Below are 57671 nucleotides of genomic sequence, written 5' to 3' on the forward strand. Positions count from 1 at the left end.
TAGACCTATCAGGAAAGTCAGTTCGAGAAAATTTGATCTAGAAACTTTTAGAAAGATTTAGAGGATTGCTGTTTTATGACCTAGTCTAAAATGGTATAATTGAAAAGATTGATTGAAAGAAAGGATGTTGTCGATGTCATCCAGAGATGATTTGTTAAGAGGGATGAATCCTCGCCAGAAAGAAGCGGTTCTGCATACTGATGGAGCCTTGTTACTAATGGCTGGAGCTGGAAGTGGGAAAACTCGTGTGTTAACCCACAGAATTGCTTATTTAATAGAAGAAAAAGAGGTTAATCCTTGGAACATTCTTGCGATTACATTTACCAATAAAGCGGCAAGAGAGATGAAAGAACGGGTTACCAATATCCTGGGAGCTAGTGGTCAGGATGTCTGGGTATCAACGTTTCACTCAATGTGTGTCCGAATTTTACGTAGAGATGTTGACTTCATTGGCTACAATCGAAATTTCACGATTTTAGATTCCTCTGAGCAGCTATCATTAATGAAACGAGTGCTAAAAGAGTTGAATCTTGATCCAAAAAAATATGATCCAAGAGGGATGCTGGGAATAGTTTCTCAAGCAAAAAACAACTTGCAAACACCGCAACAATATGCGCAGTTACAAGGGAACTTTTTTGAAGAAATGGCGGCTAAGTGCTATGACATATATCAAAAAGAGCTGAGAAGAAATCAATGTATGGATTTCGATGATTTAATTATGAACACGATTCGGTTATTCAAAGAACATCCAGACTCATTGACGTATTATCAAAATAAATTTCATTATATTCATGTCGACGAATATCAAGATACAAACCATGCGCAATATACACTGGTCAATTTGTTAGCAGCGCGCTTTAAAAATCTTTGCGTTGTTGGAGATGCCGATCAAAGTATTTATGGCTGGCGTGGTGCGGATATGCAAAATATTTTGGATTTTGAGAAGGATTATCCAGAAGCGACAACGATTTTATTAGAACAAAATTATCGTTCAACAAAAAATATTTTGGCGGCAGCGAATCAAGTTATCCAGAACAATAGTAATCGCCATGATAAAAAATTGTGGACAGATAATGTTGATGGTGAAAAAATCGCCTATTTCCGAGCGGATAATGAGCGAGGCGAAACCAATTTTGTAGTATCCGAGATGCAACGGCTGATTGCCGAACAAAACCGTAAGTATGGTGATTTTGCTGTGCTTTATCGAACCAATGCGCAATCGCGGGTCATGGAAGAAACACTCCTTAAATCAAATATTCCCTATAAAATGATTGGTGGGCACAAATTCTACGATCGTAAAGAAATCAAGGATATTTTGGCGTATTTAAATGTGATAGCTAACCCGAGTGATTCTATCAGTTTTGAGCGAGTGATTAACTCACCTAAACGTGGGATAGGACCGGGTTCAGTAGATAAATTAAGAGACTTTTCGCAAATGCATGACTGGTCACTACTAGAAGCTTCTCAAAATATTGAGTTAGCAAACATTACTGGGAAAGCTGGTAAAGAAATTGGTAATTTCGGTGTGATGATTGACCAACTAAGTCAGATGGTTCCTTATCTAAGCATTACAGAGTTAGCCAAGGAACTGATTGCTAAAAGTGGCTATGAAGAAGATTTAAAAGCTCAAAATACGTTAGAATCACAAGCTCGATTAGAAAACTTAGAAGAATTTTTAACTGTGACTCAAGAATTTGATAAGCGTTATACCAGTCAAACAGAAGATGAAGCAGATGCGCCAGAAGAAAAATTAACCGTCTTTTTGAATGATCTAGCTTTAGTTTCTGATATAGATAATCTTGAAGAAGGCTCTTCACAAGTGACGTTGATGACTCTTCATGCGGCGAAAGGCTTGGAATTTCCAGTGGTCTTTCTAATTGGAGTAGAGGAAGGCGTCTTTCCACTTTCCAGAGCATTAATGGAAGAAAGTGAATTAGAAGAAGAACGACGTTTAGCCTATGTTGGCATCACACGGGCAGAAGAATTATTGTATCTATCGAACGCTTTTTCACGCACCTTATATGGCCGAACACAATACAATCGTCCGTCTCGTTTTGTGGAAGAGATTGATGATGAATTATTGGCATCTTCTGGTGTAGCAGCGAGTCAAACGAGAACATTCCCAACGTTTTCACCTAAAGCAACTAAACCTATTTATAAACAACCAGAGACGAAATCAGTTTCAACGAAAGTATCCACTGGTGGTGAAATTGGCGGTTGGAAAGCTGGCGATAAAGTCAAACATAAAAAATGGGGCGTAGGGACAGTTGTTCGTGTTGGCGGTACTTCACAAGATATGGAATTAGATATTGCCTTTCCAGAACAAGGAGTCAAACGAGTATTGGCTGCTTTTGCACCAATCGAAAAAATGTAAATAAACAAGGAGGAAATCAAATGAGTCAACCCTTGGCACAAGAAGCAGCAGCACATCGAGTCGCTGAGTTAAGAAAAATACTCGATCGTTATGCTTATGAATATTATGTCAAAGATCAGCCTTCTGTAGAAGATTATATTTATGACAAGCTCTACACTGAGCTTGTTCAGCTTGAAGAACAGTACCCAGAATTAATTACAGATCATTCACCTACCCAACGAGTGGGTGGGAAAGTATTAGCCGGTTTTGAGAAAGCTGTGCATGACATTCCCTTGTATAGCTTAAATGATGTTTTTAGTAAGGAAGAACTTTTCCAATTTGACCAACGAGTTAAAAAAATTGCTGGAGATACGGTGAGTTATTGCTGCGAATTAAAAATTGATGGGCTTTCCATTTCTTTACGTTATGAAAATGGTCTGTTTGTTCGTGGTGCTACACGTGGCGATGGGAGCGTCGGTGAAAATATCACCGAAAATCTAAAAACAGTCAATTCAATCCCTCTTCGTTTGAATGAAGATATTTCAGTCGAGGTTCGTGGAGAATGTTACATGCCAAAAGCTTCCTTTGTTAAGCTAAATAAAGATAGAGAAGAAGCCGGGCTAGATGTCTTTGCTAATCCTAGAAATGCTGCTGCAGGAAGCTTGCGCCAGTTAGATACAAAAATCACGGCTTCGAGAAAATTAGATACGTTTTTATATACCGTTGCTGATTTTGGTCCAATGACTGCCAAAACGCAGTTTGATGCTCTTAATGAGCTTTCAGAGATTGGTTTTCGGACAAATCCAGAAAAACGCCTTTGTCAAACGATTGATGAAGTCTGGGAATTTATCGAAGAATATCATGAAAAACGGACAGAATTACCCTATGAAATTGACGGTATCGTTATTAAGGTGAATGAATTTGCCACACAAGACGAATTAGGCTTTACTGTGAAGGCTCCACGTTGGGCGGCTGCCTATAAATTTCCGCCTGAAGAAGCGCAAACAGTGATCGAGGATATCGAATGGACGATTGGCAGAACGGGAGTCATTACACCTACAGCAGTGATGACGCCGGTTCGTGTCGCTGGCACAACTGTTAGTCGGGCTAGCTTGCACAATGCAGATTACATCCGAATGAAGGATATCCGTCTAAATGATACGGTAATTATTTATAAAGCAGGAGACATTATTCCTGAAGTGGCACAAGTGATTCTAGAGAAACGTCAGAAGGATAGCGAGCCGTATCAAATGCCTACCCACTGTCCTATTTGTGAGAGTGAGTTGGTTCATTTGGATGAAGAGGTGGCTTTGCGATGTATTAATCCAAAATGTCCTGCTCAGATGAAGGAAGGCTTAAATCACTTTGTGTCCCGCAATGCCATGAATATTGATGGGCTTGGCCCACGTGTTTTGGCGCAGATGTATGACAATCATTTGGTTGGAGATGTAGCTGATTTATATAAGTTGACCCAAGAACAGTTGCTGACTTTAGATAAAATTAAAGAGAAATCTGCAGCAAATATTTTATCAGCAATTGCGGCAAGTAAAGATAATTCCCTTGAGCGCTTAGTTTTCGGACTAGGAATTCGACATGTTGGTGCTAAAGCTGCTAAAATCTTAGCAGAACATTTTGGTGATTTGAACCATTTAAGTCAAGCCAAATTTGCTGATATTGTGGCCTTAGATACCATGGGCGATATTATCGCGGATAGTGTGGTAACTTATTTTGAAAATGATGAAGTACATCAACTGATGGCAGAGTTAGAAGCAGCTGGCGTCAATCTAACTTATAAGGGCGTTCGTGTAGCGGATATTGCTGAAATAGAGTCGCCATTTAAAAATAAAACGATTGTTTTAACTGGTAAATTAACACAATTTAACCGTGAAGAGGCGAAACAAACTATAGAATCTTTAGGTGGTAAAGTCACCGGAAGTGTCTCGAAAAAAACGGATATTGTGGTTGCTGGTGAAGAAGCCGGCAGTAAATTAACGAAAGCTCAATCATTGGGTATTACTGTTTGGGATGAACAACAAATGGCTGATGCGTTAAAAGAGAGCCATAATAAAGACCAAACAACGGAAGAATATTAGCAATTGCTAGATTTTTATGGGAAGTTTCATGAAAGTATTTTAAAACTCAGTAAATTATATGGTAAAATAAACGCATAATATCTAGTTAGATGAGAGGAAGAAGGGGTATCTATGGCAATTAGTGAAGAAGAAATAAAACACGTAGCGAAGCTTTCTAAGCTTGAATTTGGAAAGGAAGAGCTTGTAGGCTTTACCGATCAATTAGGAAAAATCATTGATATGGTTGAATTATTAGAAGAGGTTGATACAGAAGGCGTAGCGTTTACTTCGAATGTTATTGAGACAGTCAATGTAATGCGTCAAGACCGTGCGCAATCAGGATGGAATCGCGATGAATTGATGAGAAACGTGCCTGAAACGGAAGATGGCTTCATTAAGGTACCAGCAATTATTGATGAAGGAGAGGCGGGTGCCTAATGGAAAAATTATACGATAAATCATTAGTCGAATTACATGACTTACTTGTGTCTAAAGAAATCACTGCTCAAGATTTAACTCGAGCAACCTTTGATCGAATCAAAGAAACAGAACCGAAAGTGGATGCATTTTTACAACTTAATGAAGAAAAATCAATTGAGTTAGCAAAAGCAATCGATGAAAAAGGAATTACTGAAGAAAATATCCTAGCAGGTATTCCAATCGGGATTAAAGATAATATTGTGACACGAGATATTCGCACGACAGCAGCCTCAAAAATGTTATATAATTTTGATCCAATCTATGACGCAACTGTTATGGATAAAGTGTATCAATCAGATCTAATTCCTGTTGGAAAATTGAACATGGATGAGTTTGCGATGGGTGGAAGTACTGAAAATTCAGCCTTTAAGAAAACAAAAAATGCTTGGGATCACACGAAAGTACCTGGGGGTTCTTCAGGTGGATCTGCTGCGGCTGTTGCTGCCGGACAAGTTCCCGTTTCTTTAGGTAGCGACACGGGTGGAAGTATTCGTCAACCTGCAGCTTTTAATGGAATCGTTGGGATGAAACCAACTTATGGCCGTGTTTCTCGTTTTGGCTTAATTGCCTTTGCCTCTTCATTAGACCAAATTGGCCCAATGACTAGAACGGTGAAAGACAATGCTCTAGCTTTAACTGCGATTAGCGGATATGATGAAAAAGACGGCACATCAGCGGGTGTTTCTGTGCCAAACTTTGCTGAGGGTTTAACTGGCGACATTAAGGGAATGAAGATTGCTTTACCTAAAGAGTATTTAGGCGAAGGAATTGCTCCAGGCGTCCAAGAAGCTATCTTAAAAGCTGCGGACACATTCCGTGCACTAGGTGCGACAGTCGAAGAAGTTAGCTTACCTCATTCAAAATATGGCGTAGCCGTCTATTATATTATTGCCTCTTCAGAAGCAAGTTCAAACTTACAGCGTTTTGATGGTATCCGTTATGGCTACCGTTCTGAAACAGCCAAAAACTTAGATGAAATTTACGTTCAATCACGTTCAGAAGGCTTCGGTATGGAAGTTAAACGTCGTATTATGTTAGGAACGTTCTCTTTAAGTTCAGGTTATTATGATGCCTACTTCAAAAAAGCAGGACAAGTAAGAACATTAATTAAACAAGACTTTGATAAAGTCTTTAAAGACTACGATTTAATTATTGGCCCTTCTTCGCCAACAGTTGCTTTTGGGATTGGTGAAAATATTAATGATCCAATTACTATGTATAAGAGTGATATTTTGACGATTCCAGTCAATCTTGCGGGACTTCCTGGAATGTCAATTCCTGCTGGATTCTCAGAAGGCTTGCCAGTTGGTTTGCAAGTGATTGGGAATCATTTTGACGAAGCTACGATGTACAAAGCAGCTTACGCTTTTGAACAAGCCACTGATTTTCATAAGAAAAAACCTGTGATTTTAGGAGGGAATGCCTAATGAACTTTGAAACAGTAATCGGACTTGAAGTCCATGTGGAATTGAAAACAAATTCTAAAATCTTTTCTCCTGCCCCTGCTCACTTTGGTGCAGAACCTAATAGCAATACAAATATTATTGACTGGGGCTATCCTGGTGTTTTACCAGTCATGAATAAAACAGCCCTAGAATTTGGGATGAAAGCTGCTCTTGCTTTGAACTGTGAAATCTCAAAAGATACTCATTTTGACCGTAAAAATTATTTCTATCCTGATAATCCCAAAGCGTATCAAATCTCTCAATTTGATCAACCAATCGGACATGATGGCTGGATTGAAATTGAAGTTGAAGGTAAAAAGAAAAAAATTCGGATCGAACGTGTTCATTTAGAAGAAGATGCTGGGAAAAACATGCACGGTATCGGTGGCTATTCTTATGTCGATTTAAACCGTCAAGGTACACCACTAATTGAAATCGTATCAGAAGCTGATATGCGTTCACCAGAAGAAGCATATGCTTATTTAGAAGCATTACGCTCGATTATTCAATTTACTGAAGTCAGCGATGTGAAGATGGAAGAAGGCTCTATGCGTTGTGATGCCAACATTTCACTACGTCCTTATGGTCAAGAAGAATTCGGAACAAAAGCTGAGCTTAAAAACCTTAACTCAATGACTTTCGTCAAAAAAGGATTAGCTTTTGAAGAAAAACGTCAAGCGAAAGTGCTACTTTCTGGTGGCGAAATCCAACAGGAAACGCGTCGTTTTGATGAAACAACTAACCAAACGTTGTTGATGCGTGTCAAAGAAGGTTCTAGTGATTACCGTTATTTCCCAGAACCAGATATTCCTCGTTTTGCAATCGATGACGAGTGGATTGAAAAGATTCGCGAAAGTTTGCCGGAAATGCCTACTTCTCGTCGGACACGTTATGTCAAAGAATTAGGTTTACCAGAATACGACGCGATGGTTCTAACTTTAACTAAAGAAATGTCTGATTTCTTCGAAGAAACATTAGAAAAAGGCGCAGATCCTAAACAGGCTTCTAACTGGTTAATGGGTGAAGTTTCAGCGTACTTAAATAGCGAAAAACTTGAATTAGGTGAGACAAAATTAACGCCAGCAAACCTATCTGGAATGATTAATTTGATTGCAGATGGCACAATCAGTTCTAAGATTGCGAAAAAGGTCTTCCGTGAATTAATTATTAACGGTGGCGATGCGAAAAAAGTAGTTGAAGAAAAAGGGCTGGTTCAGTTATCCGACCCTGCACAATTATTACCAATCATTAATGATGTGCTAGATAATAATCAACAGTCAGTAGATGACTTCAAGAATGGGAAAGATCGCGCAGTTGGCTTCTTAGTCGGACAAATTATGAAAGCGACAAAAGGCCAAGCTAATCCAGGTATTGTCAATAAATTATTGCAAGAAGAATTAGCAAAACGCTAAGAGGGTAGAACATGAAAAAAGCACGTGTCATATATAATCCGACTTCTGGAAAAGAATTAGTCAAAAAAAGTTTAGCCGATATTTTGACTACACTGGAAGAAGCGGGCTATGAAGCAAGCACTTATGCCACGACTCCTGCGCCTAATTCTGCACGAGATGAGGCAACTCGTGTTGGAAAACTAGGATTCGATTTAGTTGTCGCAGCGGGCGGTGATGGAACGATTAATGAGGTGGTTAATGGATTAGCCCCTCTAAAAAATCGGCCCAAGATGGCAATTATTCCTGCCGGAACAACGAATGATTATGCTCGAGCTTTAAAAATTCCTCGAGATGACATTAGAGCAGCGGCTGAGGTGATTAAAAAAAATCAATTAGTGAAGATGGATATAGGGAAAACTGGTGATAATTATTTTATTAATATCGCTGCAGGTGGTTATCTGACTGAATTGACCTATGAAGTTCCTTCAGAGTTAAAAAGTATTTTTGGCTACTTAGCGTATATTGCTAAAGGGGCAGAAATGTTACCACGCGTTAAGCCAATCAAAATGCATTTGAAATATGATGAGGGCGAATACAATGGCAATGCTTCGATGTTCTTTCTAGGCTTGACCAATTCCGTGGGTGGCTTTGAACAAATCGTTCCTGATGCAAAGCTTGATGACGGGAAATTTTCGCTAATTATCGTAAAAACCGCTAATTTATTTGAGATTGTTCACCTTGCTGCCTTAATGTTAAATGGTGGAAAACATATTGATGATCCGCGTTTAATCTATACTAAAACAAGTAAACTTTATGCGGAAACGACCGATAATGAAAAACGAATGATGATTAACCTTGATGGCGAATATGGGGGCGATGCACCCATGACCTTTGAGAATCTTCATCAACATATCGAGTTCTTTGCTAACATAGATAAAATTCCTGATGAGGCAATTACCGGTGAAACCGCTGAAGAAGTTGAAATTGAAAATGCTGGAAAAGAATTTGTTAAAGAAGTTGAAAAGTTAACGGATCAAGATATAAATGGTGATGGAACAAAAGGTTAAAAAAACTGTTCCTTATCAAAAAATACGAGAGAACTTGAATGATAATTAGGAAAACAGCAATAAAAGGGCCTAATTGCTTCATTCAAGTTTTCTTTTTGCGAGTTTACCTTGCATTTTATGAAAACATTCATTAGAATAATGAGAGCAAATTTGCTCAAAAGAGGAGTAACATACTATGAAAGAATATCCAGTACAGAAAAATCAGCGATTAACTGTTTCAATTATTGACTTAACACATGAAGGAATGGGCGTCGCTAAAGTTGATGGTTACCCACTATTTATCGAAAATAGTTTGCCAGGTGAAGAAGTTGAAGTATTAGTGATCAAAGTTGGCAATAAATTTGGCTTTGCCAAAGTAGAAAATTGGTTAACTGAAAGTCCAGATCGCCAACCAATTAAAGATGTTGATTTATTGAGAACGGGCATCGCGCCACTTAGCCACTTGAGCTATGAAAAACAATTAGAATTTAAGCAAGAGCAAGTTAAAAATGTCATGAAAAAAATTGCCAAAATGCCTGACGTTCCTGTCTATGAAACTTTGGGAATGGAAAAACCATTTGGCTATAGAAATAAAGCCCAAATTCCCGTTAGACGTGTGGACGGGGAATTAATGACTGGTTTTTATCGCAAAAATAGTCATCAAATGATTGCTATCGATGATTACTATATCCAAGATCCAGCCATTGATGAGGCTATCAGTGTTATCCGAAATATTTTACAACGCTTTGATGTCCGGGCCTATGATGAAGAAAGTCACAAAGGAATGCTTCGTCATATTATTGTTCGACGTGGTCATTACACTCATGAAATGATGGTTATTTTAGTAACTAGAAAAGAAAAATTCTTCAAAGGCGATTTGATTGCTGAAACAATCAACAAGGAGTTACCTGAAGTAGTTTCTGTTATTCAAAATATTAATGAAGATAAAACTAACGTCATTTTAGGTAAAGAGAATCGTGTTTTATTTGGAAAAGATCATATGATTGATAAACTTTTAGGCAATACGTTTAGAATATCACCACAATCTTTCTTCCAAGTAAATACGTTGCAAGCTGAAGTTCTTTATCAAACTGCTATCGATTTTGCTGACTTAAAGAAATCTGATGTTGTCATCGATGCCTATTCTGGAATCGGTACAATTGGTATATCATTAGCGAATCAAGTTAAAGATGTATACGGTGTTGAAGTAACTCGTGAGGCTATTCTTGATGCACAAATTAATGCTGAAAAGAACCACATTGATAATGCCTATTATCAAGTAGGTAAAGCCGAAGTTGTTATGAAAAAATGGTTAGAGCGTGAAATTAATCCAACCGTTATCATTGTCGATCCACCACGTAAAGGATTAGCTGAAAGCTTTATTCAATCTGCAGCTGAAACGAAAGCTAAAAAGGTCGTCTATATTTCATGTAACCCAGCAACACTTGCTCGTGATTTGAAATTATTCCAAGAATTAGGTTACAAAACAGAAAAAATTCAACCTGTCGATTTGTTCCCACAAAGCTATCATACAGAAGCTGTTGCCTTATTAGTAAAGGAGAAATAATGAACTCGAAAGAAAAAATGTTAGAAATCATCAAAAAGAAACAAGGCGGCGGTCGCGTTAAACAGATGGAAACGCCTAAAAATGATCGTCGTAATATGCGCAAAGGTCCTAAGATTTTCAATAAGTAAGATATTGCAAGATGAATAAATGTAAAAGGAAGCCCTCTTTATAAGTCGGCTTCCTTTTATATATTCTTTACTATTTATGTATTGCTCCAAAAATTCTAATATATAGGTTTTGAAATGAATTAAACCAATACTGCTTGGTAAGGGACAAGAAATATTCTGTGCTATTTCTCGACCGATACCAGTAAAAAATTTTAGTTGAGACATTTGCAATGTGTTGATTTGTCATTAAAAATCAGGCATTTTGCTAGCCTTAATAAGAGATTAGATTTTTATAGAAGAGTAGATGTGTTAATTCTTATGAGCAAACTTAGTTGATCGGATCTTGTTGGGTGTCACACCATAATCCTTTTTATAAAGTCTATAAAAGTAGCTGACATCATCATAACCAAAGGATTTTGCTATATCACTAATCTTACTAGTTGAATGAATTATTAACTCATTGGCTTGTTTCATTCGTTGATGGTGGCAATACTGATTGAATCCCATACCAATCTCTTTTTGAAATAACTGACCTAGATAGGCTGAATTCATATTAAATTTATCTGCCAAGACTTTCAAGGAATGATGAGTACTCAAATCACTATTCACAAGTTTCAGAATCTGCTGGATAACAGGAGAGTAACTATGTTCGCTACTCTTCATTTTATCAATTGTTTCATTAATAAATTCGTATAAAAAATCAAATATGCGATTGGTCGTTTTTTGTTTAGTTATACGCTCCATTAAATAGCGGAGTGTACTGATTTCATCTCCTTCGTCTAACCCAAAATCTGAAGAAATACGGTAAAGCATGATACCGATGCCAATTGTGATATTTTGAATGGCGACAGGGTCAAGGTTAGCATTCAAAATATCGGCTTTTAATAACTGGAACTTATCGTAAATATTTTGATGATTACCATCCAAAATCAGCTGTGTCAGTTCTTCTTGAGTAACAATTTCATCAGTCAAGCTATAATCTTTACTGACATCATCTTCATTGATGCAGGTACCAAAACCAAACACTAGACTATAGGATTGAAGCTTTTTGGCTTGTTGAAAGGAAAGGTGGATTTCTTCAATCTCTCTGACAGGCTTACCTAAGGTGAAAAAAACCTCAGGGTAGTGATCATAGGAATGAAGAGTCTCTCTTAGCGTAGTTTCAGAAAGCTTTAGCGAATCATAGATAATCACAATTTCATCAGCAGTTAGTTTTACTAGCTCGATGTCTTCAAAGGATTGCTTTAATAAGTGAACCAGGTCGTTCTTATGCGCAATTGTGGCTTGTTCATTAAACGTGATGTAAGCAACCGCAATTTTTTGCCACGACTTATACGGAACGAGTAATTCTTCCCAATTCTGATAATCCGTAGGTGACAAGTTCTGTAAAAGAATTCTCCGCAAAAAATTATCTTTAAATATTTCACGATCATTTTCAGTCCAGAGCTGTTTTTTCTTGCGTTCATTATTAATTTTTTCGATGGTGGAAGAGACGGTAGTCACTAATTCTGTACGATTAATCGGTTTGATTAAGTAGTTTTCAATGCCCAACAAAATTCCTTCTTTGGCATACTCAAAATCGTCATAGCTACTAATAATGATCGATTTAAAGGGGATGTCTGTCTGCTTAAATTGACTAATCATCTCTAATCCGCTAACTTCGGGCATTCGTATATCTGAAAGAACAAGAGACGGACGGAGCTGATAAAACAAGTGCGTCGCTTCTTCAGCTGATGTAGCTGTTGTAATTGAGTCGATTTCTTGAATTTCTTCTAATAAAATTTGTTTTATTCCTTTAAGGATTAATTTTTCATCGTCAACAAGTAAAATATCCACTTTATGTTCCTCCTTCATTTTGGGGAATCCTTAGAAATACGGTTACCCCACCCCAATCATTGTTACTAATTTGGACACCGTAAGATTCACCAAATAACTCTTTAATTCGATAATTGACATTTAATAGGCCCATCGAATCACTGGACTCAATATCATTATTTTTTAACTGTTCTTGGATGATAGCCATTTTTTCATCGGGAATTCCTTTTCCATTGTCTTTGATTGAAATCAGAATATCACCCTGGTCTTTTTCACATGTAATTTCGATAAAATTACTGTTTGAATGAATGTCAATTCCATGAACGACATAATTTTCAATAAGTGGCTGAATGGAAAGCTTTTCGATTAAACTCGTTTCTAAGTTTTCATCAATTGAAATATCGTAAAAAAGATTGTCTTCATAACGTAGCTCAAATAGTCGCAAATAGGAATCGCAAAAGCTTAGCTCTTCACTTAAAGGAATCAGTTCTTTCCCTTTAATCATATTTTTGTAGAGGCGAGAAGTGTTATAGAGCATTTCTGCGACCGTATCATCTTTATTAATCACTGCTTTCATCCGAATGGATTCTAATGTGTTGTATAAGAAATGCGGATTTATTTGCGAACGCAACGTTTTCATTTGATAATTTTTTTGTTTTATTTCACTAACATAGACATTATCGATATATTGTTTTAATTGGTCGGACATCTCATCCAACCCATTTTGAATTAACCCAAATTCATCTTTGTGACTGACTTCAATTGTCTCAGCTTTATGATAAAAATCACCTTGTTGAATAGAGGTCATTTTCTGTAGAATTAAAAATATTTTCCCCTCTAAATTTCGCAAATGATGAACAATTACAGGTAGCGAAATTAGGATAATGGCAATTGCAATTAGAATAAAATAAAAATAAAGGTGAAAAATAGAATTCCAAATTTTTTTAGAATTGTATTTACTCTGCACTTGATAACTAGAAGACAAATTTTCCTGTTGCATATCTTTCAAATTATCACTCGGTTGATCAGCATCTGAGAGACTTGTATAGATGGTCTCTCCATCCTCTAATAAAAATAAATCACCTGCAGAATCCTTAACTTTCAGATTTAAGTCCTGATAGATAGATTGATTATTAAAAATATAGTAGACATCGGCTACATTATCTAATGTTGAAGGATTATTTAACGTTTTATGAAAAGATAATAAATTTTGATCTGAGCTGTTCAATGCTAAAGAGGTGATTTCTTTAGTTGTAAGTATCTTATCAGGTAGCGGTTTGACAACTTTAGTCAAAAACTCCGAGCCTTTATTTGAAAAAGTAGTCAGTGTTTGTGTTTTTTTGTCATAAAAAATAATTTCGGAAAAACTGGGATAGGAATAAAAAATTTTTTTTATAAAAGTCAATGTTCCAAAATAATTAGAAGATTCGCTATTCATATAACGATCTGTTTTATACTCAAAATAGTCAGTGTACTCCAACTTTAAAAAATTATTTAGATCTTCTAAATCAGGTTGTTGAATAAAAAGTTCATTGGTCAATGTATCGACAATATTTTGTTCTTTAATAATTTCTGTCTTAAGCGTCACGTAATTATTTGTTAGAATATTGGTTTTCTCTTGTCTAATATTCAAAACATAGGAATGGAAAACAAAAAATAGAATGACCACTACTCCGATGATTATAAATAAGTATTGCTGAAAAATCCGCCGAAAAGCATTGATTTTGAAGATATTTAATTTTTCAAATGTTTGTTGAAAAGTCATTTTTTTCAGTCCCTTTTTGTGAATTACTCTTTGCTATTCTATCAGTTAATGAAATGTAATCAAAGCTGATATATAAATAACAGAATAAGCTAAATGTAAACAACAGAAGAGCTGCCGGTAGTTCGCTGAGTATAAGTAAGGCAAATAAGAAATACAATACAGTTAATAAGATTAAAAAAGGTTTAGAAAAAAAGAGAATCAAGCCGTTTTTAGCAATTACAGGTACAGGGTTTTTAAATAAGGCAATTTCAAGACAATAGATTGGGTATAAAGTCAAACTAATAAATCGCAGAATAAAATAAAGCGGCGATAGGAGCGTCAAACTTGGAAAAACTGAATAAAGTAGGCCATCGAAGCTTAACAGAAACAAAAGCAGATGAATCATTAGTAGCGGACTAATTTCTTTGGTGAAGGCTTGTTTATAAGAGCGGAAAAAAAGTTTGTAGATTGCCTCATCAGGTTGATCAATCAGAGTAAACATACTTCTAAACAAAGCCACAGCTGCTGCTGGAACAGTCAGACTTACTAAGAAAAGTAAGAAAGGATAATGATCGATTTGAGCAATCCCAATGAGACTGACAAATAAGACTAGGGGACTGATGAATAGTAGAAATAAAACATTCAATAAAATCAATCGAATAAATAGTTGGGTAATTGAATGGAGGTCATTTGGAAAAATCTTTTTCATAATCTAAAATACATCCTTTCTCAATGCAAGATAGCGCTTACTTACAATATAAAGGACTTCAATTTAATTGTCCATGACTTCAAATGAATCAAATAATGTAACTATAATTCATACAATAAAAGTGAAATTTTACCAATTGAGGAAGCGTTTTCTATTCTGTATGCTTAATACATGAAGACAAGGAGGTAAACAAAATGGAGATAAGCTCTGAAAGAAACAAGAACAAGCACGAGGGAAAGCTAAAGAAAAAATGGAACCGATTCCTTAAAAACAAGGAGCTATTCATTTTATCAGCACCAGGCATTATCTGGTTTGCATTATTTTCCTATTTACCAATGTTTGCAATTTTTGTTGCATTTAAAAGGTTCCGCTTACATGGAAATTTCTTTGAAAGCTTCATGCAGAGTGAATGGGTTGGGTTAGAAAATTTCAATTTTCTATTTAAAAGTGGCGATGCAGCATTAATCGTTCGAAATACAGTTGGCTATAACGTGATTTTCATCCTGATGGGGATTATTATTCCGCTAGCAATGGCATTAATGCTAAATGAAATATTTAGTAAGCAATTATCTAAACTGTATCAGAGTGTGCTTTTTATTCCCTATTTCTTATCAATGGTAGTAGTGAGTTATATCGTGTTTGCATTTTTAGATCCAACAGGCGGGTATGTAAATAGCTTATTAAAAACGATTGGGCTTAAACCTATTCAGTTTTATATGGAGCCTAAGTATTGGCCATTTATCTTAACATTGGTTTCTATATGGAAAACGATGGGCTATAACATGATTATTTATTTGGCGGCCATCTGCGGCTTTGATAAATCTTACTATGAAGCAGCTATGTTAGATGGGGCTTCAAAATGGCAACAAATTAAGCACATAACTTTGCCGATGTTACGACCAGTCATTATTATTTTACTTATTTTAGCAGTGGGTGGGATTTTCAAATCAGATTTTGGACTCTTCTATCAAGTGCCAAAAGATTCTGGAGCATTAATTTCAGTCACACAAACAGTCGACACTTACATTTATCGTGGATTAGCTACGATGGGTGACATTGGGTTGTCAGCTGCTGGTGGTTTATTACAATCAGTCATCGGATTTATTTTAGTTTTAATCACAAATGGAATTGTTAAGAAAATCGATAAAGGACAAGGTCTATTTTAATTAAGGGGGGAAGCTGTTTTGGAAGAAAAAAAACAAACCACATTAGGGGAATCCTTAAACCGATTTGGTCGAGTGAGTAAAAAAACCAATCTATTCATAACTATTCTTTTAGGTATAGTAACATTACTCAGCGTGATTCCTTTTATTTTAGTAATCATCATTTCCTTTACTGATTCGGAAGCAATCCAAAAATTTGGATATCAATTTATTCCTCAAAAATGGAGCTTAGATGCGTACAAAATGATATTTGAGGATGGAGCAGTCTTTCAATCTTTCGGGACAACTATTTTTATTACAGTCGTTGGAACCATTATAGGCGTATTCTTGATGTCAACTTTTGCCTATACACTTTCTAGAAAGAAATATGCGTATCGCGGATTTTTATCCAAATACTCGATTATTCCAATGCTTTTTAGCGGTGGGATAATTGGAAATTATATCGTTATCGTAAATATCTTAGGATTACGTAATTCAATTTGGTCACTAATCTTACCACTTTGTATGAGTACATTCTCAATTATGATTTTACGAACGTTTTATCAGATGTCTGTACCTGAAGCATTAATCGAATCAGCCTATATGGATGGCGCAAGCGAATGGACTATTTATTTCAAAATTATCTTACCATTGTCCCTTCCAGGGTTGGCAACGATTGCATTGTTCTTAACATTAGGCTACTGGAACGATTGGTTTAGTGCATTACTATATATTGATAGTAACAAGATTGTGCCTTTGCAATATCTGTTAATGAAGATGGAAACGAATATCGAATTTATCGCAAATAATGCGGGTAAGATGGGAATGACAGCCAATAATGCTCTTCCTACAGAGACCATTAAGATGGCGGTAGTTGTTTTATCAACTGCTCCAATCTTGATTGCCTATCCATTCTTCCAAAAATATTTTATTGGTGGTTTAACAATTGGTGCAGTAAAAGAATAATTTAGGGTAATATAGATGACATGGTCATCTAATTAAAAAATATAGGAGGCTTCATTTTATGTTTAAACGGAAAAAAGTTTTTGGGGTTGCATTGTTAGCTTTATCAGCAGTGTTATTGACTGCTTGTGGTGGAAAAAAAGAGGATGCAAAAGATTCAGATACCGTGAATTTAACTTGGTATATGACAGGAATTCCGCAAAAAGATATCGAGAAGGTCAATGATGCAGTTAATAAATACACAAAAGATAAATATGACTTAACAGTTACGTTAAACCAAATCGACTGGGGCGAATACGATCAAAAAATGAGCGCTTTAGTGAATGCTGGAGAATCGTTTGACTTAGCTTTTACCGCTTCATGGCTTGGTGGATTTAACTACCTAACAAATGCCCGAAAAGGTGGATTTTTGGATATCACAGATTACTTGAATGGTGATAACAAAGCGCTAAAAAGCGAACTTGATGAAAAATTCTGGCAAGGTGCTGAGATTGACGGAAAAATTTACGTAGTCCCAACGCAAAAAGAAATTGCTGCGACAGAATTCTTCGTCTTTAACAAAGAATTAGTTGATAAGTATAAAGTTCCTTATGAAGATATTAAAACATATGCAGACTTAGAGCCTTGGTTGAAAAAAATCAAAGAAGAAGAAGGCATTTTCCCATGGTACATGTCTGAAGGATATAAAAATCCTTACGAATTTGACGAGTTAAATACTTCTGTAGGAATTAACTTAGAAGGCGATCAAGATAAAATTACTGATTATTATTTTGAAAAACCATATGAGGAACGTGTAACTAAAGTCAGAGAATTTATGAATGCTGGCTATATTAACGAAAATGCTGCTTTGGCTAAACAAACAGACATCGTTGGTAAAGACTGGTTTGTAACATCAACTGTAATGGGTCCATTGGATACAGCTACAGTAAAAGACCAAGTGAAAAAAGATGTAGTCGTTACTCAAATGACAGATTCAATTGTAACCAATGCCTCAGCTGTAGGTGCTGGAACTGTTGTTGGCGCGAACTCTGAGCATCCAAAAGAAGCAATGAAACTATTAGAAGCAGTCAACACAGACCCAGAACTAATGAATCTATTAGCTTATGGAATTGAAGGGACTCATTATGAAAAAACAGGTGATGACACAATTAAATGGTTAGATGCACACAGTAATTATACAACTCCTTACTATATGTTCGGTAGCTACTTCAATCTGTACCATGCTGAAGGTGCGCAAGCAGATGAGTGGGACGTATTGAAAGAATATAATGCTAATGCAACTCCTTCACCTGCTTTAGGGTTCAATTTTGATACAACAAGTGTCTCAACACAAATTGCGGCATTAAATAATGTGCAAGAAGAATTTAAAAACTTAATTAATACTGGTTCGGTTGATCCAAAAGAAAATCTTGAAAAAATGGAAACAAAAATGAAAGCAGCCGGATTAGATGATGTAGTAAATGAAATGCAAAAGCAATATGATGAATGGAAAAAATAAACTAAATTAACGAAATTGTGAAAAATCTGATAGTACGCTGAGTAATTAAGCAGCTCAGATTTTTCACTTTTTCTTTCTTATAAGGAGAATAGGTATGGCAATTCGTGGTGATATTGAAGAAGTAAAAGGCACTGAGGATGATCCTTCTATCGGTATGACGGAAGGACTACTAGCAAAACTTGAAAATTTTCAAGATATGAAGTTAGGCGTAATTTTCCATTGGGGATTATATGCCGAAGCAGGAATTGTTGAGTCTTGGCAATTATCTGAAGAGGATGAATGGGCGAGAAAAGATCCTTGGAGACAGGACTTAGAAACATTGAGAAAAGATTATTGGGATTTGAGTTACTCGTTTAACCCAACCCAATTTAATCCTCAAGACTGGGCAGAAAAATGTCGAGCAGCAGGATTTAAATACATGCTTTTTACGACAAAGCATCATGACGGCTTTAACATGTATGATACCAAGCTTTCTGACTACAAAATCACTTCAGAAAAATATCCTTTTCATTCTAATCCCAAAAGTGATGTCCTGAAAGAATTATTCAATGCTTTCAGAGGGCAAGGAATGACAGTTGGCGCCTATTACTCTAAAGCAGATTGGCATTCACCGTATTATTGGGTACCCGGTCAATCGCCTGTTGGACGCTATACTAGCTATTCAGTAGCAGAAGATCCGATTATGTGGAACCGATTTGTCTCATTTGTTCACGGACAATTAACGGAAATAATGAGCAATTACGGCGCTGTTGATATTTTATGGCTAGATGCTGGCTGGGTGGGTCCTCAAACAGGAGAAAATTTACAGATGGCTCAACTTGCTGCAAAGCTGCGCCAACTACAGAAAGACTTGATTATTGTTGACCGAACAATCGGGGGACCTTACGAAAATTATGTGACGCCAGAACGAGCAGTCCCAGACATTCCACCGAAAAAAGTTTGGGAGAGTAATATTCCACTGGCCAATAATTGGGGCTATGTACCAAATGATCACTATAAATCGCTGAAAGAAATTATTCATTTACTTGTTAATGTAGTGACAAAAGGTGGAAACCTAATTTTAGGTGTTGGACCAAAACCAGATGGGACGTTACCTGAAGAAGCTGAGAAATTACTAGTCGGATTAGGTGAATGGCTCGATAGTTTTGGTGAAGGGATTTATGGAACAAGAGCAGTCGGAACTCAATCAGATAGTAAGTGGAAGTTGACGCAAAAAGGTCAAAAACTATTCGCTTTCTACTTAATTGAAGAGGGTGAACAAACTGTTTCTCTTGATATAAACTCGTTAGGCATAGAGCTAGAATCAGTCACTAGAGTTTCTGTTCTATCAACCAATGAGGAGTTATTTGTGCAATCCTCTGGTGAGTATCTGGTACCTCTAGGTAAGGAGCAGCTAGCAATCGGCGTATGCATCGAGACAATATAAGCCAGTCATTCATAGTAAAGTTAGGAGAAAGAAGTTAATGGAAAATAATCAAGAGCAGTCTAGTCATTTTAATTTTGAGACGGACTATCCAACTGAAAAAGTAGCAGATGAAGCAGTCTTAGCTACTTGGTTTGTAGACGTACAACCGCAGCAGGTTATCCAATTCTTTCGTATAAAGAATAGTGATATGTCGGAGGAAGATTTTGAGATTTGTGTTATGGACGAACAAGTTCAAATTCGTGCGATTGCACTGAATGGTCTGTTTTATGGTTGGCAAGAAGTCAAAACTAAGTTGGACGAAAAGCAGTTGAGTAATCAATTGGTTAGTTATTCACCGAGTATGAAAGAGCGTTCTTTAATGCTTGATATGGGGCGAAAGTTCTACTCGAAAGAATGGATTTTTTCTTTAATTGACCATATGTGCCAATTGAAGCTGAACACTCTGCAACTCCATTTTTCAGAGAATGAAGGTTTTCGGATTGAGTCAGAACGCTATCCAGAAATCGTCTCTGACGAATATCTAACGAAAAAAGAAGTGCGTGAGATTATTGCTTACGCAAAAGAACGGTTCATACAAATTATTCCTGAGCTAGACACACCAGGACATTTAAAGAATTTCTTGAAGCATTATCCTGAATGGCGACTTGAACGAGTTGGCGAACCAAATGAGTTTTTAGATCATCGAGCGTTGGATATTACTAATGAAGAAGCGGTCTCTGCTGTTTATCATTTACTCACTGAATATTTTGAATTATTTGAGGACAGTACGTATTTTCATATTGGTGCAGATGAATTTATCGACTTTGATGCTTTTCATGAATACCCTACATTGCAAGAAGCAGCCAGAAAGAAATATGGAGATGCAGCAACGGGGATTGAACTTTACATTGATTACACCAATCAATTAATTCAGAAAACGAATCAGGCAGGCTTCATTTCGCGAGTCTGGAATGATGGATTCTATCGGAATAATCAATCATCATTAGTTACTTTATCAAAAGAGGTGCAAATCACTTATTGGACGCGTTGGAACAAAAATATGGCAAGTATTCATGAGTATGTTGATTTGGGTTATGAAGTGCTAAATTTTAATGATAATTATTTCTACTTTGTCTTAGGGGAAGCAGCTGGCTATACGTATCCTACAGCCGAAAAAATTGGAGCTGATTGGGATATTCACTTATTTGCTCAAAATCAACGTATCACTGAGACAGAATTGAAAAGTATCATCGGGAGCTCGTTTTCAGTTTGGGCTGATCAACCGGCAGCTCTCACGGAAATACAAGTAATGGAAAAACTTTTGGATCCACTAAAAGCGTATGCTGAAAAATTATGGATAAATGAGGAAAACGAATGTTAATAAGAGAACGAATTCAACGAATGAATCAAGAATTAAAAAAGAGAGAAATAAAAGAAAAAGTAGCTTTAACAAATTTAACACTAAAGGATGGGGAACAACTGATTCCTTATCAATCAGGCCAATATTTTGGACAAAAAAATCACTATTATATAATTACTGGAGAAATCACAATTCAGGATGAGTGGCTAGAGGAGGAGCTGAGCTTAGGTATCTTTTCATCAGAAACAGAGTGGGATAATGCGACGAATCCGCAACTGACTCTTTTTCTAGATGATGAATTAATTCAAGCTTTAGATGTTAATCATAGAGAGGCAATCATTCCACAATCGATAATCAAACGAAAGTCGTTGCGATTCCGTCTGGAAGTTTTCAGTGGTAGGGAAGAAAAACAGTTTCCACTATTCATCTATCTTCAACAAATCGACCGCGCAACACGTAATTGTTATTACGATTTCTATGTCGCTTTAGAAAGTTGGCGTTCGGTTCAAGGGGAGACGGCTAATGAATTGATTTATGAAGAGGTGTTGCAGCATGCTGCGCAATTTCTTGATTTTCGGACAAGCTATTCGCCTGACTATTATGAAGGTATCGAACAAGCGAGCAATTATTTGAAACAACATTTATATGAAAGAGAAGATTTTCAAAGTATTGCGACAGTCTTAGCTGTCGGTCATACACATATCGATATTGCCTGGCTTTGGACGGTTCAACAAGCGATTGAAAAAGGGCAACGAAGTTTTTCAACGGTCTTGAAGTTGATGGAAGAGTATCCAGATTATACTTTTATTCAAAGTCAGCCACAAATGTATCAATTTATTAAAGAACAATACCCTACGTTGTATGCAGCGATTGAAGAAAAAATTAAAGAACATCGATGGGAACCAGAAGGGGCTATGTGGGTGGAAGCTGATTGTAATCTGACTTCAGGGGAATCACTCGTACGTCAAATTGTTCACGGAAAACAGTTTATTAAAGAGGAGTTTGGTCGAGAAAGTCAGGTTCTTTGGTTGCCAGATGTTTTTGGTTATTCAGGTGCTTTGCCACAAATTTTGAAGAAAACCAATACACCCTATTTCATGACGACAAAGCTTTCTTGGAATCAGTTTAACCAAATTCCTTTTGATACTTTCTATTGGCAAGGGATTGATGGCAGTGAAGTGTTAACTCATTTTATTACGACCGTCAGTGAAGGCTACAGTCCGACTCCATATTACACAACTTATAATGGGTTATTGGATCCATATTCAGTACGTGGCAGTTGGGATCGTTATCAACAGAAAAATATTAACAATGAAGTACTCGTAGCATATGGCTACGGCGATGGTGGTGGTGGACCGACTCGTGAGATGCTAGAAGTTGCTTCTCGTTTAAAAAATGGGTTACCAGGGATTCCAAAGGTTCAATCAGGTTTTCCAAAAGATTATTTTCAACGTTTAGAAAAGCGCCTGGAGAATGAACAAGTACCCCGTTGGCGAGGGGAGCTTTACTTTGAATACCATCGAGGAACGTATACCTCAATTGCTAAGAACAAAAAGAATAATCGAGAAGTGGAAACTTTACTTCAATCTTTAGAAAAAATATATGTTCACTATGGTTTAGCTGATTACCCTAAAGCGGAACTTGATTCTATGTGGAAGAAAACACTATTGAATCAGTTTCATGACACACTTCCAGGAAGTTCTATTAAAGAAGTCTATGATCAAACGGACAAAGAATATGCTGAAACAAAAGAATTAGGTGCACAATTACTAAACAAGTTGCTACTTGGTCAAGAAGAGGAAGCACAGAATATTTTGGTCTACAATCCTCTCTGCAAAGATAGAAATATAGTTGCCAAAGTGAAGGTAGCTCCTAATGAACAGCTTTTCTTAAACGGCGAGCGGATTACCCAGCAAGCGACTTCAACAGGAGAGTCCCTGATTTATCTGCCAAATGTTCCGGCTATGAGTGAAAGGATTTTAACTAAGACAACAGATAATCAAGTGATCGATACAACACGAAATCAAGTATCCACTAAAACAGCTGTTGGAAAATATTTTGAGACTGAATTTTATAAAGTTACGTTTAATGATTCCTTTGAGATTATTTCAATGATTGATAAAAATACGCAAAGAGAGATTGTAACACCGGGTCAAACGCTCAATCGACTGGTTGCCTATGAAGATCTGCCGTTGAACTTTGATGCGTGGGATATTGATATTTATTACAAAGAAAAATCTTGGCCAGTTAATTCAGTGATTTCTGCTGAGTTTGTTGAAACTGGTGATATACGTGAGAGCCTTAAAATCACTCGGAAATTCGAGGATTCTTCCGTCGATCAATTGATTCATTTTTATAAAAATAGTGCACGAGTTGATTTTGAAACAACCGTTGATTGGCACCAGCAACATGTCTTGTTGAAAGCTCATTTCCCAATCGATGTGAATACACTTAAAGCGACTTTTGATATTCAATTTGGAAATGTGGAACGTCCGATTCATACAAATACTTCGTGGGATCAAGCAAGATTCGAAGTATGTGGTCAAAAATGGGTAGATTTATCAGAAGGTAACTATGGCGTCAGCGTGATGAGCGATAGTAAATACGGCTTTAACGTTGGCTATAAAGAAATTGGGATTACCCTAATTAAATCGGCTACAGATCCAAATCCTGAAGCAGATCAGGGGATTCATCAATTCACTTATTCAATTCTGCCACATGTTGGAAGCTGGAAAGAGGCACAGACTGTTGAAGAAGCACTTGATTTAAATACCCCTGCGATTGTCCATGAAATTGCTGAGTCTAAAGTCAAAGAAATTAAGCAGATAACGAACTGGTGCCAACTTGAAGAAAAGAATATCTTACTTGATACGGTGAAAAAATCTGAAAAAGAGCAGCAAGTCGTAGCTAGAATGTATGAGTTCCATAATAGTACAACAGCAGCTGTACTAGCTGTTAATGAAAAAGTGAAACGCGCTGTATTATGTGATTTATTGGAGAATGAGTTGGAAGAGTTAGAGATAAATGAGCAACAAGTGGTGGTTCATTTCCAACCTTTCGAAATCCAAACAATCAAATTCTATTTATAAAAAATAGGACAGAAGAGAAGTGAAAAGGAGTGAACGGATCTATGGCTATGGATATTTCACAATTACTTGAAAAAATGACTCTTAAAGAGAAAGTTGGTCAGTTGAATCAACGATTATATGGTTGGGAAGTCTATGAGAAAAAAGATGGGAATATTTATTTAACCGAAAAATTTAAAGAAGAAGTTAATAGATGGGGCTCAATCGGCTTTATTTATGGTTTGTTCCGCTCTGATCCTTGGTCAGGAAAAAATAGAGAAACCGGTCTATCTGCGACTGAGGCTATCGAGATGAGTAGACTGGTTCAACATTATTTAAAGAAGCATACACGTTTAGGTATTCCGGCCTTCTTATCAGAAGAATGTCCTCATGGGCATCAAGCATTGGATTCGTTGACAACCCCTGCAAATTTTTCAGTTGGTATGAGTTGGAATCCTGAATTGTATGAAAAAGTTCAGGCAATTGTTGCTGGTGAAATTCGAGCAAAAGGTGCGCATTTAGGTTTGATTTCTTCGCTAGATGTTTCAAGAGACCCTCGATGGGGACGTACTGAAGAATGCTTTAGTGAAGATCCATTTTTGACTAGTCAATATACAATTGCAGCAGTTAAAGGACTTCAAGGGAATTCCCCAGAGACCATCGATAAAAATCATGTGCTAGCGGTGCTAAAGCATTTTGCTGCGCAAGGCTCTGCGATGGGTGGACATAATTCTGGACCTGTTGGAATTGGACAACGGGAGTTCCGTGAAATTCATTTACCAGCTATGCGTCAGGGAATTGCCCATGGCGCGCAAATGACTATGGCAGCTTATAATGATCTAGATGGAATTCCGTGTCACGGTAATGACCAGTTATTGAATGGGATTTTACGTGAAGAACTAGGGTTTGAGGGTGCTGTTATGGCAGATGGTTGTGCCTTAGATCGCTTAGTTGAAGTGACTGGAAATCCAGTCGATGCTGCAGTCTGGGGAATTACAAGTGGAGTGGATATCAGTCTTTGGGACGAAGTATATCCTTATTTGGAAGAAGCAGTCGCTAGTGGGCAACTGTCTGAATCGATCATCGATCAGGCCGTGCTCCGTGTGCTGGATTTGAAAAATAAAATAGGTTTATTTGAAGAGGCAACACCTGCAGTTACCGATGTTTCAGCAGCTGAGAAAAAGCATCTTTCTGTTTCACTGGCTAAGGAGTCGATGGTACTTTTAAAAAATGAAGGAAATCATTTACCCTTAGAAAAAGAATCTGGCCAGACATTGGCTGTAATCGGTCCTAATGCGAATAAATTGTACAATCAGTTAGGCGATTATACACCATTTAAAAATGAAGAAAATTGTCTGACTGTTTTTGAAGGGATTCAGCAGAGATGCGCGGAATTAGATATCCAAGTGAACTATGAGCAAGGCTCTGAGATTACTTCGGTACTACCTGATGGAGTTAAAAAAGCAATGGCAGTAGCACAGTCAGCAGATAAAATTATCGTTGTGTTAGGTGGCTCTAGTGCGCGCGATTTCTCTACAACTTTTGATACGAATGGCGCTGCTATCTCTGGGTCAAATGAGATGACCAGCGGAGAGAACATTGATGTTGCTGATCTGAGAATTCCAAAAGCACAGGTTGATTTGGTAAAGGAATTAAGTCAATTAGATAAACCGATAATTGGTGTCTTTATTCAAGGTCGTCCACATATTTTATCCGAAGTTGAACCTTATTTGGATGGAATCTTACTCGCTGGCTATCCAGGTGAACATGGTGGTGAAGCTGTGGCTAGTCTTCTTTTTGATGAGTCACCTTCTGGAAAACTAGCCATGTCAATTCCCGCACACAATGGACAGTTACCTGTTTATTATAATTACCGAGATATTGCTTTTAAGAAGGATTATCTGGATGATAACGGCCAGCCACAGTTCCCGTTTGGCTATGGACTGTCTTATACTAACTTTAAGATTAGCGGTTTAGCAATTAATGTAGAGGCACAGTCAGAAAATTCTCTTGAAGATGTTGATAATCAGAAAAATGCTAATCCAGTGGTGCGCGTCACAGGAACGCTAACGAATACCGGCAAGTTTCCTGGAGCCGAAGTGGTGCAGGTCTATCTGAAAAGTCATCAAACGCGAGTGATTACCCGTGTGAAAGAGTTGAAAGGTTTTAAAAAAGTTGCTCTTTTGCCGACTGAAAGCAAAATGTTTGAGATTATTTTGACAGCTTCAGAATTGACAGAGCTAAATGAAGAGTTAGCTTATCAGTTAATCAAAGAGGCTACTTTATCCGTTGAATGTACGAATAATCATTTTCAACAAAAAATCACAATATAGATAACGTAATTTATGGGAGTGGAGCCTTTGTGTTCCGCTCTTTATCTATTTCTGAATGTCAAAGATCTATTAAGCTAACTAGAAATTAGCGGGGATTTATTTTTATAAACTAAGATAGGACAGTTATACATGTCTCTATCCTAGCTTAGTTATTTTTAATAACTATATCTAAAAATCTAATTGTTTTGAAGTAGATTATTTGATGAACAAAAAAGTATATTAACAGAACCAAAAAAATGGAATAGGTCTATATTAGCGGCGCTTAATTGATGTAGTATCTTTGGGTGAAAAAAGACTGAAAACCTTTTTAATTACGAGTGTTTTCGAATATACAAATATTTATTTACCTGTTATAATTACTTGAATACTGACAATTATTTTATACATAGGGGGATTTAAATGAAAAAATTTGTGAAATTGGGGATTGTTTTAACTATTTTATCTAGCTCATTTTCGCCAATTTTTGTTCAAGCAACTGAGCAAGTAACCAATACATATACAGCGGCTGAACAAAATGCAACTATAGAGGAAGCGATGACTACTGAAGAAAGTTCCGAAGAGTCGGTTGAATCTACGGTAGCGACTACTACTGTTCCTGAGCAACAAACGACTGAATCAAGTCTAGTTGAATCATCGACTGAAACCGCAACAACTGAAACATCAAGTGAGACAACAATCACAAGTGAACCTGAGACGGAGGCTACTACTCAAACAAGTAGTGAGCAACCAGAGGAAGAAAAGCCAAGTAAGGTAAAAACAGTAGCGATAGTAGGCGCTGAAGGAAAACCGGTGAAAACCGATATCTACGTAACGATTACAGCGAAAAATTTTGACTTATGGAAAGATTTTAAGTGGAATCCAGTAGACAAAAAAGAACAATATTTCCAAAAAACATTTCATGTGAAAGAATCTTATTCCCATGAAAATGGCAAGAAGTATCTGGCTTTGTATAATAAAAAAGGGACTTTGATTGGTTATATCGAAGAAGCTATGACGACTAAAGGAACAAGCCAAGCGGGTGCACCGATTACTATCTCTGAATATGTAACAGTAACGAATAGAAATCATGTGGTCTGGGGTCATTTGTACAACAAGAAAAATGGTCGTTCAGATAAGTTATTTAATAAGACGTATTTAGCCAAGGAAGTCTATACACATTTTGACGGCATTAAATATTATTCTTTGTATGACAAAAAAGGCAAGTGGTATGGCTATTTGAATAGTGTGGCAGTGACTACTGCGACTAGTGCAGCCGGTGCACCTATCAAAAATAATGAATACGTAACGGTCACAAATGGCAATCATGTGGTTTGGTCTAACTTGTACGATGGTAGAAAAGGCCGTTCAAACACGTTATTAAATAAGACGTATCTGGCAAAAGAATATTATACACATTATGATGGCATTAAATATTATTCCTTGTATGATAAAAATGGCAAGTGGTATGGTTATTTGAATAGTGTGGCAGTAACCGTTGGTAAAGGGGCATATGGTGCGCCTATCAAATCCAATGAATATGTTACAGTAACAAATCGTAATCACGTAGTTTGGTCGAGTTTATATAATGGGAAAAAAGGCCGTTCTAGTGCCTTATTAAATAAAACTTATCTTGCAAAAGAGTATTATACGCATTATGATGGCATCAAATATTATTCTTTATACGATAAAAAAGGCAAGTGGCATGGCTATTTGAATAGTGTGGCAGTAACGGTCGGTAAGGGTGCATATGGTGCACCAATCAAGACGACAGAATATGTGACGGTGACAAATGGTAATCATGTGGTCTGGTCAAGTATGTATGATAAAAGAAAAGGTCGTTCTAGCGCATTACTAAATAAAACTTATTTAGCCAAAGAATATTATACGCATTACGATGGCATCAAATATTATTCACTCTACGACAAAAAAGGCAAGTGGTATGGGTATTTAAACAGTGTGGCAGTTAAAAAAGGGAACGGACAAGCTGGTGTGCTGATTCCGACCTCAAAATATGTGACTGTTACAAATCCAAATCATGTAGTTTGGAATAATTTCTATAATTCAAGAAAAGGGACTTCTCGCTCATTGTACAATAAAGTTTACCATGTGAGAGGTTACTATACGCATTATGATGGAGTAACTTACTATTCAATGTATGATCAAAAAGGTCGTTGGGTAGGTTATTTAAATAAAGTAGCTGTTCGGGAAAAACAAGCGGCAGCAGCTTATCTAGGTATTTCACGGGCAAATGTTGTGAATCAATTAAGCCGTAATCAAAATAATGGCTATTATTTGGGAACCCCGTACAAGGGTCTAGGTGCAGGTGGCTACTCGAACGCGGAACGCTTCATGGTCCCACGTGGTGCACCGAACAGATATGGTGTAGGCATGAACTGTACAGGATTTGTAGCTCATGCGATTAAGCATAGTGGTGCGAATATGAATAAGATTACAGGTGTGGCTAATAGCTATGGTGGGCTTGCCAATGCATACAATTGGCGCGATGCATTATTGAAAAACACAATGCATTATTCATTTAATTCAGTTAGTGATCTTCTGAAAAGTGGAAAAGCTAAAAAAGGGGATATTCTATACTTTGAAGCAGATTTCAGTAAACCAAATCCAGATTGCCATATTGCTTTCTTCTGGGGCAACAAACCTTCAGAAAATAAAACTTGGCATCAAGTAGGACGTGGGAACATCATCTCTAATATCTTTTCAGGAACACCTTATTCTAAAGTTTATTTAATTCCTTTAGACTAAAAAACTGAAGTATCAACAAAAAATTGACTATTGAACAGAATTATTGCTGCGAAAAAACAAGCTTAGTTAAGTTTGGCTCGCAGCATATCTAGTACCTCGGTATTAGTTTTTTCTGTTCAATAGTTTTTTTACGAAGAATTTTAAGTGGAAAAAGCACCATTTTGTGAAGAAATGTGTTATTTTTATTTCAAAAGGAAAGGGGCGATTGTCGTGGAAATTTTAGTCATAATTGAAGAAGCACAGCTCGAACGCAGCAGCATTATATATAGTAAACTTGATACAAAAAAAACGTTGGTTCAATTCTCACCAGAATTTTCATTAGCAGAAGGAACATTAGGTGAACTGTATCAAAAAGAGGGGATTTCAGGAATTCGTCGTCTTTTTTATGAAAACTTTCATTGGCAGCCGGATGGTTATGTTCGAGTGAAATTAAACGAACTGATAACGGTGGTCGGTAATATCATGCCTGAAGGTGTTGAAATGGCAGAGGAGACTCTACTATTGAGTGATCTGCCTATGAAAATGAGCTATCATCTAAGCGAAAATGATGATTTTGCAGTTTTTCATTTCCAACGAGCAGTCCTCAAAGCACTGGCAAAAACAATTGGTAAAAAACAAAATTTGTTTAAAGTGCCACACTATTTATCGCTCTTATCAAAAATTTGTGAGACGAATTTAAACAACAGCCAGTTCTTTTCGCTTCTGAAAGGCTATGCCAGTCTACAAGATGTCCAATCGACTAAGTTGATTATTCCAGTACCAGAAACGTATGAAATTCAAAAGGACGAATCTGGTTTGTCTGTAAAAATGACGGATAGCGAACGGAATATACAAATTCTCGAAAACCTCATAAAAGATTCATAAAGTCTTGTTACACTATAAGAAAATGAATAGAGGAGGAAAGAACATGAAAACAATCTGGCTTCAAAGATTAATGAAATGGACAACCGCTTTTCAAAAATTTATGCGAGGGCGTTATGGCCGATTCGACCAATTAAATAAAACTTTGTTTGTATTAGTTTTAATTTGTTTAGTCTTGACTCCCTGGTTGCCGTTTCAATTAGGCAGAATACTAGCTGTAATCGGACTTATTTTATTGTATGGTCGATTTTTCTCGAAGAAAATTTATCCACGTAGCAATGAAAATCAGGCTTATATTCGAAGAGTCGCTAAGGTCAAAGGCTTCTTCACAAAACGTAAACAGACGATTTCTGATAAACGTACCTACGTCTTCTTTGCCTGTCCACATTGTCAACAAAAGATGCGAGCTCCGAGAGGAAAAGGACGTATCCGAGTGACCTGTTCTAATTGTCATGAACATTTTGAGCAAAAGGTCTAATTTGATTGGTAAGATAAAAAAACGAACGATTCTCTAAAAATAATAAAAACTGTTCACTTTTCTCTCAAGGTGGACTTTTTTTTGTGCTATAATTAGAAAAACATTAGAGGAGGAAGAAAAATGCGTGGCATATTAACAGTTGTTGGGAAAGATAAAGTGGGGATTATTGCGGGGGTTAGTCAAGAATTAGCTAATCTGAATCTGAATATTTTAGATGTTTCGCAGACAATCATGGATAGTTATTTTACGATGATGATGGTTCTTTCTTTAGAGAATAAGACGCTCTCGTTTGAAGAAATTCGTCAACGTTTAAATACATTAGGCGAATCTTTAGGCGTGACTATCCAAATTCAAAATGAAGAAATTTTCAATACGATGCATAAATTATAAAAGGAGCGAAATTCATGGAAACCAATCAAATTCTTGAGACGATTCGGATGATTGAAGAAGAGCATCTGGATATACGAACGATTACAATGGGGATTTCACTGTTGGATTGTATCGATAGTGACAGCGAAAAGGCTTGTCAAAAAATATATGATAAAATTACGCGTTTAGCGAAAAATTTAGTCGCAGTTGGTGACCAAATTGAAGCTGAATACGGGATTCCAATCATCAATAAACGAATTTCAGTGACACCGATTGCATTGGTGGCTGCAGCCAGTGATGAAACGGATTATATCATGTATGCGAAAACTTTGGATCGCGCGGCTGAGGCTGTGGGCGTTAATTTTATTGGTGGATTTAGTGCGCTAGTAGAAAAGGGTTATCAGCATGGTGATGAAATTTTGATTAACTCGATTCCTCAGGCTTTAGCTGAGACGAATTTCGTATGCTCATCGGTGAACATTGGCTCGACGCGCGCAGGAATTAATATGGATGCAGTAGGACACATGGGACGAATTATTAAAGAGACCGCTGAAAAATCGGATATGGGCTGTGCTAAATTAGTGGTGTTTGCCAATGCAGTGGAAGACAATCCATTTATGGCAGGTGCTTTCCATGGTGTTGGTGAGGCAGACTGCGTAATTAACGTCGGAGTGAGTGGTCCTGGTGTGGTAAAGCGTGCACTGGAAAAAGTTAAGGGTGAACCGTTTGATGTAGTGGCTGAAGTTGTTAAACAAACGGCCTTTAAAATTACTAGAATGGGGCAGATGGTCGGTCGCATTGCTTCGGAACGTTTAGGAGTTGCTTTCGGAATTGTTGATTTATCCTTAGCACCAACTCCCGCGGTCGGCGATAGTGTGGCTTATATTTTGGAAGAAATGGGTCTAGAATCTGTCGGAACCCATGGGACAACTGCGGCTTTGGCTTTACTCAATGATGCAGTCAAAAAAGGTGGCGTAATGGCGTGTAGTCATGTCGGTGGTTTGTCAGGTGCATTTATTCCTGTCTCAGAAGATGCTGGAATGATTGAAGCTGTAAATAATGGCGCGTTAAACTTGGAAAAACTTGAAGCTATGACCGCTATTTGTTCAGTTGGGTTAGATATGATTGCAATTCCTGGTGAAACCTCGGCCGAGACAATTGCAGCGATGATTGCTGATGAAGCTGCAATTGGTGTGATTAATCATAAAACGACTGCGGTTAGAATTATTCCTGCTAAAGACACGAAGGTAGGAGATATGGTAGAATTTGGAGGGCTACTTGGCCGAGCACCGGTGATGAAAGTCAACGAGTACGGCTCAGCAGCATTTATTTCAAGAGGAGGTCGGATACCCGCACCTATCCACTCCTTTAAAAATTAGGGGGAATTTTGTGTTAGAAGCATTTATTTGGGATTTCGATGGAACCTTGTATGATACCTATCCAGTGATGGTGGATGCAGTCCAACAAACCTTATCGGATTATGGTTTTAAAGCTGACAAGGAATTGATTTATAAAGTAATGAAACAGCGCTCGACGAAAGAGTTGCGAGAACGCTATTCTTTGACAGAGGAACAATTTACACCAAAATTTCATAATTATGAAGCAGCGGATCAACGAATTTCACCGCCTTTCAAAGAAACCAAAGAGGTTTTAGAGCAAATTGTGAAAAACGGCGGAACTAATTATGTTTTAACTCATCGTGGAACAGCCTCGACTTGGGAACTATTAAAACACGATCAATTAGATACATTGGTGGAGGAAGTTATTGGCTTGGACATGGATTTTCCAAGAAAGCCTGATCCAACTTCATTAAATTTTTTAATCGAAAAATATGGTTTAAATAAGGAAAATACCATTATGATTGGTGATCGAAAACTTGATATTGACGCGGGAATAAACGCCAATGTTGTGACATGTTTATTTGATATTGATCACTTTTTAGGTGAAGTCAATGCGACTCATGTGGTGCATAATCTAAAAGATATTCTCAGCTTACCTCATACAGAAGAGTAAATTTTTACATACTTAATGTCTGTTACTAAACTTTTGAGCATCCTTAGGTAGAAATTTAGCCGATTTTTCTCTAGATTTTCTGTAAGATGCTGGGTTAAAATTATCTTAAAAATAGAGTGTTATTTATATGGTTATGCTATAATTTGTATGAAGGAGTGTGATTTTTGTGGAATTAAAAAGACACAAAGAAATCGTTGAAGCGTTTCACTTTGATAAAAAAAATCCTGAAGTGGAAGCTGAAACAGAGTTAAAGGTTGGTTTTGCCCCTTTGACATCCAGTGATCCAGACTATCCAAAAGAAAATAGCATCATTGGCGTGAGATTGGAATTCAAAGTAGTATTTGAAGAGTTTCTTCTTTCAGGTGCTGTTAGTCAAGTAAATCATTTTATCAATCAAAAAATTGATAGCCAAGATGATTTGAGTCAAGAGGAAGCAGATAAATTAGTCGCTCCTCTGTTTGATATCGTTAAGCGGATGACTTACGAAATTACTGAAATTGCCTTAGATCAACCAGGTGTTGAATTAAACTTTCAATCACAAAAAAAACCTGAATAAAATATACTAGAATAACTAAGACTATTTTGACTGTGCGGAGAAACATTCGTACAGTTTTTTTGTCAGCTCCACTAGTATAAGTATAGTAATAGAATGGTATGCGTAGGCTAATAATGGAATTGGGATTCACCTTGATGCATTCCTCGACCTTGCTTGATTTTTTAGAAACTGTTGTCAGCAAGACCTCTTTTTACCTTGCGATAGCTTTAAACTATCACGATTAGGGTATCCATATAAGAAAATAGAGCAAATTATTCCCAAAGTTTACTTATTTAAAGTAAACTAAGAATATCATGAAGGATTTGGTCTATCCAGATTCTTCAAGTGTACTGTTGAAGAATGGTCACTGAGGAACCTTTACTTCCTATGATGGACTTGTCATTCATAAAAATTTTACGAGGAGGAAATGAAATGACAACACTCATCACTGTTTTAGTGGTTCTGATTTTTGCGGTATTTCTGTACGGCTTCTATCAGTTACAAAAGCGTCATGCGAAATTCTCAACACGAGTATTTTCTGCATTAGGCGTAGGTATCATTTTTGGGTTATTGATTCAACTAATTTTAGGAACAAAAAGTGCGGCAACTGTTCAGGCAATGGACTGGATTAGCGTAGTCGGGAATGGCTATGTAGCCTTTCTACAAATGCTGATTATGCCTTTAGTTTTTGTTTCAATCGTGGGTGCCTTTACCAAAATGAAGGTCTCAGAAAAATTAGGTAAGATTAGCGCGTCTGTTTTAGCGACTTTATTAGGGACAACCGCTGTGGCGGCCTTAATTGGTATCGGAACAACGCTATTATTCGGTTTACAAGGAGCAACTTTCACAGAAGGATCTGCAGAAACTGCTCGAATTGCTGAGTTAGCAACGCGTCAAGAAACAGTTGAAAACTTATCTGTTCCACAACAAATTTTATCGTTTATTCCTAGAAATGTCTTTGCTGACTTCGCCGGTACACGAGCTACAAGTACCATCGGTGTGGTAATTTTTGCAGCCTTTGTGGGTGTGGCTTATCTTGGAATTAAGAGAAAAGCGCCTAAGGAAGCGGAATTTTTTGCAAATTTAATCGATAGTTTATACAAATTAACGATGCGAATTGTGACCTTAGTCTTACGCTTGACGCCTTACGGGGTATTAGCGTTAATGACGAATGTTATGGCGACAAGTGATTTTGCAGCGATTATGAACTTAGGAAAATTCGTCCTTGCTTCATATGTCGCATTAATTCTAGTCTTAGTTGTACATTCATTGGTCTTAATATCGGTCAAAGTGAGTCCCATCACGTATTTCAAAAAAGCTTTCCCCGTCTTAAGCTTCGCGTTTACGTCACGTTCAAGTGCCGGAGCTTTACCTTTAAATATTGAAACACAAACCAAAGCCTTAGGTGTCGATGAAGCAACAGCTAACTTTGCTGGAAGCTTTGGCTTATCGATTGGACAAAATGGCTGTGCCGGTGTTTATCCAGCAATGCTCGCTACCATCGTTGCACCAACTGTTGGTATCGATGTCTTCAGTTTAGAATTTATTTTGATGTTAGTAGCTGTTGTAACAATCAGTTCATTCGGTGTAGCCGGAGTCGGTGGGGGTGCAACATTCGCTTCACTAATCGTCCTAGGCTCAATGAACTTGCCTGTAGCCATTGTCGGACTTGTAATTTCAGTAGAGCCATTAATCGACATGGCTAGAACAGCCGTAAACGTCAGCGACAGTATGTTAGCCGGCGTCGTAACAAGTAGCCACATCAAAGAATTAAATCGAGAAACACTAAACGACAGTACCAAGCTTATTGATGTACAAGCATAAAACTTTATAAAAGAAATACAACTCTCAATTAACAAGGCCTAACCAGCCTTGTTTTTTTGTCAGTTCCACTAATATAAGTACATTAGTGGAATGGTATGCGTAGGCCGATAAAGGGAAAATGTTTCATTTTCCTTCCATACTTGGCCCTAGAGCCAGAATCGTTCATACAGGAACACACAGTTGAGGTAATATAAGACCATCTAGCAGAATAGTATGCATAGGCCTATAAAGTGAACTGAAACAGTTCATTACCTTAAAACTGGTCTTAGCTGCCAAGTCCAGTTACAAAATTTTGCAGTAACTCAGGGATAATTGTGAAATGGAACATTTCACTTCCTCACTTGCCCTTAATCATAGAAGATTAGCTATTGATTTTCTATTTCATGGAACTAGCCTTCCCACCAATCTTTTGTTACACTAGGCAAAGAGCTGTTTTAGCTAGTAGAAACTTAAAATTAGGAGTGACTATATGTTTACAAATCAAATAAAAATCATGCTTTATGTTGATCACGTGGAAGAATCGGCGAGTTTTTGGAAGTCTTTAGGTTTCTATGAGTTTGAGCGTCAAGAGATGGATGGGACGTTGATTGTTGAGATTGGCCCGTCAAAAGATGCAGAGAGTCGTTTTGTGTTGTATGATCGGAAATTTATTGAAGCTCATTCACCAGAGGTTGCTTTAAACTCACCATCAATTATGTTTGCTAGCGATGATATTATTTCTTTGTACAAAAAAATGCAAGAGCAGAAGGTCGTAATGGGCGATTTAGTGCAACTTGGCGAAGAAATGGTCTTTAATTTTTCTGATAATGATGGAAATTATTTTGCGGTGTCAGGAAAATAATTGGTCAAATTTGTTTATTCACAAATGCTTTTAAAAGTAGTTGTTTTCTTCTAAGTGAGAAAGCAATTGCTTTTTATTTGTTTTAACAGAAATAACTTCTGATAAAATTTAAAGAAAAAGAACATTTTTGTTTTTTTATACACAAGCTAATACATGGTTTTCTAAAAAATAGTTTTTTATAATTAAGGAGATATTGATTGAAAGGGAGAAAGACTATGGATTATCGTGTACTACTTTACTATAATTATACTACTATTGAGGACCCTGAGGCTTTTGCCAAAGAGCATCTACAATTGTGTAATAGCTTGAATTTAAAAGGCCGAATCTTGGTGGCTAATGAAGGAATTAATGGAACTCTATCTGGTACTGTTGAAGATACCGAGAAATATATGGAAGCGATGCATAACGATGCGCGCTTTGCCGATACGTATTTTAAAATGGATAAAAGTGAAGGTCATGCCTTTAAAAAAATGTTCGTTCGTCCTCGTCCAGAGCTTGTGTCATTAAAATTGGAAGATGATATTAATCCCCATGAATTGACAGGCCAATATCTTGAGCCAGCAGAGTTTAAAGAGGCTTTGTTAGATGAAGATACGGTTGTGATTGATGCCCGCAATGATTATGAATATGATTTGGGCCATTTTCGTGGAGCTGTTCGCCCAGATATTCGCAGTTTCCGTGAGTTACCTCAATGGATTCGCGATAATAAAGAACAATTTATGGATAAAAAAGTTGTGACTTATTGTACAGGTGGTATTCGTTGTGAAAAATTCTCAGGTTGGCTAGTGCGTGAGGGTTTTAAAGATGTTGCTCAGTTGCATGGTGGTATCACAGCTTATGGAAAAGACGAAGCGACGCGCGGGGAATTATGGGATGGGAAAATGTACGTTTTCGATGAACGAATCAGTGTCGAAATCAATTCTGTTGACAAACAAATTGTTGGTCGCGATTGGTTTGACAATACACCATGCGAACGTTATGTGAATTGTGCTAATCCGGAATGTAACCGTCAAATTCTATGTTCTGAAGAAAATGAAGCTAAACATCTAGGTGGCTGTTCTTATGAATGTAGTGCTCACCCAAATAACCGTTACACAGAAAAACATGGTATCTCACAAGAAGAAAAAGCAGCTAAACTAGAAGCTTTAAAAGTAGAAATGGCTGTATAATAAGATAGGCAAAAAGATTGAACCAGTAACATACAGGTTCAGTCTTTTTGTCAGTTCTACTAATATGAGTATCTTAGTAAAAGGGGAGCATATCAAGCACTTCGTGTTCTATTTCATCAACGCTTATTCTTGATTTCTATTAGAGAATTGACGTATAGTTGAAGGGATAGGAGGGGAACATGATGAAACCTTATGTCTATGTAATTAGCGATATTCATGGCGAGTACGAACTATTTGAACAGCTGATTGACTACTTTGACCCGACAATTCATCAACTTGTTTTAATCGGCGATTTGAACGATCGAGGTCCGAAAACAAAAGATTCTTTTCTACTTGGAATGAGACTAGCTAAAGAATACGATGCAATCTATTTGAGAGGAAATCACGAAGAATATTTTCTTGAATTTCTAGTGGCCCCCGAAGATTGGGCATCGATGTATTTTCGTAATGGAGGGAAGGAAACAATCGAAAGTCTGCTGCATAAAGGAGCAACTGAAGAGTATTCGCCGACAGAGATTTCCATGATGATTCGTAGTCGTTATCGTGAATTGATTGATTTTCTTGTCGAGCGTCCATTATATTATGAATGGCAAAATTATCTTTTTGTTCATGCCGGTGTCGATTTAACAAAGTCAGATTGGCACAAGACTAGTGCACATGATTTCATGTGGATTCGTGAACCTTTCCATACGGGAAAAAATAAAACAGGAAAAACAATTGTCTTTGGTCATACCATTACTCCGATGCTTCATGGGGATATGCAAACAACTGATTTGTGGATTTCTGATAATAAAATAGGGATTGATGGTGGAGCCGTTTTTGGTGGCTCGGTTCATGGAGTTATTTTTAATGAGCGCGGGATTGTTCAAGATATCGAATATCAAAATATGAATGGTCCGTGGCAACCAGAATAAATTTTATTGCTAACTAGGGATGGAAGAAATATTTCTATCCTTTTTTAGCGTTCAAAACCCTAAGATATTACGTCTGCCCAATGTATCAAATTTGTGGTAAAATAGGCGAGTATGCATTGTAAAGTGAGGGGAAAACATGGCAGAAAATTTAAATCAAGAAATCATTCAGCTGGTTCAAAAAGAACTTTCTGAATTTCGTCCAAAACAACTAACAACCGTTTTAACTTTATTAAGTGAAGGAAACACGGTTCCTTTTATTGCGCGTTACAGAAAAGAAATGACTGATAGTTTGGATGAAGTCCAAATTCGACAAATTGAAGAACGCTATGCTTATTTAGAGAACCTTGAAAAAAGAAAAGAAGAAGTTATTCGTTTAATTAATGAACAAGAAAAATTAACGGATGAGTTAGCTGCTTCTATTAGAAATGCGACTAAAATGCAACAGGTGGAAGATTTATATCGTCCTTATAAACAAAAACGTCGAACAAAAGCGACGATTGCCAAAGAAAATGGTTTGGAACCTTTTGCTACATGGTTGCTAACATTTCCGAAAGATGCAGATGTTTATGCTGAAGCAAAAAGCTATATTAATGAAGAAAAAGAAGTTCATACACCTGAAGAAGTGCTTCAAGGGGCTCATGAAATTATTGCTGAGCAGGTCAGCGATGAAGCGAAATTCCGGACATGGATTCGCTCTTTAACTTACAATAAAGGGTTATACAATAGCACGGTAAAAGATCAACAGAAAGATGAAAAATCAGTTTATGAGATGTATTATGATTTTTCTGAACCCGTTCATAAAATGGTCTCTCATCGGATTCTTGCGACGAATCGTGGGGAGAAAGAAGACATCTTGAAAGTTGCTTTAAGTGTTGATGAAGAAAAGATTGCTGCTTATTTAGAAAGACAGTTAATTAAAGAGGCAGATTCTCCTGCAGCTCCGTTCATCCGTGAAGCTTACCAAGACAGCTATAAACGATTTATTGGTCCAGCGATTGAGCGCGAAATCCGTAATGAATTGACTGAAAAAGCTGATGAACAAGCGATTGCTATTTTTGGTGAAAACTTGCGGAATTTGTTATTACAATCACCTTTGAAAGGGAAAGTTGTGTTGGGCTTTGACCCAGCCTACCGAACAGGCTGTAAGTTGGCCATCGTCGATGAGACTGGGAAAGTCTTGGCAATTGAAGTCATCTATCCTCATAAACCGGCTTCTGGCGAGAAACGTGCGGCCACAGCTCCCGCATTTCGTAAATTAATTGAGACCTACAAAGTAGAAATGGTTGCGATTGGGAATGGGACAGCGAGTCGCGAATCTGAATTATTCGTGGCGGAACAATTGAAACAGGTCAAACAAGAAGCCTTTTTCGTGATTGTTAATGAAGCGGGTGCTTCTGTCTATTCAGCAAGTGACATTGCTCGAACTGAATTTCCACATCTTCAAGTAGAAGAAAGAAGTGCTGTCAGCATTGCCCGTCGCTTGCAAGATCCTCTAGCTGAGTTAGTCAAAATTGATCCTAAAGCGGTTGGTGTTGGTCAATATCAACATGATGTGTCACAAAAGCGTTTAGCTGAACAGTTAGACTTTGTAGTAGAAACAGCGGTTAACCAAGTCGGAGTCAATGCGAATACAGCGAGTCCTCAGTTACTGCAACACATCTCAGGATTAAATAAAACGACAGCGCAGAATATTGTGACGTATCGTGAAGAAAATGGTGCCTTTACTGCGAGAAATCAATTGAAGAAAGTCCCACGTTTAGGACCTAAAGCTTATGAACAGGCGATTGGTTTCTTACGTATTCCAGATGGCAAAAATATCTTAGATAATACCGGGATTCACCCGGAAAGTTATTCGATAGCCAAAGAAATCTTAAAATTAGCTGAGTTGAAAGAAAAAGATTTAGGTACGGATCAATCCAAAGAACAATTACTACAATTAAATACGTCAAAAATTGCTGAACAACTAGAAGTCGGTAAGGAAACGCTGGCTGACATTATTTCTGGACTGGTTCAACCTGGTCGTGATATGCGTGAAGAAATGGCGGCACCGCTTCTAAGAAAAGATGTGCTTTCAATGGAAGATTTAAAACCGGGAATGGAATTAGAAGGAACAGTCAGAAACGTGATTGATTTTGGAGCCTTTGTTGATATTGGCGTAAAACAAGATGGGCTTGTTCATATCTCAAAACTGAGCAAAAAATTTGTTAAGCACCCAACTGATGTGGTCGCTGTCGGTGATGTGGTGACGGTCTGGGTGGAACAAGTCGATAGCAATAAAGGAAGAATTAGTTTGACGATGCTATCGCCTTATCAAGAAAAATGACCAATCAAGAATTACAGCAACTTGTAGAAAAGGTTTCTTTAAACTATTTTAAGAAGCCTTTTTTACATGAAGCTTCATTTAACCGAAGACTAAAAACAACGGGTGGACGTTATCATCTAAAAGGGCACGCGCTTGATTTTAATCCGCGTGTTATCGAATTATATGGCGAGGAAGAATTGATTTCTGTTATCAAGCATGAGTTGTGTCACTATCATTTACATTTAGAGGGTCGAGGCTATCAACATAAAGACGCCGATTTCAAAAAACTTTTAAAAGACACTGGCGGTTCGCGTTATGCACCGCTTCTCATTGAACAGATTTATCAAGTATATGAATGCCAAACTTGTGGGATCCAAATTAAGCGCAGAAAAAAAATAAATACGCAGCGCTATGTCTGTGGTGGATGTCGCGGGAAACTGAGATGGAAAGGCGAAGAGAGTTCGACGAGAAAAACTACTGAGAACAAATAGTTTTTTAAGAGTTTTTTTCTGCGGGCTATTCGCACTTACTAACTTCGAGTCTATTGGTGAATGTTCTCAGTTATCTAATCCAGCAATTTAGTTTGTGCTATCTAAAAGAATTTGAGATTGCGTAAACCCGCATAAGCTTATGAACAGGAAGATGTAGGAGGATTACTAATGAGTAATAGTGATAAGGAGAAATGGAATCATCTATTGAACTTTTTAGCCGCTAAACCCGAAAATCCATCCCTGTCGGCAGAGGTTTTAATTTTAGCAGGAAACTGTCTACCTTATTTGACTAGGGAAGCTGGGAAAATGGTCATGGAAGGTCGCGTGGAGACACTCGTTCTTTCTGGCGGTGTTGGTCATGCAACAGCGAAGTTACGGGATAATTATGCGCGTCTGGGTTATCAGTTTTCTAAAAGACTTAATGAAGCTGAAATGAACGCGGCTTATTTGATGGCTGAATTTTCGATTTCTGAGGAGCAACTAGTACTGGAAAAACATTCTACAAATTGTGGGGAGAATGCGCGATTCACGAGAGACTTATTTACTGAAAATTCTCCTCGCACGATCTATTTGATGAATGATCCAATCTTACAAAGACGGACGCGTGCTACATTTGAAAAAGAGTGGGAGCAGGTGGACACGCAATTCGAAAACTATGTTCCAGTTGTTCCTGAATTAATAAGCCTGTCACAATCTCTTTCGTTTAGACAAAAAGAGCTCACTATTAGTTGGTCGCAAGCTTACTTCAAAGCGCTAGTCCTGGGGGAGTTTCTCAGAATGCAAGATACTACAAATGGCTACGGCTCAAAAGGGCTTGGCTACATGAACGATATTATTATTCCCGCTGAAACCCAAGCAATATTTTTAGATTTATATACGCAAGAAGAGCAAACTGAGTTGTCTAGATAATAAAAATAAAAAGTCTGAAACTGTTGATACAACTAAAGTTTATAGCTAATTTTTGATTAAATTAAAAAGAATGCAATGATTTATGATTGAAATTTTTTTTGTTTTATATGATAATGGTGAGCGTGTAATACTAACTATAATTCAATAAACATACGTTTTATATAATAAGAGAAGAGGATTTTAATGGAAAATCAAGACAAGTTGTATCATTTTGTAGGTATTAAGGGTTCTGGTATGAGCTCACTTGCACTTGTATTATTCGAAAAAGGCTATCGTGTTCAGGGCTCTGATGTGACTGAATACTTTTTCACACAACGAGATTTAGAAAAAGCGCAAATTACTATTTTGCCATTTAATGCTGATAATATTAAAGAAGGCATGGTGATTATTGCCGGAAATGCCTTTCCTGACACACACGAAGAGCTAGTTCGTGCTAAAGAATTGGGACTTGATGTGGTTCGTTACCATGATTTCATCGGTCAATTTATTCAACCATATACGAGTATTGCGGTGACCGGCTCACATGGTAAAACCAGTACTACGGGATTACTTTCTCATGTGCTAAGTGGTATCAAACCGACTAGTTACTTGATCGGTGATGGCACTGGGCACGGGGATCCAAATGCGGAATTTTTCTCATTTGAAGCCTGTGAATATCGCCGACATTTCTTAGCTTATTCGCCAGATTATGCGATTATGACGAATATTGACTTTGATCATCCTGATTATTATGAAAGTATTGATGATGTTTTTTCAGCATTCCAATCAATGGCTAATCAAGTCAAAAAAGGTATTTTTGCCTTCGGCGATGATGTTTATTTGCGCAAATTGGAAGCACCAGTTCCTATTTATTATTATGGAATTAATGAAAATGATGACATTCAAGCACGTAATATTGAAAGAACGACAAAGGGTTCTGCTTTTGATGTGTACCATAAAGAGACGTTTGTTGGACATTTTGTCTTGCCAGCGTATGGTCAGCACAACATCATGAATGCCTTAGGTGTGATTGCAGTGGCTTATTTTGAACAATTGGATATGGCTGAAGTAGCCAAAGAAATGTTGGGCTTCTCTGGCGTGAAACGACGCTTTACTGAGAAAAAAGTCGCTGACATGACGGTTGTTGATGATTATGCTCATCATCCTGCAGAGATTAAAGCAACGATTGATGGCGCGCGTCAAAAATATCCGGATAAGGAAATTATTGCGGTTTTCCAACCCCATACATTTACGCGTACTATTGCTTTGATGGATGAATTTGCCGAAGCTCTAGACTTAGCTGACCAAGTATATCTTTGCGATATTTTTGGCTCCGCTCGTGAAGACAAAGGGGACGTCAAAATTGAAGATTTAGGTGCTAAAATTCAAAAAGGTGGCCAAGTCATTAAAGAAGACAATGTCTCACCTTTATTAAATTATGAAAATGCCGTAATGATTTTCATGGGTGCCGGTGATGTTCAAAAATTTGAACAAGCCTACGAAAAATTACTAAGTAATACCACAAGAAATGTTTTATAAAAAGAGCTGAATTCGCTCCATAATATTTATATGTAAGAGAGTTGGAACATTGTTCCAACTCTCTTACTATTTTACCGATGATTATGTTTTCACTCTTTATGATCATACGTTTATAATGATGTGCTTTTTCCACTTTGTAATAAAGCAAAGATGACCAATCACATCTTTCTAACCAAATTTTCAATTCACTATCGGAAGTATTTGCTAGTTAGAAATTTTTAGAATGATGGTTTATGGGCGGTATTTTTAACGCTTTTTCCGAGTAGTTTACGAAAAGCCATCAAATAGCCGAATAAAATGGGGAAATTTGAATAATGATGGGATTTAATCACTTTTATAAGTTAAGAAAGGTGGCTATTACTAAGTTTTCTTGTATATCTGGTTTACAAACTTGCCTTTTTAGTGTATTTTGGTACAATTATCTTTGAAAAGGTATAAAAAAATGGAGGGTTCTAATTTGAACATAGGTAAGCCGAGAAAAGTTGGCAAATCAATTGATGAGATAGAGGAAGGCGATTCGTTATCTTTAACCGAGTCGATTGAAGATAATCAGCTGTTGTTATATTTAGGGTTAACAAATGATGCAAATCCACTGTATATTCAGCATGATTATGCGAGTCAAACAGACTATGAGCAGCCCATCGTACCATCTGTCATGCTCATGGGAATTATTACAAGCGCAATTTCGAAACATTTACCAGGGCCGGGATCTCATGTGGTGAATTTTTCAGTGAATTTTATTGAACCAATCTATCATTACGAGACGTTGACTTTCCAATTTGAAGTAATCAAAGTGGATAAGATGAAGGATGTCGTGACGATTTCTGTCGAAGCTGAAAATACGGAGGATCATCGCGTATTAGATGCGGTTGTCATGGTGCAACCGCCAACTCAGTCTGAGACTGAATTAGAAGATACAAAGGAGGATTCAGATGAATAATCAATCAGTACAAGTTCAAGGATTGAATAAATTTTATTCAAAAATATATGCTTATCTAGCAATGGGAGTTGGAATTAGTGCGCTAACTTCATATCTTTCATTGACTGTTTTCAGGCCACAAGTGGCAAGTTTCATCAATAATTTCCCTCTAGGATTCATGGGCTTATGGATTGCTGAAATTGCTTTAGTGCTCGTATTAGGAATGAAGGCTCAAAAAAATCCAAGTTTAGCCATTGGTGGGTTTATCGCCTATTCTGTGCTTAACGGGATTACCCTTGCTGTTACATTATCTATGTACACACCAGGTAAGATTACAGCAGCTTTCGTAACTTCTGCTGGGATGTTCCTTGGGATGTCAGCGGTCGGTATGTTCACTAAGAAAGATTTAAGTGGAATTGGCCGTGCTGGCTATAGCGCCTTAATCGGTGTGATTCTAGCTATGCTACTGAATGGTTTCGTATTGCACAGTAGCCCAGTCGATTTCTTTATTTCCATCTTGATGGTATTGATCTTTGCCGGGATTACTGCTTACGACAATCAAAATATTCGAAATATTTATTTCCAAACAAATGGAACTGCGAACAATGGAGTTGCAGTGTTCATGGCATTACAATTGTATTTGGATTTCATTAATCTGTTCTTAGCGTTCTTACGAATTTTCGGACGTGACTAATCAGCAAATAAAAGAAGTTGACCAAGTTTTAAACGGTCAACTTCTTTTTTTTGTATATACGAGTGATTAATTTTCTACAATTAAACTGACTTTGAGCGGCGTTTTCCTATCGTTGTTTCTTTCTTCTTCGGTCGAGTATAAATAGTAAGTAAATCGATAAGTTCTTTGTTCTTGTGGCAAAACATCTAGATTAATCGGTACAGTGGCTGTCGACTTAGCTGGAATGTCTATACCCATAGATATCCCAGGACGGCCTATTAATTCACCTGAGAGCTCATAGGGGGCTTTCCAGCCGTCTTCAGTTAATACTTCTTCATCTGTCTCCATTAGATCCAGATAATAGGGAGTCGAGCTGTTGTTGGAGATTTGGGCAACTTGATTTCCTCTGGTGGATTCTTCGTGAACCAGACTGATTTTAATTTCTTGGCTTTTAACGTGGGAATCATCAGCGGACGTAACTGAATCGTCCGCAGTATCGGATTTCCACTCTTTTGTTCTCTTGTTAGATGCACGTGCTTCAACGCGTGTAGCAGATTCTGTCGTTTTTGGCGCAGAAATCGAGCAACTACTCAATAAAATCAGGGGAGCGAGTAGACAAATTATTTTTTTCATTGAGTTCCTTCCAGCCGTTCGTCTTATTTTAGTCAGTACATCATATAACGAACGGTATTTTATTGATCAATTAGAAAAAGGTTATCAGTTATCGTCAATGGATAACTGATAGCCTTTTGATTAAAATTTTAATTTTTCAATTCGATCGAAGGCTTCTTTCAAGACTGAGATATCTTGAGTGGCAGCCAGCCGAACGTAGTTGTCACCAGTGGTTTCACCGAAGGCTTTCCCTGGAATCATTAGGACATTGGTTTCTTCTAATACTTTTTCGACAAAAGTAACTGAATCTAAGCCAGTTTTTTCGATATTAATAAAAGCGTACATGCTGCCTTTTATCGGATGTAAGGACATAAAGTCAATCGCAGCAACACGCTGTCCCACGTATTCTAAACGTTCTTTAAAGACCTCAACAACAGGTGGCACTAGCTCATCATAATGTGTCAGACCATAAATACCAGCTTGTTGAGAAAGTGTCGGTGCTGAGTAAGTCAGGCTCTCATTGATTAATTTCGCTACTTTATTAATATAGCTAGGTGCGATCATGTAACCAATGCGCCAGCCAGTCATAGCAAAGGCTTTTGAAAAACTGCTGAAGGTAATCGTATTTTCAGGTGCAAAAGTAGCCATTGGCACGAATTCTTCATAGAAATTAAAGGCTTCGTAGACTTCATCTGATAAAATATAAAAATTATTTTCAATCGCTAAGTCGGCAATAGCCTTAAACGTTTCAGCTGAAAAAACAGCTCCAGTTGGGTTGTTAGGCGAGTTAATGATAATCGCTTTTGTCTTATCGGTAATCGCTGCTTTTAAAACGTCTAGGTTAATTTGAAAACCATCTTCTTCATAAGTAGGGATGAAGACGGGTGTACCGCCAGCAAAAATCACTTGATCTTTATACGGTGAGAAGTAGGGCTCATGAATAATGACCTCATCGCCTGGATCGACAATGACTTGTAAGGCGAGATATAAGCCGTGAAGAGCACCGACTGTTGCCCGAACTTGATCTGTTTCAAATGAAAGATCGTATTTATTTTGGTAAAAATCAACAACCGTTTCGATAAAGGTCCGGCTGCCATCTGAAGCAGTATAATGAGTGAAGCCATTTTTGGCATCTTCAAATGCTTGATTGATGATGGCTTCGTTTGTGATTAAATCAGGATCCCCAATCGATAAATCAAGTAGATCAGGCAATGCTTTGGCCTGTGTCGCAATATCCATCAGAATATTTTCAACAGGTGCTTGGTGGCGTTTTGCAATCGAAAATTTATCCATAATAGCCTCCTACAATACTTTTCTTAAGAAATCTTGTGTTCGTGGGTTTTTTGGATGACCAAAAATCTCTTCGGGCGTGCCTTCTTCTTGAATAATTCCAGCATCCATAAAAATGACACGATCGGCTACTTCACGAGCAAACCCCATTTCGTGGGTTACAACGACCATAGTCATGCCTTTTTCAGCAAGAGCCTTCATAACGGAGAGCACTTCTCCAACCATTTCTGGATCCAACGCAGAAGTCGGCTCATCGAAAAGCATTACGTCAGGATCCATAGCAAGAGCTCGAGCAATTGCCACACGTTGTTGCTGCCCACCTGAAAGTTTAGCAGGGTAGCTCTCAGCTTTTTCAGCTAAGCCAACTTGTTCAAGCAAATCAAGAGCTTTTGCTTTCGCTTTTTCAGGTGCTTCTTTTTTGACTTTGATTGGACTGATTGTCAAATTTTGTAGGACTGATTTATGAGGGAAGAGATTGAAATTCTGGAAAACCATCCCCATTTTTTGACGAAGCTGATCGATATTACTGTTTTTAGAAACAATATTTTGACCTTCAAACTCAATCACGCCATCAGTCGGCTGTTCTAATAAATTCAGGCAACGTAAGAAAGTACTTTTACCACTGCCGGAAGGGCCGATAATAACCACCACTTCGCCGGACTTTACATCTAAATCGATTCCTTTTAAAACTTCATTTTTTCCAAATGTTTTATGCAAATTTTTAATATTAATCACTAGTACTCATTCTCCTTTCAGCAACACCTAATAGACGGGAAATCGTAAAGGTTAATACAAAATAGATTAACGATACGAGTAAATATGGTAAAAATGGCTTGAAGCTGGCTCCTTGAATATTGCCGGCTTGGAAGATTAACTCAGAAACACCAATGACTGAAACCACAGATGATTCTTTAATAACTGTTACAAATTCATTTCCTAAAGCAGGAAGAATATTTTTAATTGCTTGAGGTAAAATAATGAATCTCATCGATTGTCCTTGATTCATTCCCAAAGAGCGAGCGGCCTCAAGTTGGCCTTTATTCACGGCATTAATACCAGCACGGATAATTTCCGCCACATAAGCCCCACTATTTAAAGATAAGGCGATACAACCGGCAGCGACTTTTGATAAATCAAAGGAGATTGAACCGAGCCCGATAGATTCGGTTAGTACAGAAATTCCTTGGAAGAGAATTGGTGTCCCAAAATAAACGATAAAGATTTGGACTAATAACGGTGTACCGCGGACATATTCAATATAGATAGACGCGAGAATTCGCCAAATTTTTGATTTAGCCAGCTTCATTAAAGCCAGTACGCCACCCAGGATTGCGCCGAAAAGTACGCCAATGAAAGCTAAGAATACTGTATAACCAGCGCCACTTACATAGAATTTACCATATTTTTGTAAGAAGCCTTGATCATCGGTAAACATTAGCTTGCCGGCTTCTTTTTTGTAGCCTTCTAATAAATTATTGTCGTTGACTGTTTTGATTGAAGCATTGACTTTTTCAGTTAGAACGGGCGCGTCTTTAGAGATAGCTACAGCCGTTTCTTTGGCACCATTGTCGAAGGTTACATCTGCGAAGACTAAATTTTTATCACGTTCGATGTAGGCATCGGCAACAGGTCCTTCTAAAATAGCTGCGTCGACTTTTTTATTTGTTAAATTCATAATGACATCGGGAATTTTTTGAAGAGAAGTTGGGATTGAGCCAACTAATTCATTTTTTGCTAATTCCTCTTGAGTGGTTTGTTTTTGAACGGCCACCGTCACGCCATCAAAATCATTAACGGAGGTAAATTTTTCTTTGTCCTCTTTACGGACAAGTACCCGCTGTTGAACGACTAGATAAGAATCTGAAAAGTTAACTTCTTTGATCCGTTCAGGGGTTGGCGCCATACCAGAGATGATTAAATCAATTTTGCCGGTTTTTAAGGCACCTAATAAGGCATCAAAGCCTAATTCTTCAATTTTTAATTCGACACCAAGATCATCCGCGATTTTCTTAGCGATTGAGACATCAAACCCAACAATCGTATCTTTGCCATCGACGTCCGCGTGGAACTCGTAAGGTGCATAATCGGCAGAGAGACCAACAATCAGTTCACCACGCTTCATGACGTCCTCATAGATAGCATCCTTCTCTTCTGCATAAGCTGATACAGTAGGTAATAAGGTGGATAAAGTAATAAATAATGAGAAAATTAGAGCAAAAATATTCAAGGGTTTCTTCATTTACTAGCACTCCTTTTTTTATTAATTTTTAAATAAATATTCCAAAATAATGAATAAATGCATAAAAATTTATTGTTTTTAGATGTGAGTTATCATATCATAGATTAAGTAGAAGGAAAAGAGCTTTTCACAAACAAATTTCAATTTTTTTAGGAACTTTTTATCAAATAGATTTCATTAGAAGAGGAGCAAACAAAAATATGAGCCAATCATTAATCGTCAGAGGGGCACCTCAGGAATACGAATGTAAAGAACATGCTTGGGATGAGTTAGAAAATCATTTAAATAGAAGAAAATTAAAAAAAGTTATGGTGCTTCACGGGGATGCATCATGGGAGGCGGCTAAGCCTTATTTTCCAGAACTACCTACGATTGAAGCATACTTTGTTCGTTATGGCGGTGAATGTACCGATGCACGTGCTGAGGAATTGTCTACGGTTATTAGAGAAAATAAATTGACTGCAATCGTCGCAGTGGGTGGTGGAAAAATAGCTGATCTTGGGAAACTTGCCGCCTATCAAAACGATGTTCCGGTATTAATTTTACCAACGTTGGCAGCAACTTGTGCGGCTTATACACCACTCAGCGTCGTTTATCATTCTGATGGCTCAATGGATCGATACGATGTTTTTCCTGTCAGTAATGCATTAGTTTTGATTGAGCCTGCCGTTATTTTACACTCACCAAAGGAATTGATGATAGCGGGTATTGGTGATACCTTGGCTAAATGGTACGAAGCGGACGCGATGATTTCTCAGCTACCGATTCAATCAATTGAAATTCAAGTGGCCGAATTCGCAGCAAAAAAATGTCAAGAGGTTTTGCTAGCTGATAGTACAGCGGCGCTTCAAGCGATGGCTGAAAAGAAACTCAATCAAGCCTTTTTAAATGTCATCGAAACCAATATTCTTGTTGGTGGTATGGTGGGCGGCTTCGGCGATGATTACGGACGCACGGCTGGCGCCCATTCAATCCACGATGCATTGACGTTACTTGCTGAAAGTCATCAGCAATTACATGGTAATAAAGTTGCGTATGGCGTCTTTGTTCAGCTAGTGATTGAGGAAAAATTTGCTGAGATTGATGCATTAATTCCCTTTTATCATGAATTAGGATTGCCAACTTGCCTGAAGGATATGCAAATGACTTTGAGTGAAGCGGACTATGATAAAGTTTCCCAACGTGCTGTCAGAGCAGATGAAACGATTCACTTTATGAAAGAAACCATCACGGCAGAGGTAGTAAAAAAGGCCATGATTGACCTGGAAGTATATATAGCGAATAAAAGAAAATAATGAACAGAACTATCTTTTACTGAAGTAATTTCAGATAAAGATAGTTTTTTCTTTTAATTGCCTAGATGAAAGTCAGTTTTTCTTTTCGCAATCACTTGTAATATTTGTTAGAATAGATGAGTACTTAATTGAGTAGGAAACGAGAGGTCGTAACGATGACAAAAAATAAATTATTATTAGTTGATGGGAATAGTGTAGCATTTCGTGCTTTCTTTGCCCTCCATAATTCACTGGAGCGTTTTAAGAATAAGAACGGGCTCCATACAAATGCTATTTATGCGTTTAACAATATGTTTGAAAACGTCATGGAAAAAGAAAAACCCACCCACGTTTTAGTGGCTTTTGATGCAGGCAAAACTACTTTTAGAACAGAAATGTATGCTGATTATAAGGCAGGTCGCTCGAAAACTCCGGGGGAATTTAAAGAACAAATGCCTTATATTCGTGAGTTATTAACGGGACTTGGCGTGAAATATTATGAGTTGGCTAATTATGAAGCCGACGATATTATCGGCACGTTATCGGTTTTAGCACCAAAAGATGAATTCGATGTCGTAGTGCTCTCTGGGGACCGAGATTTAACCCAGTTGACGACGGATTCGGTGAAGGTCGACATTACCATTAAAGGCGTCAGCGATTTGGAAACCTATACGCCAGCCTATTTAGCAGAAAAATATGATGGGCTCGTGCCTAAACAAATCATCGATATGAAAGGGCTAGCTGGAGATACCTCTGACAACATTCCTGGTGTGACAAAAATCGGTGAAAAAACAGCGATTAAATTACTGAAGGAATACGGTTCTGTCGAGGGTGTCTATGAAAATATTGACAGTATGAAAGCTAGTAAAATGAAAGAAAACCTGATTAATGATAAAGAAAAAGCTTTCCTTTCTAAACAACTTGCGACAATTAATACAGAGGCACCGATTGAAATATCGCTTGATTCTCTGAAGTATGAGGGCAAAGATTTAGATAAATTAGTCCCTTTTTACAAAGAAATGGATTTCAAGCAGTTTTTAGCTAAATTGAATGTCCAAGAAGAAGAAGTCGAAATGCAGGATATCAATTTTGATGTCGTCAATGAGTATTCAGCTGAGATGTTTACCACGGGGATGTCTTTATATGTCGAAATGCTAGGGGACAATTATCATTTGGAAGACATCGTAGGAGTCGCTTGGGGCAATAAAACCAAAGTCTATGTGACCAATGATTTGGCTATTTTTGAAAATCAACATTTTAAAGCGTGGTTAGAGGATGCGACAATGTTGAAGAATGTCTATGATGCCAAACGGACATTTGTTGCCTTAAATCGCTATGTTACGAAGACGCAAGGCATTGATTTTGACGTCCTTTTAGCCGCTTATCTACTAGATACCAATGATAATAGTAATGATATTGAAGGTGTCGCTCAACATTATGGCTACACTGAAGTCCGTTCTGACGAAGCTGTCTACGGGAAGGGTGCCAAACGTGGATTACCGGCCGATGAAGAAGACTTTTTTGCTCATCTTGCCAGAAAAGTTACCGCGATTGATGCCTTATCAGAGAAGCTGAACAAAGAATTAGAAGAAAAAAATCAAGCAGACCTATTTTATAAAATGGAGCTGCCGTTATCGATGATTCTTGCCGAGATGGAGATTACCGGAATTACTGTTGACCCAACGCGCTTGCATACAATGAAGGGTGAATTTTCAACAAAATTACAAGAAATCGAAACGAAAATTTATGCAGAAGCGGGCGAAGAATTTAATTTAAATTCACCGAAGCAATTAGGCGTCATCTTATTTGAAAAGATGGGCTTACCAGTGATTAAAAAGACCAAAACAGGCTATTCGACAGCGGTTGATGTGTTGGAACAATTGCGTGAACAAGCACCGATTGTCGATGATATCTTAGTCTATCGTCAAATTTCTAAAATTCAATCGACTTATGTGGAAGGCTTATTAAAAGTTATTCAGTCGGATAATAAGGTCCATACGCGTTATGTTCAAACATTGACTCAAACAGGACGACTGAGCTCTGTCGATCCAAACTTGCAAAATATCCCGATTCGTTTAGAAGAAGGGCGCAAGATTCGTCAAGCTTTTGTTCCAAGAGATAAGAATTGGCTGATGTATTCTTCTGATTACTCGCAGATTGAGCTACGTGTCTTAGCTCATATTTCAAACGATGAACATCTGAAAGAAGCTTTTATTGAGGGACAGGATATTCACTCAAGTACGGCGATGCGGGTCTTTGGTATCGAAAAAGCTGAAGATGTGACACCGAATATGAGACGTCAAGCGAAAGCCGTCAACTTCGGGATTGTGTACGGCATCTCAGACTATGGCTTATCACAAAACTTAGGGATTACGCGAAAAGAAGCGCAGCAATATATTGATACCTATTTTGAAAAATATCCTGGAGTTAAAAAGTATATGGAAGACGTTGTCGTGGAAGCGAAGGATAAAGGCTTTGTTGAAACGTTATATAATCGTCGTCGCTACTTACCAGATATTAACTCGCGCAACTTTAATATTCGCTCGTTTGCTGAACGAACAGCAATTAACACGCCGATTCAGGGCAGTGCCGCTGATATTTTAAAAATTGCCATGATTGATTTAGCGAAACGTTTGAAGGAAGAAGAATTGGAAGCAACGATGCTCTTACAAGTACACGATGAGTTGGTATTCGAAGTGCCAGAGCATGAGTTAGAAACTTTAGATAAGCTAGTCAAAGAAGTGATGGAAAATGCCGTGGCTTTACATGTCCCTATAATTACTGATAGTAGTTGGGGTAAAACATGGTACGAAGCAAAATAATAAATCTAATTGACTGGGGAAGTAAGAGCTACAAAGCCTTACTTTTCCAGTCTAAAAAATGATTATTAAGTGTGAGGTGAAAACTATGCCAGAATTACCAGAAGTTGAAACCGTTCGAAAAGGGCTTGAACGATTAGTTGTTGGGAAAACGATTGAATCTGTCAAAATTTTATGGCCGCGAATTATCGAACGACCAGAATCTGATTTATTTGCGACAGAATTGATTGGACAGTCGATTGAAGCAGTCCATCGTAGAGGAAAATATTTACTCTTTCAACTAACAAATTGGGAATTAGTCTCTCATTTGCGCATGGAAGGCAAATATGAATTTTATCCAAACGATCCGCTTGTGTCTAAGCATACCCATGTTATTTTTCATTTTACCGATGGCAGTCAGCTACACTACAATGACGTCAGAAAGTTTGGGCGGATGGCGCTGATTCCTAAAGGCACCAGTGGCACATACAAATCATTAGCGACCTTAGGACCAGAACCTTTGCCAGAAGTCTTCAAGTTAGCTGAATTCGAAAAAGGCTTGAAAAAATCTCATAAAGCGATTAAGCCTTTATTATTAGATCAAAAGCTCGTGACAGGTTTAGGGAATATCTATGTGGATGAAGCCTTATGGCAGGCCAAAATTCATCCGGAACAACCAGCGGATACATTGAACAAAAAAGAAATTACGACTTTACGATTAGCTATCATAGATGTCTTAGGAAAAGCTGTTGAGGCTGGTGGTACAACGATTCGAAGTTATCTGAATGCATTAGGTGAAGCGGGGAAATTTCAAGTTTCTCTGGAGGCATACGGTCAAACAGGTGTCCCGTGTTCTCGCTGTGGCACGGCTATTATTAAAACAAAAGTTGCGCAAAGAGGTACTCACTATTGTCCAAACTGTCAGAAATTGAAAGTGAGGAAGGTACGATGAGTTTCGTCTTAGGGATCACAGGGGGGATTTCGACGGGGAAGAGTAGTGTGGTCTCGATTTTTGAAAAACACGGCTACCCAATTGTCGATGCCGACAAAGTGGCACGATTAGTTGTCGAACCAGGTACACCGGGGCTACAAGCGATTGTTGAGAGTTTTGGCTCCGAAATTTTAACTACTGATAAACAGTTAGATCGCAAACGACTAGGAAAAATTATCTTTCAGTCTGAGGCGCAACGAACAAAATTAAATCGTCTATTAAATCCATTTATCCGGACTGAAATCTTAGCTCAGATTGATGAAAAGAAACAACAGTCACCGTTAGTCATTGTTGATATCCCATTACTATATGAGGGCCATTATGAAGCCTCTGTCTCGAAAATTGCCGTCGTATATATTCCTGAAGCAGTGCAATTGGAGCGCTTGATGAAACGAGATCAATTGACTCATGATGAAGCACTCAAGCGAGTAAAAAGCCAAATGAGTATTGAGGAAAAGAAACAGAAAGCGGATATTCTCTTTGACAATCAAGGAACCAGAGAAGAAACACAACAGCAAGTGGAGAACTGGATTAAGCAATTTGAACTGGCTAATAAACAACTATAAAATCACAATATACTTGAGTGTGTCGGAAATTGTCGTAGGCACTTTACTATATGTATAAATAGGGGTATGACAAAATTTTGTCATACCCTTTCTTGATGAATTAAAGCCTTGTGGGAAACTAGATATTCTTGTATAAGTGAGTCTGACGCTAGGGTACAGATCTAAAATTAATCTTTTCGCCTTGAGGTTTTCCTTGGAAGGTACGCAACTAGCCACAAGTATTTAAAAAGTAGCTAGTTTACTGCTTTTTAAATGATAGGATTGAAGATGATAAGCCTTGTAAACGTTGTAAAATCGGGATTCAATGGATTAATTATATAAAAGCATCTGAAATTAATTTACATTTAGCCGCAAATTTCAGTCTTTAGTGCTTTTTTTCACTTGTGGCTAGTTGCGGTGTTTTTACGCAATGAAGCAACATCAAAAAAAGTATAAATCCTTTACCTAGTGGGTTTTGTCAGCAAAACTAGCTTTTTTGCCTCGCTTTTCCCCTTAAAAGATGCGCAACTAGCCACAAGTATTTAAAAAAAGTTGCTTTTTTTCGTTTTTTTTTAGTATTTATTCTATTTTGAAATAACAGATTAAGATTTGTTCAATTAGATAATTATTAACTCAGATGGGTAAATAATTACAGGCCAGCTTAACTTGTGTTTGACTTCTGATGTCTTACTGATTAGCTAATACAGTCAAAAAACTCGGCTTGTTTCTATTGTCGAGTTTTTTTGATTTAGAAGACATTAATTTCTCGCGACCCACCAAAGTATTGCGTGCGACTACGGGGACCTTCGAAAATGGTATTAATTGTTGTAAATTCATAACCCTGTTCTTTGAGAGAATGGATTAAGGGCTGGACAGCATCAACGCTAGTTTCATGAATATCATGTAATAAAATGACTGAATGATCCTCTAATTGATTGTTGATGGTATCAACAATGGTTTCTGCTTTGCCTTTTTTCCAATCCTCGGTATCAATATTCCAGTGAATCAAGGGTTGATCTAAGGTTTTAGCAATAGACTCTTTCATTGCCCCATAAGGTGGACGAATATATCTGGGTAATTGTCCGGTAGCATTATAGACCACTTTATCGGTCTCCTGCATCTCTAATTTAACTGCATCAGCCGTGAGTTCTGTCAAATTTTTGTGGTCAAATGAATGATTGCCGATAACATGTCCATCAGAAATAATCTCCTGTAGCACTTCTGGATATAGCTGTGCTTGACTGCCTAAAACAAAGAAAGTTGCTGGTACTTGTTCCTCTTTTAATATTGTTAGCAGTTTTTTAGTTGTTCCAGGCAGTGGGCCATCATCAAAGGTGAGCGCTACTTGTTTATTTGAGCTTTTAGGGAAATAGTTTATTGAAACAGTCTTTGGATTTAAATAATAGGCAAATTCAGCCCAAGGAAATAGAACAGTCGAAACGTCTCCTACAGGTTGGGCTAGCTTCACTTGAATCCCCATATCATTGACTTTAGTTACGGTTAATTCACTAGTCTTAAAAGGGGCTTTGGCCAAGACTTGATCGAGGATTGCTGAACCATCCTTACTGTTGTTTAGGATTTCTTGTTGAATGAGAAAATGGCTATGCATCAATTCGGTATCATCAGAGAAAAAATCAGTGATTACTGGAAGTCTTTTTGTATCTTTTTTGACAAAATGAGCCTCTCCAGAATTTGAATCTGCTCGATCAAAAGCGTGTTTTTCTTCATTCCATGTATAGCTAGAAAAATCATAATAGACGCGCGTTAAGCTATCCGAAAAGTCTTCTGAGACTTCTTTTCCGGTAACAATGTCTGGCGCGTTCTCTTTAGGGAAATGGCTAAATAAAAGACCTAAATCATCTTCATTATTCTGATTATCTATCAGGAAAGTCTGTTCTTCTGTTGAATAATTTTGACTCTTTAGCCATTTTTGATCAGCCAATTGTTTCAATAATGAGCGCGTTGCCTGCTCTTTATCAGAAAGAAGCTTAGACGAAACTGTTGCTCCAGCTTCCTCAGGCTGTGGAGTTAAGTCGTTGATTAAACTATTTATTGCGTAGATAGTGCCAATTAGAAAGAGACCGCCGACTGGTAAAAATGAAAGCCAACTGTTCGTTTTCCGTTTCTTTTGGTGTCTTTGTCTTCTTGATTGATAGGGTTGAGTCATGAAAAAATTCTCCTTAGAAATAGTACTAATTTAGGGTAACATGGTTACATACTAGATTCAATCTCTCCTTATAAATTAGTTGGACTATTTATTACTTAAAACAAAAGCGTCAGATAAATAGACTAAATAAATACTGAAACGTCTTCAAAATATATTGCGTATTTTTTGAAGATGAGCACATATTTTGTTATTCTATTAAGTAAGAAGAGGAGGACGTATGATGAGTGGAATGAAAGAACAATCAGATAAACTTGTCGGTTCTGTAAAAGAGAAAATGGGGGATTTATTGAATAATCCACAACTTAAAGAATCGGGTAAGGAACAAGCTGACCAAGCAACTGAGCTGATTCAAAAGAAAAAAGAACGCTTAAAAGAGTTAGAGGATAGTTATGACGAGCTTGCTGCGCAAAAGCAAGACTTAACAAAAGCCCAAATTGAAACGCCTGAAGAAGACCAGAATCCAACTGAACATGTGAGTCAGGCACCGCATATTTCTCCGAAACAAGAAAGAGAAGAAATTCGTATGAAACATTACACTGGAATTGAAGAAAAATGATAATAAAACACCTTTATATAGAGCAGATAATCAGGTATTTTTGCTCATATAAAGGTGTTTTTCTAGCTATTTATGAATTCTATTTTACGACTAGTTAAGTTGAGAAAGATCGACAAAAAATGCAGAAATATAGGGGATCAGAGTGT

General features: G+C 37.5%; 45 protein-coding genes. 37 read left to right on the top strand and 8 right to left on the bottom strand.

Features of this window, described 5'->3' with window-relative positions; translation table 11 throughout:
• The first annotated feature begins 133 nt into the window (after positions 1-133).
• The 8 genes from pcrA to BAU15_RS15850 all read left to right on the top strand — a co-directional run bounded on the left by pcrA (position 134) and on the right by BAU15_RS15850 (position 10482).
• The gene (gene pcrA, locus BAU15_RS03510) at positions 134-2374 is read left to right on the top strand and encodes a DNA helicase PcrA (protein WP_161841384.1); all 2241 of its coding nucleotides are present in this window, start codon (positions 134-136) and stop codon (positions 2372-2374) included.
• A 20-nt stretch (positions 2375-2394) separates the two neighbouring features.
• The gene (ligA, locus tag BAU15_RS03515) at positions 2395-4446 is read left to right on the top strand and encodes an NAD-dependent DNA ligase LigA (protein ID WP_161841385.1); all 2052 of its coding nucleotides are present in this window, start codon (positions 2395-2397) and stop codon (positions 4444-4446) included.
• Between the two features lie 111 nt (positions 4447-4557).
• Positions 4558-4863, top strand: a complete 306-nt coding sequence (gatC, locus tag BAU15_RS03520; RefSeq protein ID WP_161841386.1) for an Asp-tRNA(Asn)/Glu-tRNA(Gln) amidotransferase subunit GatC — start codon at positions 4558-4560, stop codon at positions 4861-4863.
• Entirely contained in the window at positions 4863-6332 is a 1470-nt protein-coding gene (gatA, locus tag BAU15_RS03525) for an Asp-tRNA(Asn)/Glu-tRNA(Gln) amidotransferase subunit GatA (RefSeq protein WP_161841387.1), read from the top strand. Before gatC ends, gatA begins: the two co-directional genes overlap by 1 nt.
• Positions 6332-7762 carry an Asp-tRNA(Asn)/Glu-tRNA(Gln) amidotransferase subunit GatB gene (gatB, locus tag BAU15_RS03530; RefSeq protein WP_161841388.1) on the top strand — a complete coding sequence of 477 codons (1431 nt, stop codon included), beginning with the start codon at positions 6332-6334 and terminating at the stop codon, positions 7760-7762. The genes gatA and gatB overlap by 1 nt, the downstream gene beginning before the upstream one ends.
• 11 nt (positions 7763-7773) lie before the next feature.
• The gene (locus tag BAU15_RS03535; protein ID WP_161841389.1) at positions 7774-8808 is read left to right on the top strand and encodes a diacylglycerol kinase; all 1035 of its coding nucleotides are present in this window, start codon (positions 7774-7776) and stop codon (positions 8806-8808) included.
• A gap of 175 nt (positions 8809-8983) precedes the next feature.
• Positions 8984-10354: a 23S rRNA (uracil(1939)-C(5))-methyltransferase RlmD gene (gene rlmD / locus BAU15_RS03540; protein WP_161841390.1), complete on the top strand. Its 1371-nt coding sequence runs from the start codon at positions 8984-8986 to the stop codon at positions 10352-10354.
• Positions 10354-10482: a hypothetical protein gene (locus BAU15_RS15850; RefSeq protein WP_272927907.1), complete on the top strand. Its 129-nt coding sequence runs from the start codon at positions 10354-10356 to the stop codon at positions 10480-10482. The genes rlmD and BAU15_RS15850 overlap by 1 nt, the downstream gene beginning before the upstream one ends.
• A 288-nt stretch (positions 10483-10770) precedes the next feature.
• Here BAU15_RS15850 and BAU15_RS03545 read toward each other — a convergent pair whose 3' ends face one another.
• The 3 genes from BAU15_RS03545 to BAU15_RS03555 are packed head-to-tail and all read right to left on the bottom strand — an operon-like array spanning position 10771 to position 14729.
• Positions 10771-12297, bottom strand: a complete 1527-nt coding sequence (locus BAU15_RS03545; protein WP_161841391.1) for a response regulator transcription factor — start codon at positions 12295-12297, stop codon at positions 10771-10773.
• 1 nt (position 12298) lies between these two features.
• A complete protein-coding gene (locus BAU15_RS03550; RefSeq protein WP_161841392.1) occupies positions 12299-14041 on the bottom strand; it encodes a sensor histidine kinase in 1743 nt (580 codons plus the stop codon).
• Positions 14019-14729, bottom strand: a complete 711-nt coding sequence (locus tag BAU15_RS03555; RefSeq protein WP_161841393.1) for a DUF624 domain-containing protein — start codon at positions 14727-14729, stop codon at positions 14019-14021. The genes BAU15_RS03550 and BAU15_RS03555 overlap by 23 nt, the downstream gene beginning before the upstream one ends.
• A gap of 194 nt (positions 14730-14923) precedes the next feature.
• Here BAU15_RS03555 and BAU15_RS03560 point away from each other — a divergent pair, with 194 nt between their 5' ends.
• The 24 genes from BAU15_RS03560 (at position 14924) to BAU15_RS03675 (ending at position 45074) form a co-directional block, all read left to right on the top strand.
• A complete protein-coding gene (locus BAU15_RS03560; protein WP_161841394.1) occupies positions 14924-15895 on the top strand; it encodes an ABC transporter permease in 972 nt (323 codons plus the stop codon).
• Between the two features lie 18 nt (positions 15896-15913).
• Positions 15914-16837, top strand: a complete 924-nt coding sequence (locus tag BAU15_RS03565) for a carbohydrate ABC transporter permease (RefSeq protein WP_161841395.1) — start codon at positions 15914-15916, stop codon at positions 16835-16837.
• Between the two features lie 58 nt (positions 16838-16895).
• Positions 16896-18332, top strand: a complete 1437-nt coding sequence (locus BAU15_RS03570) for an ABC transporter substrate-binding protein (protein ID WP_161841396.1) — start codon at positions 16896-16898, stop codon at positions 18330-18332.
• Between the two features lie 94 nt (positions 18333-18426).
• Positions 18427-19758 carry an alpha-L-fucosidase gene (locus BAU15_RS03575; protein ID WP_161841397.1) on the top strand — a complete coding sequence of 444 codons (1332 nt, stop codon included), beginning with the start codon at positions 18427-18429 and terminating at the stop codon, positions 19756-19758.
• A 37-nt stretch (positions 19759-19795) separates the two neighbouring features.
• Positions 19796-21118 carry a family 20 glycosylhydrolase gene (locus BAU15_RS03580; RefSeq protein WP_161841398.1) on the top strand — a complete coding sequence of 441 codons (1323 nt, stop codon included), beginning with the start codon at positions 19796-19798 and terminating at the stop codon, positions 21116-21118.
• Entirely contained in the window at positions 21112-24186 is a 3075-nt protein-coding gene (locus BAU15_RS03585; RefSeq protein ID WP_161841399.1) for an alpha-mannosidase, read from the top strand. Before BAU15_RS03580 ends, BAU15_RS03585 begins: the two co-directional genes overlap by 7 nt.
• Positions 24187-24227: 41 nt before the next feature.
• A complete protein-coding gene (locus tag BAU15_RS03590) occupies positions 24228-26495 on the top strand; it encodes a glycoside hydrolase family 3 N-terminal domain-containing protein (protein ID WP_237580123.1) in 2268 nt (755 codons plus the stop codon).
• A gap of 399 nt (positions 26496-26894) precedes the next feature.
• Positions 26895-29237: a hypothetical protein gene (locus tag BAU15_RS03595; RefSeq protein WP_161841400.1), complete on the top strand. Its 2343-nt coding sequence runs from the start codon at positions 26895-26897 to the stop codon at positions 29235-29237.
• A 144-nt stretch (positions 29238-29381) separates the two neighbouring features.
• Positions 29382-30101: an LCP family protein gene (locus BAU15_RS03600; protein WP_161841401.1), complete on the top strand. Its 720-nt coding sequence runs from the start codon at positions 29382-29384 to the stop codon at positions 30099-30101.
• Between the two features lie 43 nt (positions 30102-30144).
• Positions 30145-30576 (top strand): hypothetical protein, encoded by a 432-nt coding sequence (locus BAU15_RS03605; RefSeq protein ID WP_161841402.1) that lies wholly within the window; start codon positions 30145-30147, stop codon positions 30574-30576.
• A gap of 120 nt (positions 30577-30696) precedes the next feature.
• The gene (locus tag BAU15_RS03610) at positions 30697-30966 is read left to right on the top strand and encodes an ACT domain-containing protein (RefSeq protein ID WP_161841403.1); all 270 of its coding nucleotides are present in this window, start codon (positions 30697-30699) and stop codon (positions 30964-30966) included.
• A 14-nt stretch (positions 30967-30980) separates the two neighbouring features.
• Entirely contained in the window at positions 30981-32324 is a 1344-nt protein-coding gene (locus BAU15_RS03615; protein WP_161841404.1) for a PFL family protein, read from the top strand.
• A 10-nt stretch (positions 32325-32334) separates the two neighbouring features.
• Positions 32335-32958, top strand: a complete 624-nt coding sequence (locus BAU15_RS03620; protein WP_161841405.1) for an HAD-IA family hydrolase — start codon at positions 32335-32337, stop codon at positions 32956-32958.
• Positions 32959-33124: 166 nt separating this feature from the next.
• Positions 33125-33514: a DUF1149 family protein gene (locus BAU15_RS03625; RefSeq protein ID WP_161841406.1), complete on the top strand. Its 390-nt coding sequence runs from the start codon at positions 33125-33127 to the stop codon at positions 33512-33514.
• 411 nt (positions 33515-33925) lie between these two features.
• Complete coding sequence (locus BAU15_RS03630) at positions 33926-35317, top strand: L-cystine transporter (protein ID WP_161841407.1); 1392 nt, start codon at positions 33926-33928, stop codon at positions 35315-35317.
• Positions 35318-35786: 469 nt separating this feature from the next.
• Positions 35787-36158 (top strand): VOC family protein, encoded by a 372-nt coding sequence (locus tag BAU15_RS03635; protein WP_161841408.1) that lies wholly within the window; start codon positions 35787-35789, stop codon positions 36156-36158.
• Positions 36159-36373: 215 nt separating this feature from the next.
• Positions 36374-37327, top strand: a complete 954-nt coding sequence (trhO, locus tag BAU15_RS03640; RefSeq protein WP_161841409.1) for an oxygen-dependent tRNA uridine(34) hydroxylase TrhO — start codon at positions 36374-36376, stop codon at positions 37325-37327.
• 182 nt (positions 37328-37509) lie between these two features.
• Positions 37510-38241, top strand: coding sequence for a metallophosphoesterase (locus tag BAU15_RS03645; protein WP_161841445.1), 732 nt, complete (start codon positions 37510-37512; stop codon positions 38239-38241).
• A gap of 136 nt (positions 38242-38377) precedes the next feature.
• The gene (locus BAU15_RS03650; protein WP_161841410.1) at positions 38378-40564 is read left to right on the top strand and encodes a Tex family protein; all 2187 of its coding nucleotides are present in this window, start codon (positions 38378-38380) and stop codon (positions 40562-40564) included.
• Positions 40561-41034, top strand: a complete 474-nt coding sequence (locus BAU15_RS03655; protein WP_161841411.1) for a SprT family protein — start codon at positions 40561-40563, stop codon at positions 41032-41034. The genes BAU15_RS03650 and BAU15_RS03655 overlap by 4 nt, the downstream gene beginning before the upstream one ends.
• Positions 41035-41202: 168 nt before the next feature.
• Positions 41203-41943 (top strand): YdcF family protein, encoded by a 741-nt coding sequence (locus tag BAU15_RS03660; RefSeq protein WP_161841412.1) that lies wholly within the window; start codon positions 41203-41205, stop codon positions 41941-41943.
• A gap of 183 nt (positions 41944-42126) precedes the next feature.
• Positions 42127-43461 carry a UDP-N-acetylmuramate--L-alanine ligase gene (gene murC / locus BAU15_RS03665; protein WP_161841413.1) on the top strand — a complete coding sequence of 445 codons (1335 nt, stop codon included), beginning with the start codon at positions 42127-42129 and terminating at the stop codon, positions 43459-43461.
• A gap of 457 nt (positions 43462-43918) precedes the next feature.
• Complete coding sequence (locus tag BAU15_RS03670) at positions 43919-44401, top strand: MaoC family dehydratase (protein ID WP_161841414.1); 483 nt, start codon at positions 43919-43921, stop codon at positions 44399-44401.
• Positions 44394-45074 (top strand): Bax inhibitor-1/YccA family protein, encoded by a 681-nt coding sequence (locus tag BAU15_RS03675; protein WP_161841415.1) that lies wholly within the window; start codon positions 44394-44396, stop codon positions 45072-45074. Before BAU15_RS03670 ends, BAU15_RS03675 begins: the two co-directional genes overlap by 8 nt.
• A 66-nt stretch (positions 45075-45140) precedes the next feature.
• On the opposite strand, the gene BAU15_RS03680 is transcribed toward BAU15_RS03675, so the two are convergent.
• The 4 genes from BAU15_RS03680 to BAU15_RS03695 form a co-directional block, all read right to left on the bottom strand.
• Positions 45141-45686, bottom strand: coding sequence for a hypothetical protein (locus BAU15_RS03680; protein WP_161841416.1), 546 nt, complete (start codon positions 45684-45686; stop codon positions 45141-45143).
• Positions 45687-45806: 120 nt separating this feature from the next.
• Positions 45807-46958 (bottom strand): pyridoxal phosphate-dependent aminotransferase, encoded by a 1152-nt coding sequence (locus BAU15_RS03685; protein ID WP_161841417.1) that lies wholly within the window; start codon positions 46956-46958, stop codon positions 45807-45809.
• A 9-nt stretch (positions 46959-46967) separates the two neighbouring features.
• Positions 46968-47690 carry an amino acid ABC transporter ATP-binding protein gene (locus BAU15_RS03690; RefSeq protein WP_161841418.1) on the bottom strand — a complete coding sequence of 241 codons (723 nt, stop codon included), beginning with the start codon at positions 47688-47690 and terminating at the stop codon, positions 46968-46970.
• Positions 47683-49194, bottom strand: coding sequence for an ABC transporter substrate-binding protein/permease (locus BAU15_RS03695; RefSeq protein WP_161841419.1), 1512 nt, complete (start codon positions 49192-49194; stop codon positions 47683-47685). The genes BAU15_RS03690 and BAU15_RS03695 overlap by 8 nt, the downstream gene beginning before the upstream one ends.
• Before the next feature lie 200 nt (positions 49195-49394).
• Between BAU15_RS03695 and BAU15_RS03700 the strand changes: the two genes are divergently transcribed.
• The 4 genes from BAU15_RS03700 (at position 49395) to coaE (ending at position 54823) form a co-directional block, all read left to right on the top strand.
• Complete coding sequence (locus tag BAU15_RS03700) at positions 49395-50489, top strand: iron-containing alcohol dehydrogenase family protein (RefSeq protein WP_161841420.1); 1095 nt, start codon at positions 49395-49397, stop codon at positions 50487-50489.
• 155 nt (positions 50490-50644) lie between these two features.
• A complete protein-coding gene (polA, locus tag BAU15_RS03705) occupies positions 50645-53290 on the top strand; it encodes a DNA polymerase I (RefSeq protein ID WP_161841421.1) in 2646 nt (881 codons plus the stop codon).
• A gap of 85 nt (positions 53291-53375) precedes the next feature.
• Positions 53376-54218, top strand: a complete 843-nt coding sequence (mutM, locus tag BAU15_RS03710) for a DNA-formamidopyrimidine glycosylase (protein ID WP_161841422.1) — start codon at positions 53376-53378, stop codon at positions 54216-54218.
• Complete coding sequence (coaE, locus tag BAU15_RS03715) at positions 54215-54823, top strand: dephospho-CoA kinase (protein ID WP_161841423.1); 609 nt, start codon at positions 54215-54217, stop codon at positions 54821-54823. Before mutM ends, coaE begins: the two co-directional genes overlap by 4 nt.
• Before the next feature lie 727 nt (positions 54824-55550).
• On the opposite strand, the gene BAU15_RS03720 is transcribed toward coaE, so the two are convergent.
• Positions 55551-56969, bottom strand: a complete 1419-nt coding sequence (locus BAU15_RS03720; protein WP_161841424.1) for a polysaccharide deacetylase family protein — start codon at positions 56967-56969, stop codon at positions 55551-55553.
• A gap of 220 nt (positions 56970-57189) precedes the next feature.
• On the opposite strand from BAU15_RS03720, the gene BAU15_RS03725 reads away from it, so the two are divergent.
• Positions 57190-57525, top strand: a complete 336-nt coding sequence (locus BAU15_RS03725; protein ID WP_161841425.1) for a CsbD family protein — start codon at positions 57190-57192, stop codon at positions 57523-57525.
• Positions 57526-57671 lie beyond the last annotated feature (146 nt).

Source organism: Candidatus Enterococcus huntleyi (assembly GCF_009933175.1).
GTDB lineage: Bacteria > Bacillota > Bacilli > Lactobacillales > Enterococcaceae > Enterococcus_K > Enterococcus_K huntleyi.

Coding starts and splice junctions, on each gene's coding strand:
- BAU15_RS03675 (WP_161841415.1), top strand. CDS start 44,394: ATGAATAATCAATCAGTACAAGTTCAAGGATTGAATAAATTTTATTCA.
- BAU15_RS03720 (WP_161841424.1), bottom strand. CDS start 56,969: ATGACTCAACCCTATCAATCAAGAAGACAAAGACACCAAAAGAAACGG.
- rlmD (WP_161841390.1), top strand. CDS start 8,984: ATGAAAGAATATCCAGTACAGAAAAATCAGCGATTAACTGTTTCAATT.
- BAU15_RS03700 (WP_161841420.1), top strand. CDS start 49,395: ATGAGCCAATCATTAATCGTCAGAGGGGCACCTCAGGAATACGAATGT.
- BAU15_RS03680 (WP_161841416.1), bottom strand. CDS start 45,686: ATGAAAAAAATAATTTGTCTACTCGCTCCCCTGATTTTATTGAGTAGT.
- BAU15_RS03610 (WP_161841403.1), top strand. CDS start 30,697: ATGCGTGGCATATTAACAGTTGTTGGGAAAGATAAAGTGGGGATTATT.
- BAU15_RS03650 (WP_161841410.1), top strand. CDS start 38,378: ATGGCAGAAAATTTAAATCAAGAAATCATTCAGCTGGTTCAAAAAGAA.
- trhO (WP_161841409.1), top strand. CDS start 36,374: ATGGATTATCGTGTACTACTTTACTATAATTATACTACTATTGAGGAC.
- BAU15_RS03615 (WP_161841404.1), top strand. CDS start 30,981: ATGGAAACCAATCAAATTCTTGAGACGATTCGGATGATTGAAGAAGAG.
- BAU15_RS03605 (WP_161841402.1), top strand. CDS start 30,145: ATGAAAACAATCTGGCTTCAAAGATTAATGAAATGGACAACCGCTTTT.
- polA (WP_161841421.1), top strand. CDS start 50,645: ATGACAAAAAATAAATTATTATTAGTTGATGGGAATAGTGTAGCATTT.
- pcrA (WP_161841384.1), top strand. CDS start 134: ATGTCATCCAGAGATGATTTGTTAAGAGGGATGAATCCTCGCCAGAAA.
- BAU15_RS03655 (WP_161841411.1), top strand. CDS start 40,561: ATGACCAATCAAGAATTACAGCAACTTGTAGAAAAGGTTTCTTTAAAC.
- gatC (WP_161841386.1), top strand. CDS start 4,558: ATGGCAATTAGTGAAGAAGAAATAAAACACGTAGCGAAGCTTTCTAAG.
- BAU15_RS03695 (WP_161841419.1), bottom strand. CDS start 49,194: ATGAAGAAACCCTTGAATATTTTTGCTCTAATTTTCTCATTATTTATT.
- BAU15_RS03595 (WP_161841400.1), top strand. CDS start 26,895: ATGAAAAAATTTGTGAAATTGGGGATTGTTTTAACTATTTTATCTAGC.
- BAU15_RS03575 (WP_161841397.1), top strand. CDS start 18,427: ATGGCAATTCGTGGTGATATTGAAGAAGTAAAAGGCACTGAGGATGAT.
- BAU15_RS03555 (WP_161841393.1), bottom strand. CDS start 14,729: ATGAAAAAGATTTTTCCAAATGACCTCCATTCAATTACCCAACTATTT.
- BAU15_RS03535 (WP_161841389.1), top strand. CDS start 7,774: ATGAAAAAAGCACGTGTCATATATAATCCGACTTCTGGAAAAGAATTA.
- coaE (WP_161841423.1), top strand. CDS start 54,215: ATGAGTTTCGTCTTAGGGATCACAGGGGGGATTTCGACGGGGAAGAGT.
- BAU15_RS03630 (WP_161841407.1), top strand. CDS start 33,926: ATGACAACACTCATCACTGTTTTAGTGGTTCTGATTTTTGCGGTATTT.
- BAU15_RS03660 (WP_161841412.1), top strand. CDS start 41,203: ATGAGTAATAGTGATAAGGAGAAATGGAATCATCTATTGAACTTTTTA.
- murC (WP_161841413.1), top strand. CDS start 42,127: ATGGAAAATCAAGACAAGTTGTATCATTTTGTAGGTATTAAGGGTTCT.
- BAU15_RS03590 (WP_237580123.1), top strand. CDS start 24,228: ATGGCTATGGATATTTCACAATTACTTGAAAAAATGACTCTTAAAGAG.
- BAU15_RS03570 (WP_161841396.1), top strand. CDS start 16,896: ATGTTTAAACGGAAAAAAGTTTTTGGGGTTGCATTGTTAGCTTTATCA.
- gatB (WP_161841388.1), top strand. CDS start 6,332: ATGAACTTTGAAACAGTAATCGGACTTGAAGTCCATGTGGAATTGAAA.
- BAU15_RS03645 (WP_161841445.1), top strand. CDS start 37,510: ATGAAACCTTATGTCTATGTAATTAGCGATATTCATGGCGAGTACGAA.
- BAU15_RS03550 (WP_161841392.1), bottom strand. CDS start 14,041: ATGACTTTTCAACAAACATTTGAAAAATTAAATATCTTCAAAATCAAT.
- BAU15_RS03635 (WP_161841408.1), top strand. CDS start 35,787: ATGTTTACAAATCAAATAAAAATCATGCTTTATGTTGATCACGTGGAA.
- mutM (WP_161841422.1), top strand. CDS start 53,376: ATGCCAGAATTACCAGAAGTTGAAACCGTTCGAAAAGGGCTTGAACGA.
- ligA (WP_161841385.1), top strand. CDS start 2,395: ATGAGTCAACCCTTGGCACAAGAAGCAGCAGCACATCGAGTCGCTGAG.
- BAU15_RS03560 (WP_161841394.1), top strand. CDS start 14,924: ATGGAGATAAGCTCTGAAAGAAACAAGAACAAGCACGAGGGAAAGCTA.
- gatA (WP_161841387.1), top strand. CDS start 4,863: ATGGAAAAATTATACGATAAATCATTAGTCGAATTACATGACTTACTT.
- BAU15_RS03725 (WP_161841425.1), top strand. CDS start 57,190: ATGAGTGGAATGAAAGAACAATCAGATAAACTTGTCGGTTCTGTAAAA.
- BAU15_RS15850 (WP_272927907.1), top strand. CDS start 10,354: ATGAACTCGAAAGAAAAAATGTTAGAAATCATCAAAAAGAAACAAGGC.
- BAU15_RS03685 (WP_161841417.1), bottom strand. CDS start 46,958: ATGGATAAATTTTCGATTGCAAAACGCCACCAAGCACCTGTTGAAAAT.
- BAU15_RS03580 (WP_161841398.1), top strand. CDS start 19,796: ATGGAAAATAATCAAGAGCAGTCTAGTCATTTTAATTTTGAGACGGAC.
- BAU15_RS03585 (WP_161841399.1), top strand. CDS start 21,112: ATGTTAATAAGAGAACGAATTCAACGAATGAATCAAGAATTAAAAAAG.